Source organism: Corynebacterium sp. UD i78 (genome assembly GCF_056280545.1).
Map to the genome: position 1 here is coordinate 1,887,658 of NZ_JBWCED010000001.1, position 55,410 is coordinate 1,943,067.

Consider the following 55,410-nt stretch of genomic DNA (forward strand, 5'->3'; position numbering starts at 1 on the left):
GACCTGCTCCAGGACGGGCAGGAAGTCGGGCAGGGAGCTGATCTTCTCGCGGACGAGGAGCACCAGAGCGTTCTCCAGGACGGCGTGTCCGGTCTCCTCTTCGGTGGCGAAGTAGGGGGACAGGTAGCCCTTGTCGAAGGAGACACCTTCGGTGACGACGAGTTCGTCGGAGATGGACTGCGACTCCTCGACGGTGAGGACGCCGTCCTTGCCGACCTTCTCCATGGCCTCGGAGACCTTGGCGCCGATCTCGGCGTCACGGGAGGAGACGGTGGCGACGTTGGCGATCGCGGTGCTGTCGGCGACCGGCCGGGCACGCTCGCGCAGGGACGCCAGGGCCTTCTCGGCGGCGGCGTCGATGCCACGGTTGAGCTCCAGCGGGTTGGCGCCGGCGGCGACGGTCCGTATGCCCTCGTTGATGAGGGCCTGTGCCAGCAGGGTGGCGGTGGTGGTGCCGTCACCGGCGATGTCGTTGGTCTTGATGGCGACCGACTTCACCAGCTGGGCACCGAGGTTCTCGAAGGGGTCCTCGAGGTCGATGTCGCGGGCGATGGTGACACCGTCATTGGTGACGGTCGGGCCACCGAAGGCCTTGTCGAGCACGACGTTGCGGCCCTTGGGGCCGAGGGTGACGCGCACGGAGTCCGCCAGCGTGTCGACACCGCGCTGGAGGCCTTCGCGGGCCTCCTGGTCAAATGCGATGAGCTTCGACATGGGGCTCCTAGTTCTCGATGACGGCGAGGATGTCGCGCTGGCTCAGGAGCAGGTACTCCTGGCCGTCGTACTTGAGCTCGGTGCCGCCGTAGCGGGAGAAGACGACGGTGTCGCCGACGGCGACGTCCATCGGGATGCGGTCGTCGTCATCGTGCCAGCGGCCCGGTCCGACGGCCACGACGGTGGCCTCCTGCGGCTTCTCCTTGGCGGAGTCCGGGATGACCAGACCCGACGCGGTGGTGGTCTCAGCCTCGACGATCTGGACGAGGACGCGGTCCTCGAGGGGCTTGATGTTGACGTTGGCCACGATGAATACCTCCGTGTATTCAGTCCGAATGAGTTTGCTTGTGCCGGTTGGTGAGCCTGCACAGCCGTCGTCGCGGGTGAACAACTGTGTGTCTTGCAACCTCTTGGCACTCTACCCCGGTTGAGTGCTAACGCTCAACCTCTCCGAGTGCCAGCACCGGAACCTCGACGTCCATCGACGGGTCGGTCGCCACCCGCAGCCCGCTCGGCGCGGTCCCCGCCCCGATGAGGTGGGCGGCCAGCGTCGCGATCATCACGCCGTTGTCGGTGCACAGCGGCAGCGGAGGGACGTGCAGCGTCACCCCGGCGGACGCACAGCGTGCGGCGGCCAGGGCACGCAGCCGACGGTTCGCCGACACTCCCCCGCCGAGCAGCAGGACGGATGCCCCGGTGTCGCGGCAGGCCTTCACGGCCTTGGCCGTCAGCACGTCGACCACCGCCTCCTGGAAGGACGCACAGAGGTCCTCGACGGCGACGGTCTCACCGTGGCGTCCCGCCTGTTCGACGAAGCGGGCGACCGCGGTCTTCAGCCCGGAGAAGGAGAAGTCGTAGACCGGGTCGGACTTCTTCGACAGGCCGCGAGGGAAGGGAACGGCGGCCGGATCACCGTTCGCGGCGAGCCGGTCGATGACCGGGCCGCCCGGGTAGCCGAGACCGAGCAGTCGGGCGACCTTGTCGTAGGCCTCGCCGGCGGCGTCGTCGAGGGTGGAGCCGAGTTCAACCATCGGTTTACCCACCCCGTGCACCTCGAGAATCTGGGTGTGACCGCCACTGACCAGCAGGGCGACGGCATGGGGCAGGTCATCGGGGATGTCCTTGTCCCGGTCGGTGCCGTAGGTGTCGCCGGTGTGGAGGGTGTCCACGGCGACGTGACCGCCGAGGTGGTTGACCCCGTAGAAGGGCACCTCCCAGGCCGCGGCACAGGCCTTCGCCGCGGCGGCACCGACGAGCAGTGCACCGGCCAGACCCGGTCCGACGGTCGCGGAGACGGCGTCCGGGCGGGTGCGTCCGGTGGCCTTCTCCAGGTCGGCGCGGGCTGCCTGCAAGGTGGGGACGAGTGCCTCCAGGTGTGCACGCGAGGCGATCTCGGGGACCACACCGCCGAACCGGGCGTGCTGCTCCATGGAGGACGCCACGCGGTTGCTGATCTGTGTGACGCGGGTCTGCCCCTCGCGCTCCCCAAGCTCGACGATGCCGACGCCGGTCTCGTCGCAGGAGCTCTCGATCCCCAAGATGATGCGCGGGGTGGACGCAGGGGTTCCGGCATTGTCGGTCGCCACGGAGGGCTGCGCGGCCGCCGGGCGGTGCATGGTGAAGGCGTCCGCCCCGGAGGGCTGGTAGTAGCCCTTCCTCGTGCCGGTGACGTCGAACCCGTAGGCACGGTAGAGACCGACGGCGGGCTCATTGTCGGTACGGACCTCGAGGAACACCGGGCCACCGTGACGGTCGGCGAGTTCGATCAGCGGGTCCATGAGCAGCTTCGACCAGCCGTGGCCCCGGGCGTCCTGGGACAGGGCGATGGTGTGGACCTCGAACTCGGGGTCGTCCGGCGGACCGGCCATGGCCAGGCCGGCGAAGCCGAGCAGGGTGCCCTCCCGGAACAGGCCGATATAGCGGGTGTGCGGGGCGGCGATCTCGGAACGGAAGACCGCGGCCGACCACGGGGAGTCGCCGGCGAAGACGGATTCCTCGATGGCGGCGCAGGCCTCGGCGTCCTCAACGGTCAGTGCGGCGACTACCGGGGTACCGACGGCCTCGGCGAGATCGACGCCGCTGAAGTCGAGCGCCTCGGAGACCGGCCTGCGGGTCGGCTCGACGGCGTCCGGGCGGCGCAGGTAGAGCGCACGCAGCGGATCGCCGGGGCGTCGGAGTCCGGCGAGGGTGTGGCGGCGCAGGGCCGCGATGACCAGCCCTTCCGGGGTGGGGTGGGCGTCCTCGTCGGTGACGGTCCAGGAGGCCGGCACCAGATCGGGCTTCGCCGCGATCTCGCGGGTGGCGAGCACGGTCGCGCCCGGGCGCCGCTCGGTGAGGACGCCGGGGGCGGTCACCGTAGGACCGTCGGTGATGTGGGCGGTGGTGGCGTCCACCACGGACCAGTACCACTCCCGGCGTCGGGCGTCGGAGACGACGAGGACCGGCCCCTGCTCTTCTGCCGCGCAGGCTGTGGCGACGTGACTCTCGACGCCGTGGACCGGGATGTTCAGCGCCTCGCCGAAGGCCACGCCGGTGGCCATGCCGACCCGCAGACCGGTGAACGGACCGGGTCCGGTGCCGACGACGACAGCGTCCAGGTCGGCCGGGGACAGGCCCGCCTCGGCGAGGCAGTCGACGATGTTCGGGGTCAGCACCTCCATGTGCCCACGCGGATTCAGCTCGGTGCGGTGGGCGAGAACGGCGGGAGTGGCAGGGATGCCTGTGGCGCCGGAGAAGTTGTCGGGGATGTCGACCACCCCGGCGACGACGTAGGAGGTGGACGTGTCGACCGCGAGAACATGCATGACCACGGATTCTACTTCCCCCGCCCCCGGTGAAGATAAGGCGGAACCCCGCTGCACTCTCCATTTGCAGCGGGGTTCCTGTTGGATACACCCCTCACAGTGATCCGAGACCCATTATGCACGTGATGCGTCATCTACACAATCCCTTGCACCCGATTTCTTCCGGAAACCCCCGTCGGGGGTTAAACACAGGGGGAGTAATTAATGAGTCTTGCCTCTGTCGATCCAGGTCCACAGCAGGTCACGTGGCTCATCGTCATCAGCGAGAGCATCAGTCTCCTCTGCGCCTTCATCACGCACGATCTCCACGTCGATGACCCGGGTCGACAGGGTCTCCACCACTCCTCTGCCCCACTCCGCGACGAGCACCCGGTCCCCCAGGTCATCGTCGACGTCGAGGGACTCCAGGATGTCGAGCACCGCCTCGCGGGGGATGTCCGCGCCCTCCTCGCTGACGGCGGTGTGCACCGCGTCTCCGAGCAGCCGGTAGGCGTCCATGTGGAGCAGGCCGACACCGGGCGTCCCGTCGGGGCGGCTACCGGCCTTGTGCTCCCGGATGATGGTGAAGGTCGGCGACTGCACGCGACCCTTCGCCCCCAGGCCACGGACAAGCCCCTGGGTGAAGGTGGTCTTCCCGGCCCCCAGGGGCCCGGTGAGCACGACCACGTCGCCGGCCTGCAGAACCGCACCGAGCTGCTCGCCGAACTGACGCATGGCCTCCGCAGAGGATGCCGGCACCGTCCCGGACGGGGCGGTGAAGTCGGCGGTGACATCCACGCCCATGGTTCACTCCCCCACGGGAATGGTCCGGCGGGCCACACGGCCGCCACGCGGCATGGTGAGGATCTCGTAGTCGATGGTGCCCGCCGCGTCCGCGATCTCGCGGACGCTGCGTCCTCCCTCGCCGAAGATGACCGCCCAGTCACCGGGGCGCACCGACGCGCCCGGCCCTTCCGCGGCCACCGGTCCGAGGTCCACGACGATCTGGTCCATGCACACCCGGCCGATCTGCGGGTACCACATACCGTCGATCGTCACGCCGAAGTTGCCGGACATCGCCCGGGGCAGGCCGTCGGCGTAGCCCACGGCGACCACGGCGGTGCGGTGGTCCTCCGGGGCGATCCAGTGGTGCCCGTAACTGACACCCTCGCCCTTCTCCACGACACGGGTGGTGACGACCTTCGCACGCAACGTCATCGCGGGACGCAGTTCCACACCGCTGGGGATCGCACACGGGTCCACCCCGTAGATCCCGACGCCGGGACGCACCATCTCGTGGCGCAGATCCACCCGCGACAGAGCCGCCGGGGTGTTCGCGATGTGGTTGACCGGGACGTCGATGCCGCGGGCACGGCACTCGCCGATGCGGGCGGAGAAGCGTTTCTCCTGCAGATCCGTCGTCGGGGACAGCGGGTCGTCCGCACTGGCGAAGTGAGAGAACAGACCGGTGACATCGAGCAGACCGGCGTCGACGGCGGCCTCGGCGGCATCCAGGGCGGCGGGCCACTCCGTCGGGCTGATGCCGGAGCGGGACAGCCCGGTGTCCACCATCAGGCCGACCTTCAGCGGGCGTCCTGCTGCGGCGGACTCGGCGGCAGTGGAGACAGCGGCCTCCAGGTGTGCCAGCGAGGGGATCCCGAGGGTGATGTCCTGTTCGGCGGCACCGCGCAGGTCCTCCCCGACGATCCATATCCACGCGGTGACCGGGGCACCGACCCCGGCGTCCCGCAGTGCAAGGGCCTCACCGAGCGTGGCGACGCCGAGCTCTGCAGCGCCGGCGTCCACTGCAGTGCGGGCCACATCGGCCATGCCGTGGTTGTAGCCGTCGGCCTTCACCACGGCCATGACGCCCGCCGGGGCGACGAGCCCCGCCAGCGTGCGCACATTGTGCGCCACCGCATTGAGGTCGATGACTGTTTCAGCGAGGACGTGCGTGGTGTCCGTGGTTCCGTTCCTTCGTCTTGTGTGGTGGTTACTCGACGGTGACCGACTTGGCCAGGTTACGGGGCTTGTCGATGTCGGTGTTGCCGCACTGGCGGGCGATCTCGGCCGACAGGAACTGCAGCGGCACCGTGGACAGCAGCGGCTGCAGCAGCGTGCCGGACGCCGGGATCTCGAGCAGGAAGTTCGCGTAGGGCTTCACCGACTCGTCGCCCTCCTCGGCGATGACGATGGTCTTCGCGCCGCGGGCCCGGATCTCCTGGATGTTCGTGACGATCTTGGAGTGCAGGATCTCGCGTCCCTGCGCGGAGGGAACCACGACGACGACCGGGAGGTCCTCCTCGATCAGCGCGATCGGGCCGTGCTTGAGCTCACCGGCGGGGAAGCCCTCGGCGTGGATGTACGCCAGCTCCTTGAGTTTGAGCGCGCCCTCCAGCGCCACCGGGTAGCCGACGTGGCGACCGAGGAAGAGCATCGTCCGGATCGGGCCGAGTTGCTCGGCGAGGCCGTGGATCCGGTCCTTGAGCTCGAGGGTCTTCTCGATCTTCGCCGGGATGGCCTCCAGCTGGTCGAAGATGTCTTCGATCTCGTCGGGGTACTTTGTGCCACGGGCCTGCGCCAGCGCCAGGCCGACGATGTAGTTCGCCGCGATCTGGGCGAGGAAGGCCTTGGTGGACGCCACACCGATCTCCGGGCCGGCGTGCGTGTAGAGCACGGCATCCGACTCACGCGGGATCTGCGAACCGTTGGTGTTGCACACCGCCAGGACGCGCGCACCCTGGGACTTGGCGTGGCGGACGGCCTCAAGGGTGTCGGCGGTCTCACCGGACTGGGAGACGGCGACGACGAGGGTCTGCTTGTCGAGCACCGGGTCACGGTAGCGGAACTCGCTGGCGACCTCGATCTCGACAGGCAGCCGCACCCAGTGCTCGATGGCGTACTTGGCGAGCAGGCCGGAGTGGTACGCCGAGCCGCATGCGACGACGAAGACCTTCTCCACCTGGCGCAGGTCCTCGTCGGAGATGCGCTGCTCGTCGAGGACGACACGTCCGTCGACGAAGTGGCCTGCGAGGGTGTCGCGGATGGCGGCGGGCTGCTCGAAGATCTCCTTCATCATGAAGGAGTCGAAACCGCCCTTCTCGGCGGCCTCCAGGTCCCAGTCGATGTCGAACGGGCGGCCCTCGGCGGGCGTCCCGTCGAAGTCCATGACCCGGTAGTCGTCCTTGGTGATGACGACGACATTGTCCTGGCCGAGCTCGACGGCCTTCCGGGTATGCGCGATGAAGGCGGCGACATCGGAACCGAGGAACATCTCGTCCTCGCCGACACCGACGATCAGCGGGGTGGAGCGGCGTCCGGCGACGATCTTGCCCGGGGCGTCCACGTGGGTGAACAGGAGGGTGAAGGCACCCTCGAGACGACGCAGCACCGCCAGGGCGGACGCCTCGAAGTCACCGGCGGTCGGGCCGCCGTTGTAGGCCAGGGCGACGAGGTGGGCGGCGACCTCGGAATCGGTCTCGCTGGTCAGTTCGATGCCGGCGGCCTCGATCTCCGCGCGGAGCTCGGCGAAGTTCTCGATGATGCCGTTGTGGACGATCGCGGCCTTGCCGTCGAAGGAGACGTGCGGGTGGGCGTTCGTGTCGTTCGGCCGGCCGTGGGTGGCCCAGCGGGTGTGGCCGATGCAGGTCGCACCGGCGAAGCGCTCACTGTCCCGGCCGCCGGCGGCATCGATCTGGTCCAGCAGGTTCGCCAGCTTGCCGGCCTTCTTCTCCACCTCGAGATCACCGGGGCGCACCACCGCGATTCCGGCGGAGTCATACCCCCGGTACTCCATCCGCGCCAGAGCGTCCAGACCGATGTCGAGGGCACTGACGTTACGGGCCGCATCTCCGACGTAACCAACGATTCCACACATGCGCACCACCCTACCGAGACAGTCGTTCCGGGGGTTACTCCGGTGTGCCTGAGGGTGTCCGGTCGACTGGTAGGGAACCCGTATGTTCCGTCCATGGACTTCGGACGTGACGGTCCTGATGTTCTTCCCCGGAAGCATCCTGCTTCCGACCCCTACCAGGATCCCCTGTCCATCTGACTCACAAAGAACTGTCCGGAATGAAGAATGAAGACTCTCGCCGTCGGTGGCTACCAGCTGACCCCGGCCGACTTCGGCAATCCCCGTGTCGCTGGTCAGGGCGGCCAGTTCGTCCAGGTTCCCGGCGGTTGGGCACTGCTGCCGTTCTGATCCCCTATCATTGTGACCGTGGCTGAGAATGTGAAGAACCTGATCGCCCGCCTCGGCAGGCCCGGTCCCTATGACGTCCATGTCGGCGACCTCGGTGTCGCCGGACTGCCGGGGCGGGTCTACGTACCCGTCAACGGGTCCGGTGGCGCCGGTCGTTCCGGACGCAGGAAGCGCACCTCGGTGCCCGGTCTGGTGTTCGCGCACGACTGGCGGATCTCGGCAGACGCCTACCACGTCACGCTGCGGAACCTGGCGAGCTGGGGCATCGCCGTCGCAGCTCCGGACACCGAAACCGGCTTCCGGCCTGACCACCGCGGCTTCGCCGCCGACCTGGAATCTTCACTGAAGATCCTCGCCGGCGTGAAGCTCGGTGACGGCGCCACGGTCGTCGACGTCAACCGTCTGTACCTCGCCGGTCACGGCATGGGTGCCGGTACTGCGGTGCTCGCGGCGGCGGGCCGTCCGGTCACCACGCCGAGCTCCGGTGACACCCCGTCCCTGGCCGGCGTCATCGCCGTGTACCCGTCGGACACCACCCCCAGCTGCTACGAGGCCGCCCGTGTCGTGGAGGCGCCCGGCCTGGTGCTGGAGGCGGGGCGCCCCGGTTCAGTACCCACAGGCAATGCGGGACGTCTCGCCGCGAACTGGCGTGGCCCGGTGGGCTACCGCAAGATCCTCAAGGGCAGCCCGGCGGGGTTCAGCGAGCCGGTGCTGCGCAAGGTCGGCATCGGTGGCGCGGGTCTCGAGTTCGCAGTCCAGGAGCTGGTGCGTGCACTCATCATCGGCTTCATCGCCGGTGACGGCGCGGTGGAAAACGGGGAGGCGAAAGCCTTCACTCCGCTGCACCGGTTCGGTGCGGATCTCCCCGACATCAAGGGAACCTCGACGGCGACGCGTCGGGAACTGTTCGAGTCCTTCCCCGAGTTCTTCGACCCGGGTGAGAAGCTGCAGGACGCTATCCTTCACCGCTGACCTGTGGTCGGTGGCCCGTTACGGGCCGCCCGGTTCAGGGGACCCGGGCATTGAAGAGGTCGTCGGGGGACCTGCCCTGCCGGACCGGTGGGATCCGGTGGGGTGCCTCGGCATTCCCGTCCCGGTCCGCCTGTCCGGCGACCTTCTCCAGGCTGCGACGGAGGGTGTCCGGCAGATCCTTGTCCGCCATCACCGCCTCCACCTCTGCGGTGAACTTCCGCAGCACCTCGGTCTGGGCACGGTAGGCCTCGACGAAGTCCTCGCTGGCCCGACGCATGCTGCCGAGGTATTCGTCCATCACCGCCCGGTGGGCGTCACTCATCTGTGTGGGGCGTGCAGTCTCTGACACAGCACCTGTCGCGGTGCCTGTCGCGGTGCCTGTCACGGAATCTGTCATGGTCTCTCTCCTGTTTCAGATGGGCCCGGTGTCGGTCACCAGGCGTCGGCGGACTCGGGCGTGGTGCCGGTGGATACGCCGGCGTCGGTCGTCCAGATGTCCGGGTTCCACCCGTCGGTCGCGACGTCCCCTGCATCCCCGGCATCCCCGGCTGATGCAGTCTCCGGGGTCTCCCCGACAGCTGCCGGTGACACCGGCGGGGTGTCCTCCGCGGCCGGGGCGGTGCCCACCTCGGCGACGACAGTCGGGGCGCCCGTGGCGTCCGGCAGCCGCTCGGTCTTGTCGAAGCCGTGGACCGGGTCCACGCTGGGCTCCGGTTCAGGACAGGTCGGCTCGGGTGCCGGTTCAGGGCAGTCGGACGGCCCGGCGGCGGGCTCCCCGGCGGACTCCACGGTGAACTCCGCGGCCATCTCCAACGCGCCACCGACGGCGACTGCGGCACCGCCCCCGACGGCCAGACCTGCCGCCCCGACGGCACCGGCGATGAGCATGTCGTCGGCGGCCGGGAAACAGTCACCGACGGTGATGTCGACCAGTGCCTCCAGGCCGTTGTTGCGTTGACCGAGCATGTCGGACACCACCGTCACCGCCCCCTGCACCATGCCGGCGGCGGCATCACCGGCACCGCACGCCAGTGCGGTGGACGCCAACCCGCACACGTCCTCGACGAAAGCACTGATCTCCCCCGCGCACCCTGCGGTCAGCTGGTCCATCGCCCCGGCGCAGCTGCCCACCGAGCTCACCGCGTCCTGCCAGAGTCCACTGTGGGAGACGAGAGCGTCCCCGGCGTCACAGAGTCCCTGGCTCGGCACCCCGCCGCCGATACCTTCGATCACCCCGGCGGCCTCGGTGACCAGTGGAGCGATCTGAGCCGCCGAGTCCACGACCGTGCCACCGGCACCGGCGACCGCGGTGATGGTGGCGGTGTCCAGACCCCGGGTGAATTCCCCCAGCTCGCACATCCGACGCACCGGTTCCGGCGGACAGCCGGTCTGCTCCGCGGTGGCGGCAAGTGTACCGAGGGCGGCGTCCGTCTCGGCCCTGGCAACGGTGGTCACCGGAGACCACCCCCGCCGGTCGTCCGTCCGGTGTCTGCGACCGTCCCGGCCGACCGGTGGTCCGCACCGACGATACGCTGCACCGACCGTTGTGCGTCCTCCAGTCCTGCCCGGATCCGGCGCAGGTGCTCCGCGCGGGTGTCCTGCGCACCGGCCAACAGCGCGACGACCGCCGCACCCCTGATCCCCAGCCCCTGACCGAAGGACGCCGCGGACGGCGTCGCTGGTGATGTCTCCGGTCGCGTCCCCGGTCCGGCGGCGTCGACCGCGGCCAGAGCGGCGGTGACGGCGTCCCTCCCCCGGTCCGGATCGACGGACATCCGGTCCGTATGTGCCCTCACAGTGGTCCTCCTCCCCTGCCACGCCCCGGTGGCGGACAGTCATACCCCTGTTTGACTCCACCGGGGCCCGGAAGGTTCCCGCACCACCACGAATACTGCCGGGAAATATCAGCCCTCGGAGATGACCACCGCGGCCAACTGCCCGGCGATCTTCTTGGCGTCGGCGGCGGTGGGGGCCTCAACCATCACGCGGTAAACCTGTTCGGTGCCGCTGGGGCGCAGCAGCACCCGGCCGGTCTCGCCCAGCTCCTTCTCCGCCGCTGCGACGGCCTCGGCGACGACCGGGGAGGTGTGGATCCGCTCCTTGTCCTCGACCGGCACATTGACCAGGGTCTGCGGCAGCACAGTCATCACCGACGCGAGTTCGCGCAGGGTACGACCGGTCTCCGCCATCCGGGCCATGATCGACAGGCCGGTGAGCGTGCCGTCACCGGTGGTGCCGTGCGCGGGGATGACGACATGGCCGGACTGCTCGCCACCCAGGGACAGGTCCTGGGCGTTGAGGTCGGCGAGCACGTAGCGGTCACCGACCTTCGTGCGGCGCAGCTCGATACCCTGCTCCTTCATCGCCAGGGTCAGGCCCAGGTTGGACATGACCGTGGCGACGAGGGTGTTCTTGCGCAGCTCGCCGGATTCCTTCATCGCCACCGCGAGGATCGCCATGATCTGGTCACCGTCGATGATGTTGCCCTCGGAGTCCACCGCAAGACAGCGGTCGGCGTCCCCGTCATGGGCGAGACCGAGATCGGCGTGGTGCTCCAGGACGGCATCTCGGACGACGTTGATGTGGGTGGAACCGCAGTCGTCGTTGATGTTGTAGGAGTTCGGGTGGTTGTGGATCGCCACCACATCCGCCCCGGCCTGGGCGTAGGCCTGCGGGGCGGCCTCGCTGGCGGCACCGTTGGCGCAGTCGACGACGACTCGGATTCCGTCGAGCGGTGCGGGCACGGAGGAGGCCAGGTGGAACAAATAGCGCTCCAGGCCGTCACCGGACTCCTCGATGATCCTGCCGATGCCGGCGCCGGTCGGGCCGGACTCCTTCAGCTCCAGCATGGCAGCCTCGATCTCGTCCTCGACGGTGTCGTCGAGCTTGTGGCCGCCGGCGGCGAAGAACTTGATGCCGTTGTCCGGCATCGGGTTGTGGGACGCCGAGATCATCACACCCATGTCCGCGCCGTAGTCGTCGGTGAGGAAGGCCACCGCCGGGGTAGGCAGCACGCCCACGTTCAGCACATCGACGCCCTGGGACGCCATGCCGGCCGAGAGTGCCGCGACCAGCATCTCGCCGGAGACGCGGGGGTCGCGTCCGATGACGGCGACCGGTCGACGCTGGGAGCCCGTCGTGGTCTCGGTGAGGACGCGTGCCGCAGCGGCCCCCAGCCGCAGGGCGAGGGGGGCGGTCAGGGAACGGTTGGCCAGACCGCGCACCCCGTCAGTTCCGAAAAGTCTGCTCATGGGGAGCCAGTCTAGTGGGCGGGGGTGCGAGTTCCGGTGTCGGTGCCGGGACTGTGTCGGCATCACGCAGCCAGAGGCTGTTCGAGCGGGTGACGGAACAGCCTCAGGCTGCGCGATGCGGGCACACCCGCGACCCGGACACAGCGAGACGCCGCCCACGGCGCACACGGGGTGCGCCATGGACGGCGTCTCTGCCCGGAAGAACCGGGACACAGCCCACCAGGGCTGACAGGCGGGGCGCAGGGCCCCGGACAATCAGCGCTTGGAGTACTGCGGGGCGCGACGGGCCTTGTGCAGACCTGCCTTCTTGCGCTCGACCGCACGGGCGTCACGGGTGAGGAAGCCGGCCTTCTTCAGGGCGGCCCGCTCCTCCGGGTTGTACTTGTTCAGGGCACGGGAGATAGCCAGACGCATCGCGCCGGCCTGGCCGGAGGGGCCACCGCCCTTGAGGTTGACCTGGAAGTCGAACTGGTTCTCGCGGTCCAGCAGGACCAGCGGAGCCTTGATCAGCTGCTGGTGCAGCTTGTTCGGGAAGTAGTCCTCCAGGGTGCGACCGTTGCAGGTGAACTGGCCGGAGCCGGCAACCATACGGATGCGGACGACGGCCTCCTTGCGGCGACCGACGGTCTGGATCGGGCCCTCGTAGAGATCGGCGACGGCCGGGGTGGCCTCGTCGGTCTCCTCGACCTCAGCGACGGTGTCACCGATGGTGGCGACGAACTCCTCGCTCACGGCCTCAGTGGCCTCGTAGTTCTCGTTGTCGCTCACTGGGCCACCTTCTTGATCTCGTAGGTCTCGGGCTGCTGGGCGGCGAACGGGTGCTCGGCACCGGCGTAGACGCGCAGCTTCTTCACGGACTGGCGGGAGAGACGGTTGTGCGGCATCATGCCGGTGATCGCCTCAGCCACGACGCGCTCCGGGTGCAGCTCCAGGGAGCGGCCCAGGGACATGGTCTTCAGACCGCCCGGGTAACCGGAGTGGCGGTAACGGAACTCGCGGTCACGCTTGTTGGACGAGATCGCGACCTTGTCGGCGTTGATGATGATGACGTTGTCACCGCAGTCGGTGTTCGGGGCGTAGATGGCCTTGCCCTTGCCGCGCAGCAGACCTGCAACATGGGTGGCGAGACGGCCCAGAACCACGTCAGTGGCGTCGATGACGTACCACTTACGGGTGATGTCACCGCTCTTCGGGTGGAAAGTAGTCACTTAAGGACTCCTTGTCTTCATGGAGCTGCCGGCCCGTCTGCCCTGAATCAGGCTTTCACCGTGTTTCCGGGGTGCCCGCGGCGGCCGGTTGAGACCCGCGGACCGGTCACCGGGGCATACACCGGGGTGACCGCAACCTGAAAGACAGTACTCCCCCCCGGTCACGTGTGCCAAACCCGTGGGGACGCCCGTGACCGTCACGCCCAGCTGTTCGCTGCGCTGGTGTTGATCTGGCTCATCCGCGCATTGGCGTCGTCGACGGTACGGGCGACGGAGTCGAGCACCATGTTGAGCTCCTCAAGGGAGTTGTCCCACCGGCGCTGGGCGTCCTGGTAGGCCACGGCGGACGTCCCCTCCCACTCGGCGACCATCGGGGCGACGTCACCCTTGAGCTGCGAGAGCATTCCGTTGATGTTGCGGCTGGTCGCGCGGATGTCGGCGGCCGCCTGGGCGATCATGGCGAAGTCGTACTGGATCATTGCTGTCTCCTCGGATTGTGGCTGATCTGTGGTGGAGTTCTGGTGGGTGCCGGTCAGCGGAACGCCGCGACGTTGTCATCCTCGACCTGCTGGAAGGACCGGGCGTTGCCGCGGATGTTCTCCGCGATGCCGGTCAGTGCCGCGCGCAGCTCGCGGGCGGCGTCGTTCCAGCGGACCATCAGATTCCCGAAGGACGCCTGCGCCTCGCCCCGCCACACCCCCTGCACGGAATCTACGGTGCCCTGCAGCCGGTTCAGTTCGGCCTGTACCTGGTCGTTGACCGTGTCCACTTTCCCCGCGGTGGCATGCATGACGTCGGTGGTTGTCCTGAAGCTCATGGCTTCCCCCTCATATTTCTGTGTAGGTTCCGGGCCCCTGTCGAGGCCGTCCCCTAGTTAGACTCCACAGACCCCCGTCCGGTTCACTCCCCGCCGAAATTACTCCCCGCCGAAATTACTCCCTGCCGAAATTACTCCCTGCCGACATCACTTCCCGGACAGCACCTGGTACGACGTCCGGACGTGTTCGGCGGCGAGTTCCGCGGCCAGGTCGGCGTCCCCCCGGGTCACCGCATCGAGCAGCGCGCGGTGCTGGTACTGCAGTGTGGCCTGCATGGCGGTCCAGTCTTCCCGCGCCCGGTAGCCCTCCAGCAGCGGGGCGCGCAGTGACTCGCGGATCGCCTGCGTCATGTCGGCGAAGAGACGGTTGCCGCCAGCGTGGGCCAGGGCGACGTGGAAGCGGGTGTCGGCGTCCCCGAAGTCCTCCCGGCTCAGCTCGGCACTGTCGGCACTGTCGGCACTGTCGGCACCGTCGGCCTCCTCGTCCCCGTCCATGGCGGCGAGCTCCTGCTCCATGAGTTCGAGCATCTCGGGGTCGCGGTGTTCGGCGGCCATGCGCGCGCTCTCGACATCGAGGATCATGCGGGTCTGGACGACCTCGTCGAGGGCGAAGTTGTTGAGCGCTACATGCAGTTTCAGGAATCGGCTCAGTGCCGTGGTCGGCATCGAGGTGATGAATGTCCCGGCACGGGCACCGGAGCCGACATGGGACTCGAGTACGCCGTGGCTCTCCAGCACCCGGATCGCCTCGCGGGCTGCCGCTCGGCTCACGCCGAGCTGTTCGGCGAGCTGACGCTCCGGCGGAAGCATGTCGCCGACGCCGAGTGCCCCGGACAGGATCCGGTTCTCGATCGCCTCGACGACCAGCGAGTGGGTGCTGGTCCGAGGTGCAGGACGCCCGGAGTCTGAGATTTCTGACATGCCGTCGGTTCTACCACGGTGAGCGCCGGTTCACCCCACCCGGGCGGTGGCGGTGAACCTGTCACAGGCGGCGAGGCGTCCTGCGGTCTCCTCTGCGGTGCCCGCCCGGTACTGGCAGCCGACGGAGACCTGGTGGCCGTCGATGAGGCGCACCTGCCAGCGGGTGGTCGACCGTCCGCTGTCCTCCGCGTAGTCCACAGGGTGCTGCGAGGTGACCTTCGCCGCCGGCATGTCGGCGAGGCCGGTGAGCAGTCGGGCGTCGAGTTCTTCCTGGGTGCCCAGCGGGGTCGGGGTGGCGGCGACGAGGATGCGGGCGTCCGGGTCGTCCGACATCCAGATCTCACGGCGGTCGGTGGCCTCGCGCAGGGTCCAGCCGTCGAGGTCGGCGTTGACGGGGATGTCCGCACGCTCGGTGATGTGCTCCGGGGTGGCGTCGCCGCGGCGCACCGGGTCGGCGAACAGTGCGTCGTCTGTGGGCGCGGCGGCCACAGACTCCTGCTCCGGCGTCGGCACCACGTTGGAGGTCGCCCCGGTCGGCAGTGCGGCGGCGACAGACTCGTCCCCGCCCCGTCGGAGGATGCCTGCCACGGCCAGGACACCGACCAGTACCACGACAACAGCGGTGACGGCGAGCAGTGCCTGGCGCACCGGTGGGCGTTCCGCGTCAGTCTCCGCGTCCACCAACTCCTGCTCAGGTTCCTCCTCCAGCTCCCCGCCCTCCAGTTCAGCGAGCTCGGCACGCGCCATCTCCAGGTCTGCGGCAAGGCGCAGCGCGGTGTCCGGATCCACGCACCGTGCCCGCACCCCGACGGTGCGCAGGTAGGCGGCGACTGTCGCAGCGTTCTCCCCGGTGACCAGCACATCGGTGGTGGATTCGCCCACGCCCCAGGGGAATCGGACCCGTGGCGTCCGCGGATTAGGATCGGTGAGGTCCGGGTCCGCCGCGCGTTCCTCAAGTGCCTCGGCGACGAGTTCACGGACCGCCTCCAACCTGCTCAGCGGCACGGTGGAGCCCCGCCAGAGCAGACCTGTGCTGTCGCCCGGCGCGTCGCACCGGACGCTGAACCCGCTGAGCAGGTCGGTCACCGTCCATCCGTTGACGAGGATGCCGGACTCCACCAGCGACACCGCCTGCACCGTCATTCCTGTCGCGTTCACTCTTTCTCCCCTGTCTGATCCCCTGTCTGATCCCCTGTCTGATCCCCTGTCTGATCCTCTGTCTCATCCACTGTCGGTTCCTCCGCCACAGCGACCTGCAGTTCCACGGCGTCCCCGACAACGAGGACGCCACGCCCCGGTGTGCTGGGCCGTAGCACCTGACCTGCGACCGGACCGTCCTCCCGAGGCGCCGAGAGCAGCACCCAGGCGGTGCTGTCGCGCACCCCCTGGAGCAGCGGAGTGTAGGTGCTGCGCCCCATCACCGCACTGCGCCGCGCGGTGACCAGGTGCAGGCCGATGTCCGCGGCATGGGGCAGCAGCGGCACCAGGATGTCGAGTGCCGAAGCGAGGTCGGCCGAATGGTCGAGGTCGTCGACGACGACCACGAGTTCCGGGCCGGTCCACCAGCTGCGGTCGCGCAGCATCTGCGGGCTCAGCGTGGTGACGTCGGCCGGGATCCTCTCGCGCAGCACCCCGGCCCAGCGGGTGAGTTCGTCGGTGAAGGACACCGGGGAGCGGTAGCCCGGCACACCGAGCAGTCCGCGGCGTCCGTCGGCGACGAGCAGTTCCGCACTCCCCTCCTCCCACGCGTCCGGATCTGCGAGTCCGGCGATGACGGTGCGGAGCGTGGTCGTCACCCCGGACCGGGCCTGACCGACCACGGTCAGATGTGGGGAGGACGCCGGGTCCCAGGTCACGGTACCGAGGGTGGGACCGCCGACGCCGAGGACGACCTTCCCGGGCTCTGCGGGACCGGCTGCGGTGGCGGACACCCTTTCCGGGAGCAGCTTCATCTGCAGGTCAGGTTCGCTACGGGCCGTACTGACCCGACGGGCGTGTTCGACGGCCTCCTCGTCGGAATGGGCGACCTGGATATGGCGTCCTGCCGGGGAGACGCCGCGACCCGGCACATCGGGCAGGCTGCGCTGGGTGTCACGGAACGTGGAGTCCGTCGGCGTCATCTTCAGCTCGACGGTCCCGGTGAGCAGGTCACGCAGGCTGGGCCGGAAGGTCCAGCGCAGCGCGGTGACGACCACGTGGACGCCACGTTCCAGGCCACCGGCCACCAGCGTGGCGAGCCGACGGTCGCTCTCGCCCAGGGTGTCCACCCCGTCGATGAGCAGGACGCGGTGGGTGACACCGGGAGAAGCGTCCTGCTCCAACTCATCGAGCAGCCGGTCGACCCGGTCGGCGCCTACGACCGCGGCGACCTGCGGAAGCCGGGTCAGGGAGGCCAGGGAACCGCCGGGGTCGAGGATGTAGACCGCCACAGAAGGGCTGGTCAGGGCGAGCCCGACGGTGAGGGTGCGCAGCAGGGTGGTCTTGCCGGTGCCCGGTGAGCCGACGACGGCCCAGTGGCGACGACGCAGGTCGATGTCGAGGCGTCGTTGTTCACCGTCGAAGGGCAGGTCCTCCAGGGCGACCGGGACGCACAACGGGACGCTGTCGTGTTCCGCTGCTCCCAGAAGACGGCTGGCCGGCAGGTCGGTAGGCAGCGGATCCAGCCAGATCGGACGCAGGTTCGGCCCGGCCAGCCGGTCGACGACGAGGTCCATCGTCGTGCCGGTGGCCTCCGGTTCCACCCCGAGTTCGCGGATGATGCGTCGATCGGCCGGCACCTCGGGACCGGAGACATAGGCCGACTGGAACCGCACCTGGCCTGCCCCGCCGGCCTCGGCGAGGATCGCGGCACCGGGGTTGGCCGGCAGGTCGTGGGCGGCGGTGGAGCCGATGAGGGCGCGGGACTCGGCCGCGGAGAAGGTCCGCAGTGCGATGCGGTAGCTGAGGTGGGATTCCAGGCCACGCAGGCGCCCCTCCTCCAACCGCTGGCTGGCGAGCAGCAGGTGCAGGCCGAGGGACCGGCCGAGGCGTCCGACCGCGGCGAAGACCTCGGCGAACTCCGGACGGGCGTGGAGCAGCTCGGAGAACTCGTCGACGACGATGAACAGTGAAGGCATCTCGCCGGGATGTCGCCGGTTGTACTCGGTGGCGGTCGACAGGCCGGCGGCGCGCAGGGTCTCCTGGCGACGGTGCATCTCGCCGAGCAGAGCGTCCTGCATCCGGTCGACGAGCACCGCCTCCTCGGAGAGGTTCGTGATCACCGCGGCGGTGTGCGGCAGGCGTTCCAGGCCGGCGAAGGCGGCACCACCCTTGAAGTCGACGAGGACGAAGTTCAGTTCCTCTGCGCTGTGGTGGTGGGCGAAGCTGGTGACCACGGCTTTCAGCAGCTCGGACTTGCCCGACCCTGTCGCGCCGATGCACAGCCCGTGCGGGCCGATGCCGCCCTTGGCGGACTCCCGGATGTCGAGGTACACCGGTGACTGACCGGCCCGGCCGATCGGCGCGCGCAGGTCACCACCGGGCAGGTCGAGCAGGGAGGTCTCGCTGCGCCGGGTACAGCGGGCGCGGCACAGGGCGGCGAGTTCGACGTCGCTGAGCCGGTCGGCGGTGGCGAAGGGACGCCAGCCGTCGACGGTCCACGCGGAGAGCACCTCCCCGTCGGAGTGGAGCAGCAGGCCGCGGGTCCGGGCGGTCTCCTCGGCGGCCTCGTCCGGGTCGGCGACGACCGTGCAGCGCGCAGGTGCCGATGCCTGGTGCGCAGGTGAATCGACCTCGGCACTGTAGCGGAAGTTGATCCGCAGCGCGCCGTCGTGCGGCAGCCACCGGTCATGTGGGCCGTCGATGCCCACGACGCCCGGATCCTGCAGTACCAGCGCACCCTGCATGGCTCTGACCTGGTCGGATGCCCCGGGTCCGGTCACCGCGACGACCGGGAACTCCCGCAGGTCCACCGCCACCGGGGCGTCGAGGGTGGCATGCCGGGTCGCCAGGTCGCGCAGGCTCATCGCGCACACCGGCTCCAGATCTTCCGGGGGCACGTCGACCGGGATGTCGATCGGGTCATCGGGGGCCTGGACGGCGGTACCGAGACGCACGACGCCGGGTTCGACATCCTGCCCGTCGATCCCCTCGGCCGCCCGGGTCCACAGTGCCTGCGGGTGAGGGTGACGGCGCTCGGCATCCTCCCGCTGTGTGTGCCGGGCGCGCCGGACGCCGTCGGTCAGCGCGTCGAGATGGCGGTGGTAGCTGCGTCGGATCTCGTCGACGTCCTGGCCGCCGGGCTGGAACATCATGACCATCGACCCGATCATCATCAGAGGGAAAATGAAGGTCATCGGGCTGCGGGCCATCCCCGAGAGCATCATCGCGGCGACCATGCCGAGCACGGCGACGAGCATGACAGCGGGCATGAGCAGCCGCAGGAACGGCTGCTTGTTCTTCGGCAGTGATGGTGGTGGTTGCGTCTGCACCGGCTGTCCCCTCGGATGAAAAAGTCCCCGTCATCGACCCTGCCCGCGCCCCCTGTGGCCCCGGACCCCCGACAACATGATCTCTGGCTTACGCCTGTGTTCGGCGACAATACCGCAATCCCGGTGCACGCGGAATGTTTATCGCCTAAAGTTGCCCTCACATACCGCGCCACCGGGGGCCGCGGTACCTGTCACAGCATCATCCACCAGGGGGAATCCACCAGTGATCGCCGTCAGTATCACCGTCGTCGACGACCGTGGGCGCGAACGCGTCCTCGACGCCACCGTGTCCGGGACCGTCCCGGTCACCGAACTCCTGCCCCATCTGGTGGACGCCACACCCGGCGAACACTGGCAGCTCAGTGGGCCGTCCGGAGTGCTGCGACCCGAGCACGGGCTCGATGCGGCCGGGGTGCGCCCCGGGGAACGTCTCACCCTGGCACGCGCCACAGTGCCCGCTCCACCGACAGACACGGTCGGCCGGCTCAGCGGTGATCTGCCGGCCAATCCCTCGGAGTGGGTCGCGGCCTTCCTGGCGGCGGCATCCACCCTGGTCCTGCCGCCGTTCAGCCCCGGGGTACCGGTGTGGCATCCCCTCGAGATCAGCGACCGGGCGCGCAGTGTGCTCGACGGTGCCGGGGATCCGGCCGGTCCGACGGTACTGCTGTGCACCGTACTCACCCTGGTTCTCGCAGTGGCGGCTGCTGCAGCGAGCCTGCACGAGAAGCGATTCACGGCCCTGGCCGCCCTGCTCGCCTTCAGCGCCGGGGTGCAGGTCAATGTACTCACCGGTTGCGTCCTCGCAGCCTGCGCGGTGTGGCGGCCGGGACCCGAACGGGTGGTCACCGTGGTCCTCGCCGTCGCCGCGGCGGTGAACTTCTGGCCGGGGCTGACGGTGTTGGCGGGGATGACCGGCCTGGTCGTCTCCGGGCAGACCGCCCTGGGACTGGCCGGGGTGCCGCTGCCGAGGATCCCGGCGACGGGACTGTTCGCCGCGGCGGACCGGCTGCGCCGACAGGACGCCAGGTCGGCCGAAGAGAGGGCCACCTCCGGAGACTCCGAGGACGCCGCCGTTGACCGGGCCCGACAGGTTCACGCAGTACTGGTCATCGCCTGCTGTGTGGTCATCGTCGCGGGCGTGGTCCAGCTCATCCCGCCGGGATCCGCGCCCGGGTGGATCGCCGTGGCGGCCTGTCTGACGGTCGCGGTGACCGGCCTGTCTGCCCGCGGTTGCCGACCGGCCCACGCGGTGACGGTCACGGTCACCGCGGTCACCGTCGCGGTGTGGACCCTGGTGCACTGCACCTCCCCGTGGCCGGCCGTGGCCCTGCTGCCGGTGATCCTGCCCGCGGTGAAGATCACCTCCCCGCTGGCCGGCCGGGTCATCGACATCCTGGAGACCGTCGCCTTCGCGGTCGCGGTGCCGCTGCTCATCGCGACCACCGGTGTCTTCGACCTGGTCAGGGGGATCGGGTGAAGTACCGGGTGAGGTACCGGATAAGACACGGGTCGACGGTGATGTGCGCTGCCCTCCTGTTCGTGGCGGCCATGCCGGTCGCTGTGGCGCCGGTGGCCACCGCACAGGAGAGTCTCGAACAGTGCGGGGTTCCTGAGCCCGGTGACGCGCTGCCGGTGGATGTGCCGCTGCCCCACGATGTCGCCACCGGTGCCGGTGTCTCGATCGCCCTGGTGGACACCGGTGCCTCCTCCCCCGGCGTCCTCCCCGGTCGGGACGGGGATCTGGACCACTGCGTCCTGCACGGGACGGCGGTCGCCGGAGTCCTGCGCAGCGTGGCCCCCGGCGCGAGGGTGGTCTCCCACCGCCAGATCACCGACCGTGGCTCCGGCACGGTCGCCGGACTGGTCGACGCCCTGGAACGTGCCGTCGCCCACGCCCGCGAGCACCCCGAGGTGAAGATCGTGAACATGTCGCTGGTGGCCTGCCAGGACACCGTCGAACTGCGCCGGGCGGTCGCCGATGCAGAAGACGCCGGGCTGCTCATCGTCGCCGCGGCCGGCAATTCCGGACAGTGTGCCGAGGGGCAGATGCCGTTCCCCGCGTCACTGCCCGGCGTCCTCACGGTCGGCGGGGTGGACGCCCGGGTCGCCGACGCGTCCCGGCTGGACGATCTGGGGCTCGGCCGTGTGGTCGCCGACTATTCGGTGCCCGGGGTGTGGGTGGACCTGGTCGCGCCGGGTGGTCCGGTGTCCACGGTGCTGCGCACTGCTGCCGGTGAGGTGACCATCGTGGGTGATCCCGACCCGTTCGCGGGCACGAGTTTCGCGGCTCCGGTGGTATCTGCCACTGCGGCGCTGGTGTGGCAGGTGCGTCCGGAGCACTCGGCGGCGCAGGTGCGGTCGGTGCTCGTCGACACGGCCCGGTCCGGTGGTGTGCCGGTGATCGATCCGGCGGCGGCGGTCGCATCGGTGATGGACGATGAGCCCGTGGCGGGCGACCGGGACGCTCCCTGGGATGACGCGGTGGACCTGGTCGCTGCCTCGGACGAGAACGTTGAGCTGCGTGTTCCACTGGCTCTGCTGTCACTGGTGCTGGTCGGGGCACTCGGCGTGGCGGTGGCGCGGCGTCCTCGCGGGTGATTTTCCAGGGACTGTCACGCACCTGCCACGGTCCCCGCAGGCGGACTCCAGTGAACAGACCGGAAGGGTCCGTAGCCTCATTTCCAGTGCAGCGGATCCGCTGCCGTTCATTCACACGACGCCTTACAGGAGGCATTCCATGCTCGACGCCATCTCCACCATCGTCAACACCGTCGGTTCCATCCTCACCACCGGTATCTCCGGCGTGGCCCACGCCCTCAACCAGGTCGTCGGCTCCGTCACCGGCAGCATCTAGGACGAGTTCTGCTGAACTGCTCCTACGACCCTGCCCCGTCACCGGTTGTCCCGGTGGTGGGGCAGGGTCGTTTCTGCCCCAGCGGGCTGCGGGCTATCCTCGGGCCTCACCCACCACCCCACCTCAACAGTCAGCCGGGCCCGCTCGACGGACAGTTCACCACCGTCCGGCAGCGGCTCGATCACCCGCCACGGCACCTGCACCGGCAGCTCGCCGTCATCCAGCAGCCCCAGCGCGGCGAGCTCCTCCGGCGACGGCACCGCGTACCGCACCCCGGACTCACTGACCAGGGCCAGTCCCCGCTCGGTCACCACGGCAACGGTTCCCCGTGGACCCGCATAGTGTCCGTCCCGCTCCTCTCCCGACGTCTTTTCCGGCTCCTCCACCAGTGACGACCCCGCGCATACTCCACCGACTTCACGGAACGACGCCGCCACCGGCAACTGTTCCAGCGCCGTCGTCCCGGGAGCTTCCAGCACGGTCCCCAGGTCAGAGACCACCGGTGCACCGGCGAGAGCCTCCGCGACCGCCCGGCGCGTCCCCGTGACCTCGGCCAACCCACCGTCGGCGACGAGGAAGGCCCGCTCCCCCGCGGTCACCAGCGTCCCCTGCGCATCGAAGGGTGCGTCCAACCCGGACCGACCGGCCGGCAGCGCCGCATCCGGGCCACGCCGCAGCACCGTCACCACCTCATCATCGGCCGGCACCGGCACTGCCCCGAGTGCCCGGGCGACGGTGGGACCGGCGTCCGGAATGAGCATCCGCACCCCCTCGACGACCAGCCAGTGACCCGATGGAGCGGCAAGGACCTGCGGTCCGGCGTCCTCCAACGAGGACGCAGCCACGACCGTCGACCCGCACAGCGCCCACCCGTCAGCCTCACCGTCGGTGACCGGGACCAGCCCCGGGGAGTTCGGAATGCCGACCGGCGGACCGGTCTCGAACCCGGCCAGGTTCGATGCGGTGGTCTTCGACGGCGACTCCGCCGACCCCAGCAGCAGCCGTGCCGAGGCCACATTAGTCACCGGGTGGAAGGCGTCCCCGAGGCGTACGTGCAGCGCCCCGGATTCATCGGTGACCAGGGCGGCGTCCCCCACCGACGGTGCCGGACGCAGCATCGCGACCAGCAGCATTCCGCCGGCGACGAGCAGGGCGAGCAACACGCCGACGGCGACCGCGCGTCGTTGGGTGCGTAGTGGATCATGTGCCATGCGTGGGTCGCCGGTGACCAGCGCGAGCTCCATCCGCCGCAGCAGAAAGGAATAGCCGGAGACCTGCAGGCCTGTCGTTCTCATGTGGTTCTCCCCTGACATTCCCCCGGGGCGCCCCGGAAATCCCCCGATGCGCCGACCCCGCGGCGCACCGTGATGTACATTCTGCTGAGAAAGATACATGACAGGGGAGCTCTTGTGTGGGGAACAGTGACGGCCGCCGTGGCCGTGATCGGGACAGGGACAGCGGCCTGGTGGGGACGCCACCGGCTGGGTCGACTCGTCGCAGAACACACACCGGAGCGGGCGTGGTTCCACGTGCACCCGCCGCACCACGATCTGTGGGGTGCGCGGGATCAGGTGGTGTGTGACGGGGAGCTGCTGGACCGCTTCGCCGCAGGTCTGCGGGCTGACCTGCCCATGGTGGTGCAGGTACCTCCGCCGAAGCCTGACGGCCCGACACAGCGTTCCTACGCCGGACTTGCCGCGCTGACCCGCCCATCGGGTCGGGTCCTGGTCGGAGTTCTTCCGGAGGACGCCGCGCGGGTGCCGTTCGCTGCCGCCGGCTGTGGCCTGCTGGCCCGCGCGGTGCCGGGACTGCCCGCCGGTGCGCGTGAGGTGACCGGTGATGTGGCGGTGGACGCAGTGCCCGGCTGGATGGTCGGGACGGATGCATCGGGTGAACCGGTGACGGTGAACCTGCCGCCGGGCGCCACGGTGCTGGTCAGCGGGGCCAGGGCGGCGGAGGTCGTGTCGACGGTGGCGGTGACCGGGCGGACGGTGGGACCGGTGGCGGGCGCAGATGTGGCGGTGGTGTCCACGGTGGCGGCGTGGCGGGAAGCGTGGCATCCGCAGACCTGCCGGGTAGTGGTCTGCGAGGATGCTGCTGCGCTGGCCGACAGCATCGCGGTCGACCTCACCGTGGACCTGGACGCCGGACAGCTGCGCTGCGGGGAGACGACACTCCCCTTCCGTCGGCTGCCGCTACGCTGATCCCCATGCGCAGCCACCTCGCCACCTGGATGAACGACCACCAGGTCGCGCTGTATCTGTGCGCGCTGCTTGTGGGTGCAGTGGTCGGGCTGTCGGTCCCGTCTGTGGCGTCCCCCGCGGAGCAGGCGATCAACCCGGCCCTGGGGCTGCTGCTCTACACCACCTTCCTCGCCGTACCCTTCGGCCGGATCGGACACGCCCTGCGGGACTGGCGGTTCCTGGTGACCGTCTTCGTGGTGAACTTCCTCTGCGTCCCCCTGGTGGTGTGGGTGTTGACCAGGTTCATCGCGTCCGACAGGGCGTTGCTGGTCGGGGTACTGTTCGTGCTGCTGGCACCGTGCGTGGACTACGTGATCGTGTTCACCGGGCTGGCCGGTGGTGCAGCAGACCGCCTACTGGCCGCGACTCCCCTGCTCATGCTGGCGCAGATGGTGCTGCTGCCGGTGTGGCTACGTCTGTTCGCCGGGGCCGAGGTGGTCGAATCGATCGAGACGGGACCGTTCGTCTCGGCGTTCGTCTGGCTGATCGTGGTGCCGTTGGTCGCGGCAGGGGCCACCCAGTGGGCACGCTGGTGGTTCCTCTCCGACCTTTTCGCCGACCTGATGGTGCCGCTGATGATGGTGGTCCTGGCGGTGGTCGTAGCGTCCCAGATCGACGGCGTCTCCGACCGGTGGCGTGACCTGGTGGTCGTGGTGCCGGTGTATGTGGTGTTCCCACTTGCCATGGCACTGATCGGTGGTGCGGCTTCCCGGATCGCACGACTGGAGATGGCGTCCCGCCGGGCGGTGGTCTTCACCGCGGTCACCAGGAACTCTCTGGTGGTGCTGCCGTTGGTCCTCGCCCTGCCGGCTGCCTATGACCTGTCACCGCTGGTGGTGGTGACGCAGACGCTGGTCGAGCTGCTCGTCATGGTGACGATGGTGCGGGTGGTGCCGAAGCTGGTGCGGTGACGAGGTTCCCTCCCCCGGGGTCCTCTACTGATCCGGTCGCTTCTCCGCCGCACCGCCGAAGTGCTACCAGGACAAGAGTCCTGCTGTCAGCAAAACCCAAGGTCGTCAGATCTGCTGCACGCGGGAGACCGGTAACACTTTCCCGCGTTACCTGCCCTCAGCTCAGATCAGCCCGTCGGGCAGTTTCTCGATGGCGACCACCCGCTGCGGGTGCCGTGCACTCCACACGACCACAGCTGAGCTTCGGCCCACGGTCGCGATCTTCCTCGAGTACCGGATCCCGTCGGGACCGTCGAAGACCTGGAAATGCGCGTCATCGTCCGCGATCTGGTCCTCGATCTCGTCAAGTAGGTCATCGACCCGGTTCGCGAGAGCAGGATCATTTCCGTACAGCTCGTCCAGACTCCCGGCTGCCGAAATGGACAGCACAGGACCCTCCCCCTGGATGTCCCCCATCAGTCACGCTCTCCGTTCCTTGGCCGACGTCGCCGAGGCACGGTGTTGTCGGAAGTAGGCTCCTCCGCCAGGGCAGCAAGGATCTTCGGGTCGTGGACGATGTAGTCATCGACCGCCGAGACAATCTTCGCCGGGGTCGGCAGGACGCTGCCGCCGACGGTCTCCTCGACGATGAAGGTCTCGTCTCCGTGGCGTGTTCCGAGAGATACCCGGCCACGCTTGTCCGTGGTGACAAATGGTGCACCCATAACCCCAATCCAGCCCCATCGTCCTATGTGGGCAATGGGGAAATAGGGTCAACTACCCCAGCCGGTAGAGGGTGGAGCCCCAGCCCACGGTCGACTGCTCCACGTCCGCCACACCCCGCCCGGGCGAACAGGTCACGGTGCTCGGCATCGGTGCGCGAACCGCCGCCGTAGAGCGTGAAGTCCCGCAGGTCGTCCTCGTGGTCCTGGTCGTGGGCGAGCTCCTCGTTGAGGATGCCCCGAAGGTCAACGACAATCTCCCCACCCCCACCAGTGATCCGGCCGACGCATCGCCGAGGCCGTCCGCTTCGACCCCGGCGACAACCGCAGCGCCGCCGATCTGGCGGCCTCCGTCCACACCTCACTGCGCAGTGTCCAACGGACCTTCGACGACATCCTCAACCCGCACGCGTATGCAGAGAATCTGCGCACCGCTGTCGCTTCGCCCGGTCGACTGTTCTGCTAAGGACCGGCCACTCGTCGGCGACATGCCGAAGTGTTACCAGGACAGACGTCCTGTTTCCGGGAGAACACCAGGTCGTCAAAGGTGCTGCAACCGAAGATTGACAACACTTTCCCTGCGACACCTCGAGCACTACCCTGACAACCCCGACCACGCCCGGGCCGCACTCGGCTGCGCCAGGCAGTCCCCAGGCACCGGCCCTCTACACCGGCTCCCGCTTCGTGCGTGTCTCCTCGGCGCGCGTCGCCAGTTCCGCGTCCGCCGGATAGTCGACGGCCACGAGGTTCAGACCGCACGCCTGCGCCACCGGCACCTTGGACGACCGGGAACGTTCCTGAAGCAGGGAGGACGCGAACCCCTCGTAGCGGCGTCCCTCCCCCACCGTCAGGACCGCGCCGACCAGCGAGCGGACCATGGACCAGCAGAAGGCGTCCGCCACGACCGAGGCCTCATAGGTCTCCGGCTCCGTGGGCGTCGACACGTCCCGCCATTCAAAGGACTGCAGGTCGCGCACTGTCGTCGAACCTTCGCGGTACCTGCAGAAGGCCGCGAAGTCATGCAGTCCGACCAGCACGTCGGACGCCGACTGCACCGCCGACAGGTCCACCGGATGGCGCCACTGCGCGGTGTCCCGGACCCGCAACGGAGACGGCCCTGCCATCGACGTCGTCACCCGGTAGACATAGTGGCGGCGCAGCGCAGAGAACCGCGCATCGAACCCCGGGGCGGCAGCAGACGCCCCGTGCAGGCGCACATCGGCCGGGAGCATCCGGGACAGCCGTCGCACCAGATCTGACGGCTGCTCCAGCGACCGCTGGCCGAACGCCGACGCGGGCACGTCGACATGGGCGACCTGTCCGGTCGCATGAACGCCGGCGTCGGTGCGTCCTGCCACCGTCAGCTCGACCGGGGTGCGGAAGACCAGCGAGAGCTTCTCCTCCAACACACCTTGCACAGTCCTCAACTGCGACTGCGGGCCCTTCTGCTTCGCCCAGCCGTGGAAGTCCGTGCCATCGTAGGCGACGTCCAGACGCACCCGCACGAGTTCCGTACCCTCCACCAGATCACTCACCCGTCGTCTCCCGTCCGAACCCGGCCATCGCCGCCGGGCTCAGCGACGGACCCGGTGCCTCCACGCGTCCGGACCGCTGCTGCTTCTCCATCTCCACGACGCGCATCCTCTCGCGGTCCGCTGCGCCACCCAGACTGAACAGTCCCAGGCCGAAGACCACGACCCAGACCGTCAGGGTGTCCAGCGCCACCCGCTCGAACGCGCCGGGCATCACGTCGCGTCCGGAGAAGATCAGGGTCAGTGCACCCACGATCGAGAAGAACTCCATGACACGCGTGATCGGCACATAGGCACCGTAGATCAGTGGGTGCGCGTCGCCGGTGGTCTCGGCATGCCGCGTCGCCGAATCGACGAGGACCTCCATCGTCGCCCACATCGCCAACAGGTACAGCAGCAGAGACGCGTCGTGGATCCGCGGATGGCCATCCACGGTGAACATGGTGGTCACCAATGTCAGGAGGCCGGCCAGGCCCAGCAGCAACGACGTCCCGTAGACACCACGGTCACCCTCCCGCCGCGCTGCGAGCACCATGAGCAGACTCGCGAGGATCACCGCGATTCCGGAACAGATCACCATCGTGGTCGTGAACGTACTCACCGGGTTGCACACGAACCGCACTCCGGAATCATCCCGCAGGACGCCGCACTCGGACGCCATAAGGTCGGAGGACCTGTTCTCGGTCAGCGAGTACATGCCCTTCCACCGGATAATACCCACGACCTGCCCGACAATCAGCAGCACACCGGTGACGACCAGAAGGACGCCGGCGGTGCGGTACGAGACGGGGTTGTGCAGGGTGGACCGCGGAGACATTGCACTGATTCTAGCAGCGGGCGCGCGACCCTCCCCTGTGAGGCACCTGCCTGTTCACCACCAGCAACCCCACTACACGACGACGCCCGCCCCTGCGTCATGCAGGGACGGGCGTCGTCAATGGGATGGCCGGGAAGGACAGCCGCAGGAGAACTACTTCTCCTCGGCGGTCTCCTCGGCTGCGTCCTCAGCCTCGACCTCGGCGGCCTCGGCCGCGGCGTCGGCGTCAGTGGACTCCTCAGCCTCGACCTCGGGGGCCTCCTCGACCGGAGCCTTGGCGGCGGCCTTGGTGGCGCGCTCGGCCTCGGAGGAGGCGAGCTCCTCGAGAACCAGCGAGATCTGGGAGACGGGGGCGTTGTCGCCCTTACGGTTCTCCAGCTTGATGATGCGGGTGTAACCGCCGTTGCGACCTTCGAACTTCGGCGCGAGCTCGTTGAACAGGTAAGCGACAACTTCCTTGTCCGTGATGAGCTTCAGGACGTTGCGGCGGTCCGCCACGGTGCCCTTCTTGGCCTTGGTGATGATCTTCTCGACGTACGGGCGCAGCAGCTTGGCCTTGGCGTCCGTGGTCTTGATGGCGCCGTGCTCAATGAGCTGAGCAGCCAGGTTGGCGAGGATCTTCTTCTGGTGGGAAGCGGATCCGCCGAGGCGGGCACCCTTCTTCGGGGTAGGCATAACTTCTCCTCGTGAATGTTTTCTGGTGAGCGCTTGCTCCAGGCAGGTGACCGGTACCGGTCATGCCTCTATTCGGCGATGTCCTCGCCCTCGGTGTCCAGGAACTCGCCGGTCTCGGCGTCGTAGCCTTCGATGCTGTTGATGTCGAAGCCCTCCGGCGCGTCCTTGAGACCCAGGCCCAGCTCAGCGAGCTTGACCTTGACCTCGTTGATGGACTTCTGACCGAAGTTCCGGATGTCCAGCAGATCGGACTCCGTGCGGGCGGCGAGCTCGCCGACCGTGTGGATGTCCTCACGCTTGAGGCAGTTGTAGGAGCGGACGGAGAAGTCGAGATCCTCGATGGGCAGGCTGTAGGCCGCGATGTGCTCCGTCTCCTGCGGGGACGGGCCGATCTCGATACCTTCAGCCTCGGTGTTCAGCTCGCGGGCCAGGCCGAAGAGTTCCACCAGGGTTCCACCGGCGGACGCGATCGCGTCGCGGGCGGTGATGGAGTTCTTGGTCTCCACGTCGAGGACCAGCTTGTCGAAGTCGGTGCGCTGTTCAACACGCGTCGCCTCGACCTTGTAGCTGACCTTCAGCACCGGGGAATAGATCTGGTCGACCGGGATACGGCCGATCTCACCGGTGGTGGCGGCGGCCGGGACGTAGCCGCGACCACGCTCGACCACGAGCTCGATGTCCAGCTTGCCCTGCTCGTTCAGCGTCGCGATGTGCAGGTCGGGGTTGTGGACCTCCACGCCGGCGGGAACGACGACATCGGCACCGGTGACGGCACCGAGCCCCTCCTTGCGGATGTACATGGTGACCGGCTCATCGGAGTCCGAGGAAAGGACCAGGGACTTGATGTTCAGGATGATGTCGGAGACATCCTCCTTGACACCCGGGATGGTGGTGAACTCGTGGAGCACACCCTCGATCCGGATGGAGGTCACCGCAGCGCCGGGGATGGACGACAGCAGGGTACGACGCAGGGAGTTACCGAGGGTGTAACCGAAGCCGGGCTCGAGCGGTTCGATGACGAACCGGGACCGTGCCGGGCTGATGTACTCCTCGGTCAGCTGGGGGCGCTGGGAAATCAGCATCGGGGTATTTCTCCTTCTCGGCGTCCGCTATTTGACGCCACATGAGGTGAACAGAGGGAACCGGACGGTTCCTTACTTGGAGTAGAACTCGACGATGAGCTGCTCCTGCAGCGGAACGTCGATCTGAGCGCGCTCGGGCAGCTGGTGCACGAGGATGCGCAGGGTGGACGGCACGACCTGCAGCCAGGCCGGGACGACGGAGTCGAGCAGGTTCTCCTGGGCCTCTTCGAACCACAGCATCGAGCGGGAACGGTCCCGGACGTCGATGATGTCGTACTGGGAGACCTGGAAGGACGGCACGTTGATCTTCTTGCCGTTCACGGTGAAGTGACCGTGGGAGACGAGCTGACGTGCCTGACGACGCGTGCGGGCGAGGCCGGCACGGTAGACGACGTTGTCGAGACGGGTCTCCAGCAGGATGACCAGGTTCGAGCCGGTCTTACCGGGGCGACGGTTCGCCTCGGCGTAGTAGCGGCGGAACTGCTTCTCCATGACGCCGTAGGTGAAGCGGGCCTTCTGCTTCTCCTGCAGCTGGGTGAGGTACTCGGACTCCTTGATGCGTCCTCGACCGGCCTGTCCGGGCGGGTACGGGCGACGCTCGAAGGAGCGGTCTCCGCCGACGAGGTCGACGCGGAGACGACGGGACTTACGGGTGGCTGAACCGGTGTAACGGGCCATTATCTGTTTCCTGTCCTTTCCTGATTAAACGCGGCGACGCTTCGGCGGACGGCAGCCGTTGTGCGGCTGGGGGGTCACGTCGGAGATCGTACCGACCTCGAGGCCGGCGGTGGACAGGGAACGGATGGCGGTCTCGCGACCGGAGCCCGGGCCCTTGACGAACACGTCAACCTTCTTCATGCCGTGCTCCATCGCCTTACGGGCGGCAGACTCGGCAGCCATCTGAGCGGCGAAAGGGGTGGACTTGCGGGAGCCCTTGAAGCCGACGTGGCCGGAGGACGCCCAGGAAATCACAGCACCCTTCTCGTCCGTGATGGAGACGATGGTGTTGTTGAACGTGGACTTGATGTACGCGGCACCGTGGGCGACGTTCTTCTTGACTACCCGACGGCCGGTACGGCGCGCGCCAGCGCGTGCTTTCGGAGGCATCTGTTACTTCTTCTTTCCTGCGATCGTCTTCTTCGGGCCCTTACGGGTACGAGCGTTGGTCTTGGTCCGCTGACCGCGCACCGGGAGGCCACGACGGTGGCGCAGACCCTGGTAGCAGCCGATCTCGATCTTGCGACGGATGTCCGCGGCGACCTCGCGGCGGAGGTCACCCTCGACCTTCCAGGTCCCTTCGATGACGTCCTTGAGAGCGGAGACCTGCTCGTCAGTGAGGTCCTTGGACCGCAGGTCGGGGGAGATGCCGGTCTTCTCCAGCAGCTCGGCGGCACGGGCGGGGCCGATGCCGTAGATGTAGGTGAGTGCAACCTCCATGCGCTTGTCGCGCGGGAGGTCAACACCAGCAAGGCGTGCCATGTGGCAGTTCCTTCCGGTTTTTAAGCGGCGGTTTGCTCCCCACACATCCCGGCGTCCTCCCTGAGGGAAGGACGCCGGGCTCCGGCCGCCGCGGCCGGAGGTGAGCCCGTGGAATCCGCACGTCGGCGGCGTCCACGGATGGTGTACGGAGGCGAATGTCTTTGTGCCGGACAGATGTGCCGGAACGACAGGTAGGGCAGGTCTACTTGTAGCGGTAGACGATGCGCCCGCGGGTCAGGTCGTAGGGCGAGAGCTCCACGACCACGCGGTCCTCAGGAAGGATACGGATGTAGTGCTGACGCATCTTGCCGGAGATGTGGGCGAGCACCTTGTGCCCGTTGTCCAGCTCCACACGGAACATCGCGTTCGGCAGGGGCTCGACAATCTTGCCCTCGACCTCGATGGCGCCTTCCTTCTTAGCCATATCCTCCACTTTTCCAGGTCAGGGCAGCCTCCCGGCAGGTGCCGGGCCGTAGCCTGACCACACAGTCTTGTTCGGACGATGTACCCGCAGATCATCGTGACGACCCGCGTGTACACCAGAGGAAGAGTCTACGGCATGACGCGCCCCCGCGCCAATACCGGATCACACCCCGTTGACCCCCGGTCTCTACCCCGGAAAAGATTCAGTAGCGCGGAGTGAGGATGCGCGGGCCTTCAGCGGTGGCCGCGACAGTGTGCTCCCAGTGGGAGGCGAAGGACCCGTCCAGAGTCTTCACACCCCAGTCGTCGTCGAGGACGTAGGAGTCGATGGTCCCGAGTGCCAGCATCGGTTCGATGGCTAGGGTGGAACCGACCTCGATGGACGGCCCCTTGCCAGGGCGTCCTTCATTGGCCAGGTACGGGTCCTCGTGCATCTCGTGCCCGATGCCGTGACCGCCGTAGCCGTCCACGATGTACAGCGGGACGCCGAACTTCGTGGACGCCGCGGCAGTCGCCTCCTCGAGCGCCCAGGAGACATCGGTCAGCCGGTTACCCGGGACCATCGCCTTGAGCCCCTCGTAGAGGACGAACTCGGTGGCCTCGTTGAGCTGGCGGACGTTCTCGGCGATCTCACCGATGCCGAAGGTCCAGGCCGAGTCGCCGACCCAGCCGTCGAGGGTCGCACCGCAGTCGATGGAGACAAGGTCGCCGTCCTTGAGGACCGTCTTCTCGTCCGGGATACCGTGGACGATCATGTCGTTGACCGAGGAGCAGATGCTCCCCGGAAATCCGCCGTAACCCTTGAACGTCGGGTAGGCCCCGGCGTCCCGGATCGTCGCCTCGGCGACAGCGTCCAGGTCAAGTGTGCTCACACCGGGCTTCGCGGCGGCCTTCACGGCCTGCAGCGCCTTGCCCACGATCTCGCCCGCTGCCTGCATGGCGTCGAGCTCGGCCGGGGACTTGCCCCGGATGACCTTGTGTGAACGGCGGAATCCCACGGTATCTGCTGCTTTCTAGCGGTCCAGCGCATCGAGGGTGGTCGAGGAAATGTCCTCGACGGTGCCCTCGGCGTCGATGTCGACGATGATGTCGCTGTAGAAGTCGATCAGCGGCGCGGTCTCGTCGCGGTAGACCTGGAGCCGGGTACGGATGGTTTCCTCGTTGTCGTCCTTGCGGCCGCGGGAGAGCATGCGCTCGACCACGACGTCCTCGGAGACCTGGTAGTTGATGACCGCGTTGAGCTTCTCACCGGACTCGCCGAGCATCTCGCCGAGGATCTCGGCCTGCTCGACGGTGCGCGGGAAACCGTCCAGGAGGAAGCCGTCAGCGGCGTCGTCCTGGGCGAGGCGGGACCGGACCATGTCGGCGGTGACGGAGGTCGGGACGAGCTTGCCGGCGTCGATGTAGGACTGGGCCAGCTTGCCGAGCTCGGTCTCCTTGCCGATGTTCTCGCGGAACAGGTCGCCGGTGGAGATGTGCGGAACCTGCAGCGCGTCCGCGAGGATGGCCGCCTGGGTACCCTTGCCCGCACCGGGCGGGCCGAGGAGAACGAGTCTCATTTGAGGAATCCTTCGTAGTTGGCTTGCATGAGCTGGGACTCGATCTGCTTGACGGTGGTCAGAGCGACCGAGACCATGATCAGGATAGCGGTACCGCCGAACGCTCCGAGGCCGTTACCCCCTCCGTCGGAGGTGATTCCGGCGGACAGGGCGAGGTTCGGGATGATCGCGATCACAGCGAGGTACACGGAACCGACCGCGAGCAGACGGTTCATGACCCGGCCGAGGTACTCGGCGGTGGGCCGGCCCGGACGGATGCCAGGGATGAATCCACCGTACTTCTTCATGTTGTCGGCCTGATCGTTGGGGTCGTACTGGATCGACACGTAGAAGAACGCGAAGAAGATGATCATGACGGCCATGAACACGATGTAGCGCCAGTCCGACGGGTCGGTCAGGATGTTCATGACATCGCGGTTCCACCAGTTGTCCGCCTGCTCGCCGCCACCGGACTGGATGATCTGGGTGATGAGGATCGGGACAGTCAACAGGGAGGACGCGAAGATCACCGGGATAACACCGGCCTGGTTTACCTTCAGCGGCAGGTAGGTGGAGGTCTCGCCGTACTGGCGGCGACCGACCATGCGCTTGGCGTACTGGACCGGGATCCGTCGCTGGCCCTGCTCGACGAAGACGACGAGGACGACCAGGACGAGCATCGCGACGACGACACCGGCGAAAACGAATCCGCCGGAGTCCTGCAGGATGTTCATGCCCTGGGCCGGCAGGTGGGTGGCCATACCGGCGACAATCAGCAGCGACATGCCGTTGCCGATGCCGCGGTCGGTGATCAGCTCACCGATCCACATCACGAGCACGGCACCGGCGGTCATGATGACGACCATCGTGACGATGCCGAAGATGCCGATATCATCCTGCAGTACCTGCTGGCCGGAACCGAGCAGCTGCTTGTTGTTCGCCAGGGCCACGATGCCCGAGGACTGCAGCAGGGCGAGAGCGACGGTGAGGTAGCGGGTGTACTCGGTCATCTTCGCCTGACCGGACTGCCCCTCCTTCTTCAGCTGCTCGAACCGCGGGATGACCACGGTCAACAGCTGCACGATGATGGACGCCGTGATGTAGGGCATGATACCGATCGCGAAGATCGACAACTGCAGCAGCGCGCCACCCGAGAACAGGTTGATCAGGCTGTACATGCTGGTCTGGCCGTCTTCGGTCAGGTTACGGACCTGCTCTGTGACTGTCGCGTAGTCAACACCGGGCGTCGGGATCTGAGAGCCGATCCGGTACAGGATGACCATCCCCAGGGTGAAGAGGATCTTCCTGCGCAGATCGGCATCCCGGAACGCCGAGAGTATGGCGGTCACATTTGCCTCCTGGCTCGATCACTGTCGGTGGCGTCCTGCGCGTGAGAGAGGCGGGGCGTCGACGGTGTCGATGGGTCTACATGGTGTTTCCGTCCCCGGGCATGACTGACCGGCGGCGGATATTGGACAACTGCAACAGGATAGCAGGGGTGACCTCTTCTGTGCCCCGTCGGCGGGTAAGTTTGTCCCCCTGCGCGACTGTCCGTGCAGTTCAGAACGTTACAGGACGCCGCCCTCAGGTCTGCTCCACAAGTGCTGCCCCGGCGGATGCGTGACGGAGGATGTTACGGGGTTCCGCGGGGCACTGTGGCGTCCCGTCGCCTCTCGCCCGCCGGTCTAACCGGTTCGGCTCCCGGTACGCCCCGTATCTCCCTGTTCCTCTCTGTCCCCCCCTGTTCCTCTCTGTCCCTCCCTGTTCGCCGGTGCTTCATGTCTGCGGCAGGCACAGATCGGGCTTTCTGTGGCAGTGAATCCCGATTCTGTGCCTGCCGCAGACCTGAAGCCCCCCGGACATGACAGAACCCCGCTCCCCCACGAGTGGGGGAACGGGGCTCAGTGCCTGTCAGTGCCTGTCAGCAACTGTCAGCAACTGGCAGCAACTGGCAGTGACAACAGTCGGGACAGTGAAGACTAGGCCTCGGTGGTGGAACCGCCGGCGGCCTGGATCTTCTCGACAGCGGACTTGGAGAACTTGTCGGCGGTGACGTTGACCGCGACGGAGATCTCACCGTTGCCGAGGACCTTCACCGGCTGCTTCGGCCGGACGAGACCGGCGGAAACGATGTCGGCGACGGTGACGTCGCCGCCCTTCGGGAAGGCGGCCTCCAGATCGGAGACGTTGACGACCTGGAACACGACCTTGGCCGGGTTCTTGAAGCCCTTGAGCTTCGGCAGGCGCATGTGCAGCGGCATCTGGCCACCCTCGAAGGCGGCAGAGACCTGCTTGCGGGCCTTGGTGCCCTTGGTACCGCGACCGGCGGTCTTACCCTTGGATGCCTCACCACGACCGACACGGGTCTTGGCGGTGTTGGCACCCTTGGTCGGACGCAGGTCGTGGAGCTTGATGGGTTCGCTCATGTTCTTACTCCCCTGCAACTTCCTCGACCTCGACCATGTGGCGCACGGTGTTGATCTGACCGCGGACCACCGGAGTGTCCTCGCGGACGACCGAGTGTCCGATACGCTTCAGGCCGAGCGAGCGCAGCGACTCACGCTGCTTCGGCTTGGTGGCGACTTTACCCTTACGCTGGGTGATCTTCAGTGCCATGGTTACGCTCCCTGTCCTGCGGCGCGGGCACGGAGCATCGCGGCCGGGGCGACCTCTTCGAGGGTCTTGCCACGGCGGGCGGCGACCTCTTCGGGCCGGACCAGCTGCTTGAGGGCGTCCACGGTGGCGTGGACGACGTTGATGGCGTTGTCGGAGCCGAGGGACTTCGACAGGACGTCCTGGACGCCGGCGCACTCGAGCACCGGACGGGCGGCACCACCGGCGATGACACCGGTACCGGGGGCGGCCGGAGCCATCCACACGACACCGGCGGCAGCCTCACCCTGGACCGGGTGGGTGATGGTGCCGGCGATCATCGGGACGCGGAAGAAGTTCTTGCGAGCTTCTTCGGCACCCTTCTGGATCGCGGCAGGAACTTCCTTGGCCTTGCCGTAGCCGACGCCGACCATGCCCTGGCCGTCGCCGACGATCACGAGAGCGGTGAAGCTGAAGCGACGACCACCCTTGACGACCTTGGAGACACGGTTGATGGTGACGACGCGCTCGAGGTACTGCGAGCGCTCATCATCCTGACCACGACGGTTACCGCCACGGCGGTCGTCACGGCCACGACCACGGTTGTCACCGCGGTTGTTGTTGCTGTCGGCGGTGCGTCCGCCGTTACGATCACGTTCCGACATCACGCAGTCCTTCCGTCGGTGAAAATCTTGTCGTTGCGCATTAGAACTTCAGACCACCTTCGCGGGCTGCGTCGGCCAGAGCGGCGACGCGACCGTGGTACTGGTAGCCGCCACGGTCGAAGACGACCGTTTCGACACCGGCTGCCTTGGCGCGCTCGGCGATGAGCTCGCCGACGCGGGCACCGCGGGCCTTCTTGTCACCCTCCATGGCACGGATATCGGCCTCGGTGGTGGATGCAGCGGCCAGGGTGTGACCGGCGACATCGTCGATCAGCTGGGCGTGCATGTGACGGGAGGTGCGGTGGACGACGAGACGCGGGGTCTCGGCGGTACCGGAGATGTTCTTGCGCAGACGGTAGTGACGGCGCTGACGTGCGATGCGACGGCGGGTGGAGATGTCCTTGCCCACCGGGAGACGCTTCTTGTCGTTGCTCTGAGACATTACTTACCCGTCTTTCCGACCTTGCGACGGATCTGCTCACCCTCGTAGCGGATGCCCTTACCCTTGTAGGGATCGTCCTTCCGCAGACGACGGATGTTGGCGGAGATCTGTCCGACCTGCTGCTTATCGATACCTGTGACGGAGAACTTGGTGTTTCCGTCAACCGCGAAAGTGATTCCCTCCGGAGCCTCGATGAGGACCGGGTGGGAGTAACCGAGGGCGAACTCGAGGTTCTTGCCCTTGGCCTGGACGCGGTAACCGACACCGAAGATCTCCATCTTCTGGGTGTAACCCTCGGTGACGCCGACAACCATGTTGTTGACGAGCGAGCGGGAGAGACCGTGCAGGGAGCGGTTCTTGCGGTGGTCGTCCGGGCGCTGAACGAGAATCTCGTTGCCCTCCTGGACGGCGGTGATCGGGGCCGGGAGTTCCTGGGACAGAGTGCCCTTCGGACCCTTGACCTCGACGTTCTGACCGTCGATGGTGACGGTGACGTTGGCGGGGACGGCCACGGGGGCCTTACCGATACGTGACATTGTGCTGCGTCCTCCTTCTACCAGACGTAGGCGAGGACTTCCCCACCCACGCCCTTCTCGGTCGCCTCACGGTCGGTCAGCAGACCCTGGGAAGTGGAGATGATCGCCACACCCAGGCCACCGAGGACCTTCGGGAGGTTGGTGGACTTGGCGTACACGCGCAGACCCGGCTTGGAGACGCGGCGGACACCGGCGATGGAACGCTCACGGCTGTTGGAGTACTTGAGCTCCAGGGTGAGCTGCTTGCCGACCTTGGCGGCCTCTTCGACGGTGAAGTCGGCGATGTAGCCTTCCTTCTTCAGGATCTCGGCGATGTTGGCCTTGATCTTGGAGGACGGCATGGACACGCTGTCGTGGTACGCGTTGGACGCGTTCCGCACGCGGGACAGCATGTCCGCGATGGGATCAGTCATCGTCATGACGAAATGACCTTGTGCCTTTCTCGCCACGGTTCCCGTGTCCACCCGGGCGTAAACCGCGTCCTTGTCGGCAACTGACGCTTCCCTGGTTCAGTAACCGGGGTTGCTCGCTACCTTGGTGACGACGCGGCCGCATGAGGGCGGAGGGCCTGTGACAAAGTGGTTGAATGCTTGGTCCTGACACGCAGGACCCGTCTACGCTAGCAACCAGGCAGGACAAGGTCAAACAGCGTCCGGAAGGACGCCTGCACCCCGTCCCGAATCGGTGTCCGGGCACCTCACAGCGTATTCTCCTCAGGGTCACCACCGGCCCGACCAGTACCCCGTCAGTGAGGAATACCCCAGAACCATGTGCGGCATCGTCGGAATGATCGGCAACAGCCCGGTCAACCAGGACATCTACGACGCTCTACTTCTCCTGCAGCACCGTGGACAGGATTCCACCGGAATGGCCACGGCCGAAGCCGGCGGCCACCTGCACACCTTCCGGGCCCGTGGCCAGGTCCGTGAGGTCGTGCGCACCCGGGACATGCGTTCCCTGCTCGGCAACGTCGGCCTCGGCCATGTCCGCTACGCCACCCGTGGCGCGGCGTCCTCCGAGGAGGAACAGCAGCCCTTCTACGTCAACTCGCCCTACGGCATCACCCTGGTGCACAACGGCAACCTGACGAACACCCGTGAGCTCACCGAGGAACTGCGCGACCGCGACCGCCGGCACGTCAACTCCTCCAGCGACACCGAACTGCTGCTCAACGTCCTGGCCTCCGAGCTGCAGGCCACGACGGGCCCGACCGACCTCACCCCGGAGAGCATCTTCAGCGCCGTCTCCGCGACCAACCGCCGCATCGAGGGCGCCTACGCTGTCGTCGCATTGATCGCCCACCACGGACTGCTCGCCTTCCGCGACCCCTTCGGCATCCGCCCGATGGTGCTGGGACGCCGCCACCCCACCCCCGAGCAGCTGTCCGTCCACCCGGACGCCCACGACGAATGGGTCGTCGCCTCCGAGTCCCTGGTCCTGGAGAACGGCAACTACGAGCTCGTCCGTGAACTCGCTCCCGGCGAGGCCGTGTTCATCACCCCGGAAGGCAAGCTCCACTCCAGCGGGTGCGCCGAGACTCCGCAGCTCAAGCCGTGCTCCTTCGAGTACGTCTACCTCGCCCGACCGGACTCCGTGATGAACGGCATCTCCGTCTACGACTCCCGCCTGCGCATGGGCGCCCGGCTGGCGCAGACCATCGCCGAGCACATGCCGGTCGAGGATGTCGACGTCGTCATGCCGATCCCGGACTCGGCGCGTCCTTCCGCGATGGAGGTCGCGAAAGTCCTGAACATCGACTACCGCGAGGGGTTCTTCAAGAACCGCTACGTCGGACGTACCTTCATCATGCCGGGCCAGGCGGTCCGCAAGAAGAGCGTCCGCCAGAAGCTCAACGCGATGTCCACCGAATTCAAGGGGAAGCATGTGCTGCTCGTCGACGACTCGATCGTCCGCGGCACCACCAGTTCCCAGATCATCGAGATGGCCCGCGCCGCCGGCGCCCGCAAGGTCACCTTCGCCTCCGCCGCCCCGCCCATCCGCCACCCGCACGTCTACGGGATCAACATCCCGACCGAGTCCGAGCTCATCGCCCACGGCCGGACCATCCCGGAGATCTGTGAGCTGCTCGGCGCCGACCACCTCATCTACCAGGAGGTGGACGACCTGGAGGCGGCGATCATGGACGGTCAGACCGACCAGCACCTCGACGGCCTGGACCTGAGCTGCTTCACCGGCGACTACATCACGGGCAACGTGACCCAGGAGTACCTCGACTGGGTGGCGGACGCCCAGGAAAGCTAGAGAGAGTCATAGAGAGCCGGAGAGGACCAGCCATGACCGGGAAAGAGACCGTCCTGCACCACGGGGAGATCACCCCGGGCCGTCCCCTGCTCGTCGTCGCGATGGCCGGCGAGGCCACCCACCTCACCGAAGGGCTCGACGACCTGCCGGTGCTGCTCACCGGCATCGGCCGGATCCACACCACCCTGTCCCTGACGGACTGTCTGCACCGCTACCTGCGCGCCGGTGGTCTGCCCGGCAGCATCATCAACATCGGCACCGCCGGGGCGCTGCGTCCGGGACTGACGGGTGTGCACCGGGTCGACCGGGTGCTGCTGCACGATTTCTCCCACTCCTCCGTCGCCGCCTTCACCGGGGCCGACGAGTATCCGCCGCTCGACCTCGCTGCGGAGGCGGCGGTCCCCGGCGCCACGCCGGACACCCTCGACGGGCTCGAGCGGGACGCGGCGTCCACGATCACGCTGGCGACCGGCGATGTCTTCGTGGAGTCCGACGCCACCCGTGACCGCCTCGCCGAGGACGCCGACATCGTCGACATGGAGGGGTACGCCGTCGCCTCGGTCGCCCGGTGGTTCGGTGTGCCCGTGCAGTTGATCAAGGTGATCAGCGACGACGCCGGGGACTCCGCCGGCAACTCCTGGCGTGAGGAACTGCCCCGCATGGCCCGCGAGATCGCCGCCCACACCCGCGGCCAGCTCACTACGCCCCACCGACCGGAGCTCACCGCCGATTAAGGCCTGCCTCACCATCATTGCTACATTCATTCCCATGAGTGTCTTCCTGCCCGGACGCCGACGGCGTCCTCTTGCCGCTGTCACCGCACTACTCCTCACCGTCGGGCTCACCGCCTGCGGTGCCGGCTCGGAGAACGGCGGCGGTGTCGGCGACGCCGAGGAGACCAGCTTCGACGCCGCTGTCGAGGACTTCCCCACCGCCGACGACGTCCCCGCCGCGTCCGAGGCCCGTGATGTCTCCTACGCCTCCTACGTCGGCGACGTCACCCCGGTGACCGAGGACGCCGAGCCCGCCCTGCCGGTCAGTCTCACCGACTCCGACGGCAACGACGTCACCGTCGACGATGTCTCCCGTATCGTCCCGCTCGACATCTCGGGCACGATCTCCCGCGCCCTCGCCGGCCTGGGCCTGCGCGACAACATCGTCGGACGCTCCGTGTCCTCGATGGAACCCAGCCTCGCCGACCTGCCCGTGGTCACCCACGGCGGCCACTCCATCAGCGCCGAGGCGGTCCTGAACCTCGACCCGACGCTGATCATCCTCAACCCGTCCATCGGCCCGGAGGACGCTGTCCAGCAGATCCGCGACGCGGGCATCCCCGTCGTCATGATGGAGGACCCGGAGTACGGCGCGGAGGCCGTCTCCGAGTCCATCACCACGGTCGCCGATATCGTCGGACTGCCGGAGGAAGGTAAGCAGCTCGCCGAGCGTGCCGCCGACGAGGCCGACGAGGCCCGATCCACCATCAAGGACCTGGCGGACGCCGCCACCGACGGCACCCCGCTGCGCGCCGCCTTCCTCTACGCCCGCGGTGACGGCGGTGTCTTCTACATCCTCGGCCCCGACTCCGGCACCAGTGAGCTCATCGAGGGCATCGGTGCAGTGGACGTCGCGGCGGAGAAAGGCATCTCCGACATGGCGCCGGCCAATGCCGAAGCACTGGCGAAGCTCGACCCGGACGTGCTGGTCATGATGTCCGCCGGTCTGCAGTCCACCGGCAACATCGACGGCCTGCTCACCAAGCCCGGCGTGGCGCAGACCAAGGCCGGACAGAACCGTCGCATCCTTGCGATCCCGGACTCCCAGGCCCTGAGCTTCGGACCGCAGACCGGTGAGATGCTGCTCTCCGCGGCGTCCGCCCTCTACGACCCGGATACCCACCGCGAGGCCACCGAGTCCTAGCGACGGCCTATGGTAGGCGCCATGAACTCCACCCCCGCCAAAGGTTCCCCCGAGGAGAAGGCGGCCATGCTCGCCTGGCTCGATGACGTCGCCGACCAGCTCGGCATCGACCGCGACGAGGAACGCGCCCTCGTCGCCGATATCCTCCAGCTGACCAGCACCGTCGCCCACGACCGGTCGCGTCCTGCCGCACCGGTGACCGCCTTCCTGATCGGTCTGGCCGCCGGGCGTGCCGGTTCCGACCCCGCGGAGCTCATCGCTGCAGTGCGCGAGCGCGCGGCGTCCGGCGACGATCCCGGGGACTGAGACCCCCGTTCGGCGGAACCTGATACGCCGGATATGACTCAGGTCACGTTCCTGGTTAGCATGGGGAACATGACTAATGTCCAGGGACTTCCGCCGGTCGCCGACCAGGTCAACCCGGTGGCCAACCGCTACGATCACCCGCGGATCAGCGAGAACGAGAAGGTCGCCACCGGCGTCCCCGCCGTGCTTCACGCGATGCAGCATGCGGTGCCGAACAACGGCGTGCCCTCCCTGCTGACCATCAACAAGCACAAGGGCTTCGACTGCCCCGGCTGCGCCTGGCCCGAGCCTGACCAGCATGACCTCAACATCGTCGAGTTCTGCGAGAACGGTGCGAAGGCCGTCGCCGAGGAAACCACCCCCTCCAAGGCCGGCCCCGACTTCTGGGCGAGGTACACCGTCGAGGAGCTGCGCGAGAAGACCGACCACTGGCTCGGCAAGGTCGGACGCATCACCCACCCGCTCGTCTACGACCGGGACTCCGGCGACGGCCACTACCGGCCGATCAGCTGGGATGACGCGATCGCCATGATCGCCGAGGAGTTGCAGTCCATCGAGCCGGACGAAGCCGTGTTCTACACCTCCGGCAAGGCCGTCAACGAGGCCGCCTACGCCATCCAGCTGCTCGCCCGGCGGATGGGCACCAACAATCTGCCGGACTGCTCGAACATGTGCCACGAGTCCACAGGCTCGGCCCTGTCGGCGACCCTCGGCCTCGGCAAGGGCTCGGTGACGATCAACGACTTCCACACCACCGACCTGCTGATCTCCGTCGGCCAGAATCCGGGCACCAACCACCCGCGCGCCCTGACCGCGTACTCCCGGTGCAAGGAGAACGGCGGGCGGATCATCGCGATCAACCCGATGCCCGAGGCCGGACTCATGGCCTTCCGCGAGCCGCAGGCCGTGAAGACCTACCTGGGCGCCAAGGAGAAGATCGCCGACGACTACCTCCAGGTCCGCCTCGACGGCGACCGCGCCCTGTTCCTCGCGGTGAACAAGGAGCTCGTGGCCCGCGACAGGGCCCGTCGACCACTGGTTCATCGAGACCTACACCACCGGCTACGAGGATCTGACAGCCCACCTGGCGTCCCTCGACGATGAAGAGCTGGCCCGCGCCCACGGCATCCCGCGCGACCAGGTCCTGGCGATGGTGGACGCCATCGAGAAGGCCGATTCCACGATCATCACCTGGACCCTCGGTGCCACCCAGCACAAGAACGCCGTCGCCACGATCCGTGAGATGACGAACACCCTGCTGCTCACCGGCCGCATCGGCAAGCCGGGCTGCGGCACCGCCCCGCTGCGTGGCCACTCGAACGTCCAGGGTGACCGCACCATGGGCGTGTGGGAACGCTCCCCGGAGAGCTTCCTCGCCGCGGTCGAGAAGGAGTTCGGCTTCCCGGTCCCCCGCGAGCACGGCTACGACACCGTCGCCTCGCTGCAGGCCATGCGCGACGGCAAGGTGAAGTTCTTCCTGTCGCTCGGCGGCAACCTGGTCCGCGTCGCGTCCGACACCTCCGTGCTCGAGCGTGGCATGGCGGCCAACGACCTCACCGTGCACCTGTCGACCAAGCCGAACGGCTCCCACGCCTGGCCGGGGCGTCGTTCCCTGATTCTGCCGGTGCGCTCGCGCACCGACCTGGACATGCAGAAGTCCGGACGCCAGTCCGTGACGGTCGAGGATTCCGCCGGCAAGGTCCACGCGTCCACCGGTAAGCGCCGTGCGCACCGGAAGTCGGACCTGAAGAGCGAGGTGGACATCCTCTGCTCGATCGGCCGCGAGACCTTCGGCGACGACTTCTGGCAGCCGATGATCGACAACTACGACGTGCTGCGCGACCACATCGCGAACACCATCCCCGGCTTCGAGAACTTCAACGAGAAGCTCAAGCACCCGGGCGGGTTCTACCTGCCCAACGGCCCCCGCGAGCGGAAGTTCACCACCTCCGACGGCAAGGCCCACATCACGGTCAACGAGATCTCCCCGGTTGAGCTGCTGCCCGGACAGCTGATGATGAACACCGTGCGTACGCACGACCAGTTCAACTCCACCGTCTACGGCATGGATGACCGCTACCGCGGCATCCGGGGAGGACGCCGCGTCGTCCTCATCAACCCGGCGGACTGCCGCGAGCTCGGCGTGCGCGACGGCGACATCGTCGACCTCGTGTCGGTGTGGGAGGACGGCGAGCGCCGTGCCCCCGACTTCCGCGTCGTGGAGTACGACCACTCCCGCGGTGGCTGCACCACCTACTTCCCGGAGACGAATGTGCTCATCCCGCTGGACCACGCGGCCAACGAGTCCAACACCCCGGTCTCGAAGTCGATGCCCATCCACCTGGAGCCGACCGGGAAGCGCGCGGAGGACATGCCGCCGATGCCTGCGAATGAGAAGTAGATGAGCCGTAGGGGTAATTTGGCGATCCATGGGTAGGTTGACGGAAAAGGCACGGGTCACCAAGGTTCGGCTGGAGGACGGCTCCGACGGGAGTGTTTCCGTAGACACGAGGGCCGACACCCTCGCCGTCGAGGAGCCGCTGCAGATCCGGGTGGACGGGACGGACCTCACCACCACCATGAGGACGCCGGGCCACGACCTCGAACTGGTCCACGGGCTGCTCCACGCCGAGGGGGTCATCACTTCCCGGGCGGATATTTCGGAGGCGCGCTACTGTGCCGGGGCGGTGGGGCCGATGGGCGAGAACACGTACAACACGCTGGATGTGTCGTTGCGGGATCAGGCGGGGTTCAGCGTCGCTGATATCGGTGTACACCCTTCGACCGCCACCTGCGGCGTCCCCGCGTCGCCGGACTCACCGCAGCCGGTCCAGCCGGTCCAGCCGCCGGTCGGGGACTCCTGCCCCTCTCTGCCGGTGGGCGCCGGGTCGCTCCCCGGTGTGGAGCTCCCGATCCGCAACCTGGTGACCAACTCCGCGTGCGGCGTCTGTGGGACGACCTCCATCGATGACCTCATGAAGGAGAAGCGGTACACGCTGACGCCGGTGCATCCGACGTCTGAACTGGTCGTTTCCCTTCCCCGGCAGCTCTCCAGCGGACAGAAGGCCTTCAGGAAGACTGGTGGCGTCCACGCCGCCGGCGCGTTCACCGCCGATGGGCGTCCCCTGGTCATCCGCGAGGATGTGGGGCGCCACAACGCCGCTGACAAGGTCATCGGTGCGCTCCTCCTGGAGAATCGTCTCCCCGGTGATGTCCCCGAGGACGACCCGGACAAGGCCACCTACCTGGTCATGAGTTCCCGGGCGTCCTTTGAACTGGTGCAGAAGGCCGTGCTGGCGGGCTTTTCCGGACTGGTCGCGGTCTCCGCGGCGACCTCGCTGGCCGTCGCTATGGCGAAGGAGTCCGGTCTGCTGCTCACCGGCTTCACCCGGGACGACAGGTTCAACCTCTACTCCGGTGAGCTGGCGTCCTGACGCGGTGGCGTTCCGCGGTTCTGACCTTCCGGGGTCCGGCTACTGGTGAAACGTCGGTGGCATCCCCTCCTGCAATGTGGCATCTCCTTATGTCGCCTGGACCGGCCGAGGTTACAGAAAGAGATGCCACCGAGCACGTGGAGATGCCACCTCACTGCGACAGATGGCCGACCAGCGCCAGCACTCTCTGTGCAGCCACCAGTACGGAGATGCTGAAATCAGGTACCTGACTTCCGCATCGCGGTACTGATGGCGACAGTGAAGTCGGGGCACCAGGCGTCAACACCAGCCCGTTGACACTCAGGTCTCTACTGCCGATCCAGCCACGCGGTGATACCGCCGGGATAGTTGACCGCGGCGATACCCGCGCCCGCCAACAGGTCGACCGCCTTCAGCGAACGCACACCCGAGGCGCAGTAGACCACCAGAGGACGCCCCTCTTCAGCCGCACGGTCGGCCACGTACTCGACCTCCTCAGGGAACTCACCGTCGACGCCACCCTTGAGCACGGACAAGGGGATGTTCACCGCACCCGGGATATGCACGGTCTCGAACTCATCGGGCTCGCGGACGTCCATGAGCACTGCGTCGGTGAGATCCGGGATGTCAGAGTCATCAGAGAGCTCGACCGCCAGTTCCTCGTCCACCTCAGTCGGCTCACTCTTCACCCGCTGCGCGACCGCGGGATCACCATGCACCGGGATATACTCCCACCGGCCGGACAAACCGTCGAAGTAGCCGATCGTGCCGGTCAAGGGTGTACCGATATCAGTGAGCACCTTGACCGCCTCCAGCGCCATCGCGGTCCCCACAACTCCCACGACCGGGCCGAGCACACCTGCCGCAGAGCAGGAGGGCACGGTTCCGGGGGCCGGAGGGGTCGGGAAAACATCCTCGTAGAGCGGACCAGGTGCACCGAAGACGGACAGTTGCGCGTCGAACCCGAGGATGGACGCCCACACGTGCGGGATCCCCAGCACCGCACACCCGTGGGAGCAGGCGTAGCGGGCGGCGAAATTGTCGGTGCCGTCGAGGACGACATCGGCGTCCCCCAGCAGCTCTACAGCGTTCGACGAGGTCAGTCGGGCATCCACGACGTTGACCACCAGATCACGATTCCGCGCCAGCATCTCCCGGCGCGCAGACTCCGCCTTCGACTCCCCCACCGCGTCCTCGACATGGATGATCTGGCGGTGCAGGTTTGAGGTGGCGACCTCGTCATCATCGATGACGGTCACCTCCCCCACCCCGGCCGCGGCGAGGTAGAGCAGTGCGGGTGAGCCGAGCCCACCGGCGCCGAGCACGGCGACATGGGAGGACGCCAGTTTCTCCTGCGCCGCAAGACCGAATCCGGCGAGCGTGATCTGGCGTCGGTACCGGGCGTGGTCGACAGGGTGGCCAGTCTCGTCAGTCATCACAGACCCACCCAGTCAGTCGATCCGTCAACATGTTCCTGTTCCTTCCAGATCGGTACCTCCGACTTCACGCGCGAGGCGAACTCGGCGACCGCCTCGAAGGCGGGACCCCGGTGGGAGGACGCCACGACCACGAGAAAAGCGAGGTCACCGATCCCGAGCTCACCGCTGCGGTGCTCGGCCCAGAGCCGGATCTCGGGGTACTCGGCGACGGTCTCCTCGGCGATCCGCGCCAGCACCGCATCCGCGGTCGGGTGGTGGGTGTAGGTCAGCTGCGTCACCCCTTCGCCGTTGTCGTGGTCGCGCACGGTGCCTTCGAAGGTGACGACGGCGCCCATCGCGTCGGTCGCCGTGGCGTCCTTCGCGGCTACCAGTTGTGTCTCGAGAGGCTCAGTGGAGATCGCGGTGTGGATGACGGTGCCGGTCTGCGCGGCGACGTAGGCGGGGTCCTTCACGGGTTCGCTCACGGGTTCGCTCACGGGGTCACTCATGGTCTCCGGCTCCTTCCAGCTGGTCGATGAGGTGGTCGAGCACGGGGTCGAGCACGGCGATGCCGTCCTTCACTCCCCCGGTCGACCCGGGCAGCGTCATGACGAAAGTGCGTCCGACGGTACCCGCCACGCCGCCGGACAGCAGCGCAGTGGGGACGCCGTTCTCCAGACCCTTGAGGTGGACGGCCGTCATCAGGCCGGGCAGTTCGTGGGTGAGCAGTGGCTTCACGGCGACGACGGTGCCGTCGGTCGGACTGATGCCCGTGCCGCCGGTGGTGAGCACGATGGTCGGGACAGGAACGGTCGCGTCCCCATCGAAAACCTCGTCGAGGTAGGCGGGGATGTCGGCGTCGGCGACAACCGCGGCATCCGGAACCTCCAGGCCACGCTCGCGCAGCCAACTGACCAGGACCGGGCCGGTGCGGTCGGCGTACTCACCGGCGGCGGCGCGGGTGGACGCGACGACGACGAGTGCAGTGGTCATGACCGCACATCCCCCGGTACGTCGGGACGCACATCCCAGTCGCCGGACTTACCGCCGGATTTCGCGAGGACGCGGACGTCGTCGATGACGGCGTGCTTGTCGACCGCCTTGATCATGTCGTAGACGGTCAGGGCGGCACTGGTCACCGCGGTCAGTGCCTCCATCTCCACCCCGGTGACGCCGCGGGTCTTCACGGAGGCCTCGATGCGCACGGCGTCCGCCTCCCGGGTGAAGTCGACGGTGATCCTGCCGAGCGGCAGCGGGTGGCACAGCGGGATGATCTCGGGGGTCTTCTTCGCACCCATGATACCGGCGACGCGGGCGACGGGCAGGGCGTCCCCTTTGGGCAGGCCCCCGTTGGCAGGGTCGAAGATCATGTCGAGCACGTCTTCCCTGGTGCGGACACGGCCGGTGGCCACGGCGGTGCGGCTGGTCTCGTTCTTCGCGGTGACGTCGACCATGTGCGCCGAGCCGTCCTCACGGACGTGGGTGAGGTGGGTGTTCTCGGTGTTCTCGGTGTTCCCGGTGTTCCCGGTGTTCCCGGTGTTCCCGGTGTTCCCGGTGTTCCCGGTGTTCCCGGTGTTCCCGGTGTTTTCCGTGCTGCTCATAGGTGCCCAGATTACGCGGTAGAGCTGGTCAGGGTTCGCCCGAGCCAGGGCCAGGATGACGCGCGATGTCGATGGATTCATGGACAATGCCGACGACGAACCGTGTGTCTTCATCAGACCGGTAGGATGATGTGCCTGAGCGACAACACCCTGGGCGACAACACCCTGGGCGACAACACCCTGGGCGACAACACACGGTCATCGCGCACCCGGTCACGGCTCAGTCTGAGATGCCAGGACCGCTTCCCCTGGCCCAGCTCCGGGCGAAGCCGACGTCCCGGCTCATCAGGGTCAACTACGAGGTCACGGAGCGCCGTGCGAAGAGATTCCGGTACCGCCTCATTGCCTCCTCCCTGAAGCGCTCCACCGACCAGTCCAGGATGCCCCGGAGATCCTGCCTGGCCAGCGAACTCATGCGGATCCTTCGCATCAGCGTTGCTGCCTGGCATCTATGACCTCCTGGGCGAGGTCATCCATGAATCCGTCGAGTTCTTCCAGTTCGACATCGACGTAGCGCCCCGCCGCGATGTCAATCTCCCCCGCCGCGACGTGCCGCCTACACTGGACGACCATGGTTGAGATCCACTATTTCGCCGCCGCCCGGGCCGCACGCGGCGTCCCGCAGGAGAATGCAGACGCCTCCGGAACACTGTCCGACCTGCTCGGCACCCTCGGCACCACCCACACCGAAACCACCGCCGGCGGCATGACGCTCGCCCAGATCTTCGACCGCTGCAGCTTCCTCGTCGACGGCCGCACGGTCACCCGTCCGGACGCCACCACCGTCGACCTCAGCGCCGTCCGGCGCGTCGACGTCCTCCCACCGTTCGCCGGAGGATAGATGTACGCGCTGATCATCGCAGGTGGACGCGGTGAACGCCTCGCCGCATCCGCCCCCACCGAGGTCCCGGTCAAACCCCTTCTTCAGGATGCCACGGGCCGCCGTCTCATCGACCGTGTCCTCGACGCCTGCGCCGTACTCCCCGAATGCCGGCGGATCGTCGTCGCCGGCGAGATGCCTCTCCCTGACGACGTCACCCGCGTCCGCGAAGATCCGCCGCTCGCAGGTCCCGCCGCCGGCATCGCCGCCGGTGTGACCGCGATCCCCGCCGACTACACCGGCGATGTCCTGGTCCTGCCCGCCGACCTCGCGGACCCGGCGTCCGTCGTCGCCGCCCTGGACCGACCGGGCGTCATCACCGCGGACGGGCGCCTCCAACCACTGCTCTTCCGTGCGTCCTGCCCCGCCCTGAAGGACGCCTGCGTCGGCGACTTCACCGACGCCCCCGTCATGCGCATCGTGAAGGAACTGCACCTGTCCGAGATCGAACTGCCCGCCCCCACCGTCGCCGACATCGACACCTGGGCCGATGCCGCAGCGCACGGGTACAGCAACGGGTACGGTCAGGACTGATGAACACTCTCAGCTGGTCCGAAGCCCGCGCCGCCGTCGAATCCGCGGTCCACGACCATGCCCGCCGAGGCACCGAGCAGGTTCCGGTGGCGGAGGCGGCGGGTCGGATCCTGGCGTCCGCCGTGGTCTCCCCCATGGATGTGCCGCACTACACGTCCTCGGCGATGGACGGGTTCGCTGTGCGCGGCACCGGACCGTGGCGACTGCTCGCCACCCCCGTCGAAGGCGCGGCAGGACGCAACATCCACCGCACTGGCGGCGCACTCTCCGACGGAGAGGCGCTGCCGGTCCTGACAGGATCTCTTCTTCCGGAGGGGGCGGACGCCGTCGTCCGATCCGAAGACGCCGAGATCACCTGTGACGGTTCCCGGCTGCACGCCGGGCAGCCCGAGGTGGGCAAAGACATCCGCCCTGCAGGTCAGGAACGCTCCGCCGGGGCCGACCTACTGGCCGCCGGAATTCGGCTGACACCGCGTCATGTCGCGATGCTGTCGGCCGGGGGTGTCGATGAGGTGACCGTGACCAGGCGTCCGAGGGTGGTGTGCGCCTTCACGGGCAATGAGATCGTGCGCAGTGGTGTGCCCGGTCCGGGCGAGGTACGCGACGCCTTCTCCGTGTCCTTCCCGGCACTGGTCGAATCCTGGGGTGGGGTCGTGACCTCTGCCGAGGCTGTCGCCGACGACCCGGTGGCGGTGGAGTACTGGCTGCGCCGCCCCTCCACCATTGAAGCCGACATTGTGCTGGTCACCGGTGGTTCAGGGCATTCCGGGCAGGACTTCGCCCGTCGGTTCATCACCCGGGCAGCATCTGGTGATGACGGCGAGGTGCTGGCGTCCGGTGTGGCGTGCCGGCCGGGTCACCCGACACTGATCGTCCGACGTGGTGCGCAGCTCATCATCGGGGCGCCCGGCAACCCGTTCGCCGCGCATGTCGCCCTGCACTCGTTCGTGGTCCCGGCGGTCGCCGCGTTCGCGGGCCTGTCCTCGGAGCTGCACTCGGGGGTCTGCGCCGTGTCGGTTGAGCCGCTCAACAGGGACCGGGTGCGGCTGATCCCCGCTGCTCTCGGCGCCGACCGGGTGTGCACCCCGGTCGAGGGTGCACATTCGCACATGCTCACCGGGTACGCGACCGGGGATGTGCTGCTGGTCGTGCCGTCGGAGGGGCTTGTCGCAGGTGATCCGGTGGACTTCCTGACGCTGTAGGTGGCTGCCCCGGGTGGACCTAGTCCCGGTAGAGCCGCGCACCCTTGGAGGTCCCCTGATTCAGCCAGGCGTAGACGCCGCCGACGAGCAGTCCGCCGCCGACGACATTGCCGACCAGGGCCATCCCCCAGTTGTCCAGCACATTCGCCCAGGTCAGCGAGTCCAGCACGGAGGCGCCGTCCATGAAACCGTCGCCGAGGCAGAACAGGGACAGCATGAACAGGGAGAAGTTCGCGATAAGGTGCTCCAGCCCCAGCACCACGAAGGCACCGATGACGAACTGGGTGAACAGGAACTTGCCCGCGTAGTCCTTCATGATCAGACCACCGACGATGGCCACGTTGACCAGGAAGTTCGCGAGGATCGCCTCGAGGAAGATCCCCCACGGCCCCTTGGTCAGCTTGCTGTCGGCCAGGGTCGCGAGCAGGTGGTCGGCCCCGAGTCCGCCGAGCTTGCCGGACTGTCCGAGGATCACCCCGACAATGACCGCGCCGACGAGGTTGAGCACCACGGTCCACAGGATGATCCCCGCAGCCCGTAGCCAGGAGACATGACCGCGGACCACACCGAAGACCATGAACATCATGGTGCCGGTCGCCAGTTCCGCCCCGACCTGCAGGATCATGGCCAGTCCGACGAAGAAGCACATCCCGAAGACGACAGCGCCGAGGCCGGCGGCCACCCCCTCGACCGCATTGCCGGCGACGACGGCGAATGCAGTGCCGAGGGTCAGGTACACACCCGCGAGGATCGCGCGCACCGAGTAGCGCAGCGGATCGTCGGCGAACAGTCCCGCCTTCTTGAGGATGGCCTTGTCGGCGGCGGCGTTCACCGCGCCGTCCAACGGAGCCGGGGTGGCCGGGCTTTCCTGGGCGTCTGTTTCCACGGTTGATGCATTCTCGCTCACCGGGGCGACACTACTCCCGGCGTCATGTTGTGCCGAGCGGCCGTCAACCACCACTGCACCAACCGTTCACCCACCACGAAGGAAGGACGCCACCCCGGAAAGCAGCAGGTGACCTGCACCACACCATGCCCCCTCGCCAGGCACCGCAGTCGTCCAGCGGTCGGCCCCACCGAAACCGGTTGCGATACAACCAGACAGGAGCCCCCCCCTAGTTCACCCCCGAAAGTGCCGCACTGAGGAGGAGTATTCACACGGGAAGCTCACGAGGGGAACTCACGAGGGACCACTCAGGAAGACGCACCACCGGCAGCCTCCACTTCCGCAGCCACCTCGGCAGCCACCTCGGCAGCCGCAGCGTCCACCGCCCGGGCCACCGAGGTCACCGGCCGGATGTCCAGCCTGGACACCGCGATCGAGAGCCGCACCTCCGGATCCACCAGCGGCACCGCGCACAACCGGTCCGACAGCGGCGCCCATTCCGGGACGACCGCGAACCAGCGTCCCGCCTCAGCACTGGACAACAACGCGGCGACGGAGTCGGAGTCCAGCACGGGCGTGACCTGCACGTCGAGCTCGGACATCGCCCGGTCGAACTCCTCGCGCGCCAGCATCCCCGGCGACAGAACCGCCACCGGCGAGATAGCCAGGTCCGCCCCCGACAGGGACGAGGGCACCGACCCGAACCGCTCACGGAACAGCGCAGGCACCCCCACCACCGCGAATCGCACCGACCCGACAGTTGTCACCCGCTGGCCCCTGACCACCTCCGGCGCGGTGTGGATGATCCCAGCATCCAGCTCGTGGGCGCGCAGTCCCTCGACGATTTCCTCACTGCGCAGCCCCGCACGAAGGTCGAAGCGCACCCGCGGGTTCGCCTCGGCGATCCGGTCGAGCAGCCGCGCCGCCCAACCCGTCCCCGCCGGGATCACGCCCACCCGCACCGTCGCGGACAGTTCACCGCGCGCGGCGGCGAGGTCCTCCTCCAGATGACGCTGGTCCGCGGTGATCCGCCGGGCGTAGGTCAGCACCAGCTCACCCTCGTGGGTCAGCCCCTGGAACGCCGAATGGCTCCGGTTGACCAGTGGTGATCCGACCTCTTTCTCCAGTTTCCGGATCGCCTCGGACAGAGTCGAGGTTGTCACGAAGCAGGACGCCGCCGCCCGCCCGAAGTGTCGTTCCCGGGCGAGAGCCTCGAAGTAGGTCAGTTGGCTGAGGAGCATGTGACCGAGATTACCGGGTCACTGCCCGGATTCTTTCCCGGCACCGCCGCAGCACCGCCCCAGCACCGTCGCAGCACCTCAGAACGAGTTGTGTACCATTAAGTTGCACACAATCTAATTCGGTGCCATACTCGTAGTCATGGGAATCACCGACAGGATGGGCTGCTTCGCCCTCTACTCCGCCGCCAAAGCCGTGTCGCGGGCGTACCGCACCCTGCTGGCCCCCTGGGACCTGACCTACCCGCAGTACCTGGTCCTCGTCATCCTCTGGACCGACGGCCCCCAGACCGTGAAATCACTGGGTGCTTCGATGAAGCTCGATTCCGGCACGCTCTCTCCTCTCCTGCGGCGGCTGGAGAATTCCGGGTACATCACCCGGACCCGGAGCACCGGCGATGAACGCGTCACCACCGTCGCCCCCACCGAAGCGGGCCTCGCCCTGCGCGACGACCTGGACCACATCCCCGGTCAGATCCGCGACATCCTGACCACCACCGACGATTCCGAGGCCGGCGCACTCATCAGCCGACTCCACGGAGTCTGCGACACAGCCATGGATGTCTCACGGGACGCCCACACGGACACCCCCACCGGAAACCACCGAAAGGACACACCATGAAGACCCTCTACACCGCTGAAGCGCTCGCCACCGGCGACGGACGCAACGGCCACGTCACCACTTCCGACAACCGCCTCGACCTCGACCTCGCCATCCCCACCGCGATGGGCGGCTCCGGCAACGGCGCCAACCCCGAGCAGCTCTTCGCCGCCGGCTACTCCGCCTGCTTCCACTCCGCCCTCCAGGGCGTCGCCCGGGCGAAGAAGGTCGCCGTCACCGGTTCCTCCGTCGGCGCGCGCGTGAGTATCGGCCCGAACGACGCCAACGGCTTCCAGCTCGCCGTCCACCTCGAGGTCATCATCCCCGAACTTCCTCACGAACAGGCCCGGGAGCTCGCCGACGCCGCTCACCAGGTCTGCCCCTATTCCAACGCCACCCGCGGCAATATCGAGGTCACCGTCACCGTCGCCGACGACTGAGCCCCACTACAGCGGGTACACCACCACCACATCACCCGGCACGGGCCGCACCCCCGCCGGCACGCGCAGCAGGCAGTCCGCCTCCACCGACTGGGCGAGCAGGTGTGATCCCGCCCCACCGACGGCCCGCACCAGCACCCGACCGTCGACCACTGAACGCACCGCCCGGTGGAAGCAGTCCTTGTGCTTCTGGCCGGTCACCGGCGCGTCCAGCACCGCCGTGACCGGAGAGGACGCCATACCCAACACCGGTGCGACGAACAGCCGGAAGCTCACCGCCGTGGAGACCGGATTACCGGGCAGACACACCACCGGCGTCCCCTCGAAGACGGCCGTGCCCTGCGGTCCGCCCGGCTGCTGCGCGACATGCCCGAACCACGCCCCTCGCAGCGGCGAAAGCAGCTGCCGCACCACCTCGAACTTGCCGTGACTGATCCCGCCACTGGTCACGACCACGGTCGGGTTGCTCCGTCGGACCGCGGCCCTCAGCAGCGCACCGAATGCCACCGGATCATCGGTGGTGCGGACGTGCCCGACGACCCGCATCCCGTGGTGTTCGCACAGCGCGGTGAGCATCGGCCCGTTGGCGTCCCGGATCATCGCGGCACCGGTCCCGGCACCGTCGCCGTCACCGATCTCGTCGCCACCGGTGCAGATCAGCACCCTCGCCGGCTCGCGCACCGGCAGTGTCCTGAGACCCTGCGCGGAGGCCACACCGACGGTGCGTTCATTGACGACATGGGAGGACGCGAGCAGCTCGTCACCGGCGGCGATGTCCGACCCCCGGGGCCGGACGAACTGCCCGGCGGGGGTCTCCGGCACCGTCACACAGGCACCGGTCGACGGGAACTCCGGCGGCTCGCACCGCTCGACCGGCACCACA

General features: G+C 67.8%; 61 protein-coding genes and 1 pseudogene (2 of these 62 cut by a window edge). 17 read left to right on the plus strand and 45 right to left on the minus strand.

Features of this window, described 5'->3' with window-relative positions; translation table 11 throughout:
* From groL to glmS, 6 genes are all read right to left on the minus strand, one after another.
* Positions 1-714, minus strand: partial view of a chaperonin GroEL gene (gene groL / locus ACZ9GM_RS08880; protein WP_291474052.1) — the 5' portion only. Its footprint begins 903 nt before the window's first position; 714 of the gene's 1,617 nt are visible here — the first part of the coding sequence; it begins with the start codon at positions 712-714; the stop codon falls past the left edge of the window.
* A gap of 7 nt (positions 715-721) precedes the next feature.
* Complete coding sequence (groES, locus tag ACZ9GM_RS08885) at positions 722-1,021, minus strand: co-chaperone GroES (RefSeq protein ID WP_291474053.1); 300 nt, start codon at positions 1,019-1,021, stop codon at positions 722-724.
* Between the two features lie 127 nt (positions 1,022-1,148).
* Positions 1,149-3,518 (minus strand): tRNA (adenosine(37)-N6)-threonylcarbamoyltransferase complex transferase subunit TsaD, encoded by a 2,370-nt coding sequence (gene tsaD / locus ACZ9GM_RS08890; RefSeq protein WP_291474054.1) that lies wholly within the window; start codon positions 3,516-3,518, stop codon positions 1,149-1,151.
* A gap of 201 nt (positions 3,519-3,719) precedes the next feature.
* On the minus strand, positions 3,720-4,301 hold the full coding sequence (gene tsaE / locus ACZ9GM_RS08895; protein WP_291474055.1) for a tRNA (adenosine(37)-N6)-threonylcarbamoyltransferase complex ATPase subunit type 1 TsaE: 582 nt from the start codon (positions 4,299-4,301) through the stop codon (positions 3,720-3,722).
* 3 nt (positions 4,302-4,304) lie between these two features.
* Positions 4,305-5,429 (minus strand): alanine racemase, encoded by a 1,125-nt coding sequence (gene alr, locus ACZ9GM_RS08900; protein ID WP_476038335.1) that lies wholly within the window; start codon positions 5,427-5,429, stop codon positions 4,305-4,307.
* A gap of 61 nt (positions 5,430-5,490) precedes the next feature.
* Complete coding sequence (gene glmS / locus ACZ9GM_RS08905; RefSeq protein ID WP_291474056.1) at positions 5,491-7,374, minus strand: glutamine--fructose-6-phosphate transaminase (isomerizing); 1,884 nt, start codon at positions 7,372-7,374, stop codon at positions 5,491-5,493.
* A gap of 204 nt (positions 7,375-7,578) precedes the next feature.
* Between glmS and ACZ9GM_RS08910 the strand changes: the two genes are divergently transcribed.
* Entirely contained in the window at positions 7,579-7,701 is a 123-nt protein-coding gene (locus ACZ9GM_RS08910; protein ID WP_291474057.1) for a hypothetical protein, read from the plus strand.
* A gap of 18 nt (positions 7,702-7,719) precedes the next feature.
* On the plus strand, positions 7,720-8,673 hold the full coding sequence (locus ACZ9GM_RS08915; protein WP_291474058.1) for a dienelactone hydrolase family protein: 954 nt from the start codon (positions 7,720-7,722) through the stop codon (positions 8,671-8,673).
* Positions 8,674-8,707: 34 nt separating this feature from the next.
* Here the strand turns inward: ACZ9GM_RS08915 and ACZ9GM_RS08920 are convergent, their stop codons facing one another.
* The 11 genes from ACZ9GM_RS08920 to ACZ9GM_RS08970 form a co-directional block, all read right to left on the minus strand.
* Positions 8,708-9,070 (minus strand): hypothetical protein, encoded by a 363-nt coding sequence (locus tag ACZ9GM_RS08920; protein WP_476037672.1) that lies wholly within the window; start codon positions 9,068-9,070, stop codon positions 8,708-8,710.
* 35 nt (positions 9,071-9,105) lie between these two features.
* A complete protein-coding gene (locus ACZ9GM_RS08925) occupies positions 9,106-10,128 on the minus strand; it encodes a hypothetical protein (protein WP_476037673.1) in 1,023 nt (340 codons plus the stop codon).
* Positions 10,125-10,469, minus strand: a complete 345-nt coding sequence (locus ACZ9GM_RS08930) for a hypothetical protein (protein WP_476037674.1) — start codon at positions 10,467-10,469, stop codon at positions 10,125-10,127. The genes ACZ9GM_RS08925 and ACZ9GM_RS08930 overlap by 4 nt, the downstream gene beginning before the upstream one ends.
* A gap of 108 nt (positions 10,470-10,577) precedes the next feature.
* Positions 10,578-11,924, minus strand: coding sequence for a phosphoglucosamine mutase (gene glmM / locus ACZ9GM_RS08935; RefSeq protein WP_291474062.1), 1,347 nt, complete (start codon positions 11,922-11,924; stop codon positions 10,578-10,580).
* A gap of 255 nt (positions 11,925-12,179) precedes the next feature.
* Positions 12,180-12,692: a 30S ribosomal protein S9 gene (rpsI, locus tag ACZ9GM_RS08940; protein ID WP_291474063.1), complete on the minus strand. Its 513-nt coding sequence runs from the start codon at positions 12,690-12,692 to the stop codon at positions 12,180-12,182.
* Complete coding sequence (rplM, locus tag ACZ9GM_RS08945) at positions 12,689-13,132, minus strand: 50S ribosomal protein L13 (RefSeq protein WP_291474064.1); 444 nt, start codon at positions 13,130-13,132, stop codon at positions 12,689-12,691. The genes rpsI and rplM overlap by 4 nt, the downstream gene beginning before the upstream one ends.
* Positions 13,133-13,329: 197 nt before the next feature.
* Positions 13,330-13,611 (minus strand): WXG100 family type VII secretion target, encoded by a 282-nt coding sequence (locus ACZ9GM_RS08950; protein ID WP_291474065.1) that lies wholly within the window; start codon positions 13,609-13,611, stop codon positions 13,330-13,332.
* Positions 13,612-13,664: 53 nt separating this feature from the next.
* Complete coding sequence (locus ACZ9GM_RS08955) at positions 13,665-13,949, minus strand: WXG100 family type VII secretion target (RefSeq protein WP_291474066.1); 285 nt, start codon at positions 13,947-13,949, stop codon at positions 13,665-13,667.
* A 147-nt stretch (positions 13,950-14,096) separates the two neighbouring features.
* Positions 14,097-14,870 carry a FadR/GntR family transcriptional regulator gene (locus ACZ9GM_RS08960; protein ID WP_291474067.1) on the minus strand — a complete coding sequence of 258 codons (774 nt, stop codon included), beginning with the start codon at positions 14,868-14,870 and terminating at the stop codon, positions 14,097-14,099.
* Between the two features lie 30 nt (positions 14,871-14,900).
* The gene (locus ACZ9GM_RS08965; protein ID WP_476037675.1) at positions 14,901-16,028 is read right to left on the minus strand and encodes a type VII secretion-associated protein; all 1,128 of its coding nucleotides are present in this window, start codon (positions 16,026-16,028) and stop codon (positions 14,901-14,903) included.
* Complete coding sequence (locus ACZ9GM_RS08970; protein WP_476037676.1) at positions 16,025-19,339, minus strand: FtsK/SpoIIIE domain-containing protein; 3,315 nt, start codon at positions 19,337-19,339, stop codon at positions 16,025-16,027. Before ACZ9GM_RS08970 ends, ACZ9GM_RS08965 begins: the two co-directional genes overlap by 4 nt.
* A 223-nt stretch (positions 19,340-19,562) precedes the next feature.
* Between ACZ9GM_RS08970 and ACZ9GM_RS08975 the strand changes: the two genes are divergently transcribed.
* Positions 19,563-20,816, plus strand: coding sequence for a ubiquitin family protein (locus ACZ9GM_RS08975; RefSeq protein ID WP_476037677.1), 1,254 nt, complete (start codon positions 19,563-19,565; stop codon positions 20,814-20,816).
* A gap of 71 nt (positions 20,817-20,887) precedes the next feature.
* Entirely contained in the window at positions 20,888-21,937 is a 1,050-nt protein-coding gene (locus tag ACZ9GM_RS08980; RefSeq protein ID WP_476038336.1) for a S8 family serine peptidase, read from the plus strand.
* A 294-nt stretch (positions 21,938-22,231) separates the two neighbouring features.
* On the opposite strand, the gene eccB is transcribed toward ACZ9GM_RS08980, so the two are convergent.
* The gene (eccB, locus tag ACZ9GM_RS08985; RefSeq protein ID WP_476037678.1) at positions 22,232-23,488 is read right to left on the minus strand and encodes a type VII secretion protein EccB; all 1,257 of its coding nucleotides are present in this window, start codon (positions 23,486-23,488) and stop codon (positions 22,232-22,234) included.
* 126 nt (positions 23,489-23,614) lie between these two features.
* Between eccB and ACZ9GM_RS08990 the strand changes: the two genes are divergently transcribed.
* The gene (locus ACZ9GM_RS08990) at positions 23,615-24,397 is read left to right on the plus strand and encodes a hypothetical protein (protein WP_291474072.1); all 783 of its coding nucleotides are present in this window, start codon (positions 23,615-23,617) and stop codon (positions 24,395-24,397) included.
* A gap of 5 nt (positions 24,398-24,402) precedes the next feature.
* On the plus strand, positions 24,403-25,347 hold the full coding sequence (locus ACZ9GM_RS08995; protein ID WP_476037679.1) for an arsenic resistance protein: 945 nt from the start codon (positions 24,403-24,405) through the stop codon (positions 25,345-25,347).
* Positions 25,348-25,509: 162 nt separating this feature from the next.
* Here ACZ9GM_RS08995 and ACZ9GM_RS09000 read toward each other — a convergent pair whose 3' ends face one another.
* From ACZ9GM_RS09000 to rpsH, 19 genes are all read right to left on the minus strand, one after another.
* The gene (locus ACZ9GM_RS09000) at positions 25,510-25,776 is read right to left on the minus strand and encodes a hypothetical protein (protein WP_476037680.1); all 267 of its coding nucleotides are present in this window, start codon (positions 25,774-25,776) and stop codon (positions 25,510-25,512) included.
* Positions 25,777-25,802: 26 nt separating this feature from the next.
* Positions 25,803-26,051: a hypothetical protein gene (locus ACZ9GM_RS09005; RefSeq protein ID WP_476037681.1), complete on the minus strand. Its 249-nt coding sequence runs from the start codon at positions 26,049-26,051 to the stop codon at positions 25,803-25,805.
* A 662-nt stretch (positions 26,052-26,713) separates the two neighbouring features.
* The gene (truA, locus tag ACZ9GM_RS09010) at positions 26,714-27,583 is read right to left on the minus strand and encodes a tRNA pseudouridine(38-40) synthase TruA (RefSeq protein WP_476037682.1); all 870 of its coding nucleotides are present in this window, start codon (positions 27,581-27,583) and stop codon (positions 26,714-26,716) included.
* On the minus strand, positions 27,576-28,397 hold the full coding sequence (locus ACZ9GM_RS09015) for a hypothetical protein (RefSeq protein ID WP_476037683.1): 822 nt from the start codon (positions 28,395-28,397) through the stop codon (positions 27,576-27,578). The genes truA and ACZ9GM_RS09015 overlap by 8 nt, the downstream gene beginning before the upstream one ends.
* 153 nt (positions 28,398-28,550) lie before the next feature.
* On the minus strand, positions 28,551-29,072 hold the full coding sequence (gene rplQ, locus ACZ9GM_RS09020) for a 50S ribosomal protein L17 (RefSeq protein WP_291474078.1): 522 nt from the start codon (positions 29,070-29,072) through the stop codon (positions 28,551-28,553).
* Between the two features lie 68 nt (positions 29,073-29,140).
* Positions 29,141-30,154 carry a DNA-directed RNA polymerase subunit alpha gene (locus ACZ9GM_RS09025; protein ID WP_291474079.1) on the minus strand — a complete coding sequence of 338 codons (1,014 nt, stop codon included), beginning with the start codon at positions 30,152-30,154 and terminating at the stop codon, positions 29,141-29,143.
* A gap of 72 nt (positions 30,155-30,226) precedes the next feature.
* The gene (rpsD, locus tag ACZ9GM_RS09030; RefSeq protein ID WP_291474080.1) at positions 30,227-30,832 is read right to left on the minus strand and encodes a 30S ribosomal protein S4; all 606 of its coding nucleotides are present in this window, start codon (positions 30,830-30,832) and stop codon (positions 30,227-30,229) included.
* Between the two features lie 24 nt (positions 30,833-30,856).
* On the minus strand, positions 30,857-31,261 hold the full coding sequence (gene rpsK, locus ACZ9GM_RS09035; RefSeq protein WP_014010829.1) for a 30S ribosomal protein S11: 405 nt from the start codon (positions 31,259-31,261) through the stop codon (positions 30,857-30,859).
* A 3-nt stretch (positions 31,262-31,264) separates the two neighbouring features.
* Positions 31,265-31,633, minus strand: coding sequence for a 30S ribosomal protein S13 (gene rpsM, locus ACZ9GM_RS09040; RefSeq protein WP_014010830.1), 369 nt, complete (start codon positions 31,631-31,633; stop codon positions 31,265-31,267).
* Between the two features lie 202 nt (positions 31,634-31,835).
* A complete protein-coding gene (gene infA / locus ACZ9GM_RS09045; RefSeq protein WP_014010831.1) occupies positions 31,836-32,057 on the minus strand; it encodes a translation initiation factor IF-1 in 222 nt (73 codons plus the stop codon).
* Between the two features lie 202 nt (positions 32,058-32,259).
* A complete protein-coding gene (gene map / locus ACZ9GM_RS09050) occupies positions 32,260-33,054 on the minus strand; it encodes a type I methionyl aminopeptidase (protein WP_291474081.1) in 795 nt (264 codons plus the stop codon).
* A gap of 15 nt (positions 33,055-33,069) precedes the next feature.
* On the minus strand, positions 33,070-33,615 hold the full coding sequence (locus tag ACZ9GM_RS09055; RefSeq protein ID WP_291474082.1) for an adenylate kinase: 546 nt from the start codon (positions 33,613-33,615) through the stop codon (positions 33,070-33,072).
* Positions 33,612-34,943, minus strand: a complete 1,332-nt coding sequence (gene secY, locus ACZ9GM_RS09060; RefSeq protein WP_291474083.1) for a preprotein translocase subunit SecY — start codon at positions 34,941-34,943, stop codon at positions 33,612-33,614. The genes ACZ9GM_RS09055 and secY overlap by 4 nt, the downstream gene beginning before the upstream one ends.
* Positions 34,944-35,573: 630 nt before the next feature.
* Complete coding sequence (gene rplO, locus ACZ9GM_RS09065; RefSeq protein ID WP_291474084.1) at positions 35,574-36,020, minus strand: 50S ribosomal protein L15; 447 nt, start codon at positions 36,018-36,020, stop codon at positions 35,574-35,576.
* A 4-nt stretch (positions 36,021-36,024) separates the two neighbouring features.
* On the minus strand, positions 36,025-36,210 hold the full coding sequence (gene rpmD / locus ACZ9GM_RS09070; protein WP_020441902.1) for a 50S ribosomal protein L30: 186 nt from the start codon (positions 36,208-36,210) through the stop codon (positions 36,025-36,027).
* Between the two features lie 2 nt (positions 36,211-36,212).
* Positions 36,213-36,851 carry a 30S ribosomal protein S5 gene (gene rpsE, locus ACZ9GM_RS09075; protein ID WP_291474085.1) on the minus strand — a complete coding sequence of 213 codons (639 nt, stop codon included), beginning with the start codon at positions 36,849-36,851 and terminating at the stop codon, positions 36,213-36,215.
* A gap of 40 nt (positions 36,852-36,891) precedes the next feature.
* Positions 36,892-37,293 (minus strand): 50S ribosomal protein L18, encoded by a 402-nt coding sequence (gene rplR / locus ACZ9GM_RS09080; RefSeq protein ID WP_291474086.1) that lies wholly within the window; start codon positions 37,291-37,293, stop codon positions 36,892-36,894.
* Positions 37,293-37,829: a 50S ribosomal protein L6 gene (rplF, locus tag ACZ9GM_RS09085; RefSeq protein WP_291474087.1), complete on the minus strand. Its 537-nt coding sequence runs from the start codon at positions 37,827-37,829 to the stop codon at positions 37,293-37,295. Before rplF ends, rplR begins: the two co-directional genes overlap by 1 nt.
* Before the next feature lie 17 nt (positions 37,830-37,846).
* Complete coding sequence (gene rpsH / locus ACZ9GM_RS09090) at positions 37,847-38,248, minus strand: 30S ribosomal protein S8 (RefSeq protein ID WP_291474088.1); 402 nt, start codon at positions 38,246-38,248, stop codon at positions 37,847-37,849.
* A 349-nt stretch (positions 38,249-38,597) separates the two neighbouring features.
* Between rpsH and purF the strand changes: the two genes are divergently transcribed.
* The 6 genes and pseudogenes from purF (at position 38,598) to fdhD (ending at position 45,748) form a co-directional block, all read left to right on the plus strand.
* A complete protein-coding gene (gene purF / locus ACZ9GM_RS09095; protein WP_291474089.1) occupies positions 38,598-40,091 on the plus strand; it encodes an amidophosphoribosyltransferase in 1,494 nt (497 codons plus the stop codon).
* Between the two features lie 32 nt (positions 40,092-40,123).
* A complete protein-coding gene (locus ACZ9GM_RS09100) occupies positions 40,124-40,825 on the plus strand; it encodes a nucleosidase (protein WP_476037684.1) in 702 nt (233 codons plus the stop codon).
* A 34-nt stretch (positions 40,826-40,859) separates the two neighbouring features.
* Positions 40,860-42,008: a heme/hemin ABC transporter substrate-binding protein gene (locus ACZ9GM_RS09105; RefSeq protein WP_476037685.1), complete on the plus strand. Its 1,149-nt coding sequence runs from the start codon at positions 40,860-40,862 to the stop codon at positions 42,006-42,008.
* A gap of 21 nt (positions 42,009-42,029) precedes the next feature.
* Positions 42,030-42,314, plus strand: a complete 285-nt coding sequence (locus ACZ9GM_RS09110) for a DUF6457 domain-containing protein (RefSeq protein WP_291474092.1) — start codon at positions 42,030-42,032, stop codon at positions 42,312-42,314.
* A 69-nt stretch (positions 42,315-42,383) separates the two neighbouring features.
* Positions 42,384-44,715, plus strand: a pseudogene (locus tag ACZ9GM_RS09115) (FdhF/YdeP family oxidoreductase).
* Positions 44,716-44,743: 28 nt separating this feature from the next.
* Positions 44,744-45,748, plus strand: a complete 1,005-nt coding sequence (gene fdhD / locus ACZ9GM_RS09120) for a formate dehydrogenase accessory sulfurtransferase FdhD (RefSeq protein WP_476037686.1) — start codon at positions 44,744-44,746, stop codon at positions 45,746-45,748.
* A gap of 308 nt (positions 45,749-46,056) precedes the next feature.
* Here fdhD and ACZ9GM_RS09125 read toward each other — a convergent pair whose 3' ends face one another.
* The 5 genes from ACZ9GM_RS09125 to ACZ9GM_RS09145 form a co-directional block, all read right to left on the minus strand.
* Positions 46,057-47,163 carry a ThiF family adenylyltransferase gene (locus ACZ9GM_RS09125; RefSeq protein WP_476037687.1) on the minus strand — a complete coding sequence of 369 codons (1,107 nt, stop codon included), beginning with the start codon at positions 47,161-47,163 and terminating at the stop codon, positions 46,057-46,059.
* Entirely contained in the window at positions 47,163-47,654 is a 492-nt protein-coding gene (locus ACZ9GM_RS09130) for a molybdenum cofactor biosynthesis protein MoaE (RefSeq protein WP_476037688.1), read from the minus strand. Before ACZ9GM_RS09130 ends, ACZ9GM_RS09125 begins: the two co-directional genes overlap by 1 nt.
* Positions 47,647-48,138: a MogA/MoaB family molybdenum cofactor biosynthesis protein gene (locus ACZ9GM_RS09135; protein ID WP_476037689.1), complete on the minus strand. Its 492-nt coding sequence runs from the start codon at positions 48,136-48,138 to the stop codon at positions 47,647-47,649. Before ACZ9GM_RS09135 ends, ACZ9GM_RS09130 begins: the two co-directional genes overlap by 8 nt.
* On the minus strand, positions 48,135-48,746 hold the full coding sequence (gene moaC, locus ACZ9GM_RS09140; protein WP_476037690.1) for a cyclic pyranopterin monophosphate synthase MoaC: 612 nt from the start codon (positions 48,744-48,746) through the stop codon (positions 48,135-48,137). Before moaC ends, ACZ9GM_RS09135 begins: the two co-directional genes overlap by 4 nt.
* Before the next feature lie 429 nt (positions 48,747-49,175).
* A complete protein-coding gene (locus tag ACZ9GM_RS09145) occupies positions 49,176-49,319 on the minus strand; it encodes a hypothetical protein (RefSeq protein WP_291474099.1) in 144 nt (47 codons plus the stop codon).
* On the opposite strand from ACZ9GM_RS09145, the gene ACZ9GM_RS09150 reads away from it, so the two are divergent.
* From ACZ9GM_RS09150 to ACZ9GM_RS09160, 3 genes are read left to right on the plus strand one after another with little or no spacing between them, the layout of a single operon-like run.
* Complete coding sequence (locus ACZ9GM_RS09150) at positions 49,318-49,587, plus strand: MoaD/ThiS family protein (protein ID WP_291474100.1); 270 nt, start codon at positions 49,318-49,320, stop codon at positions 49,585-49,587. The two genes, ACZ9GM_RS09145 and ACZ9GM_RS09150, sit on opposite strands and share 2 nt — an antisense overlap.
* Positions 49,588-50,160: an NTP transferase domain-containing protein gene (locus ACZ9GM_RS09155; protein ID WP_476037692.1), complete on the plus strand. Its 573-nt coding sequence runs from the start codon at positions 49,588-49,590 to the stop codon at positions 50,158-50,160.
* Entirely contained in the window at positions 50,160-51,362 is a 1,203-nt protein-coding gene (locus tag ACZ9GM_RS09160) for a molybdopterin molybdotransferase MoeA (protein WP_476037693.1), read from the plus strand. The genes ACZ9GM_RS09155 and ACZ9GM_RS09160 overlap by 1 nt, the downstream gene beginning before the upstream one ends.
* A 19-nt stretch (positions 51,363-51,381) precedes the next feature.
* Here the strand turns inward: ACZ9GM_RS09160 and ACZ9GM_RS09165 are convergent, their stop codons facing one another.
* Entirely contained in the window at positions 51,382-52,206 is an 825-nt protein-coding gene (locus tag ACZ9GM_RS09165) for a formate/nitrite transporter family protein (protein WP_476038337.1), read from the minus strand.
* A gap of 350 nt (positions 52,207-52,556) precedes the next feature.
* The gene (locus tag ACZ9GM_RS09170) at positions 52,557-53,489 is read right to left on the minus strand and encodes a LysR family transcriptional regulator (protein WP_476037694.1); all 933 of its coding nucleotides are present in this window, start codon (positions 53,487-53,489) and stop codon (positions 52,557-52,559) included.
* 139 nt (positions 53,490-53,628) lie between these two features.
* On the opposite strand from ACZ9GM_RS09170, the gene ACZ9GM_RS09175 reads away from it, so the two are divergent.
* Entirely contained in the window at positions 53,629-54,108 is a 480-nt protein-coding gene (locus ACZ9GM_RS09175; protein ID WP_291474105.1) for a MarR family winged helix-turn-helix transcriptional regulator, read from the plus strand.
* Positions 54,105-54,527: an organic hydroperoxide resistance protein gene (locus ACZ9GM_RS09180; protein WP_476037695.1), complete on the plus strand. Its 423-nt coding sequence runs from the start codon at positions 54,105-54,107 to the stop codon at positions 54,525-54,527. Before ACZ9GM_RS09175 ends, ACZ9GM_RS09180 begins: the two co-directional genes overlap by 4 nt.
* 6 nt (positions 54,528-54,533) lie before the next feature.
* Here the strand turns inward: ACZ9GM_RS09180 and ACZ9GM_RS09185 are convergent, their stop codons facing one another.
* On the minus strand, positions 54,534-55,410 hold the 3' portion of the coding sequence (locus ACZ9GM_RS09185; RefSeq protein WP_476037696.1) for a molybdopterin molybdotransferase MoeA. It continues 338 nt past the right edge of the window; 877 of the gene's 1,215 nt are visible here — the last part of the coding sequence; its start codon lies beyond the right edge, outside the window; its stop codon occupies positions 54,534-54,536.

Bases quoted from the DNA above. Each gene is read 5' to 3' on its own strand.
- tsaD (WP_291474054.1), bottom strand. From the start codon at position 3,518: ATGCATGTTCTCGCGGTCGACACGTCCACCTCCTACGTCGTCGCCGGG.
- tsaE (WP_291474055.1), bottom strand. From the start codon at position 4,301: ATGGGCGTGGATGTCACCGCCGACTTCACCGCCCCGTCCGGGACGGTG.
- glmS (WP_291474056.1), bottom strand. From the start codon at position 7,374: ATGTGTGGAATCGTTGGTTACGTCGGAGATGCGGCCCGTAACGTCAGT.
- ACZ9GM_RS08910 (WP_291474057.1), top strand. From the start codon at position 7,579: ATGAAGACTCTCGCCGTCGGTGGCTACCAGCTGACCCCGGCCGACTTC.
- ACZ9GM_RS08920 (WP_476037672.1), bottom strand. From the start codon at position 9,070: ATGACAGATTCCGTGACAGGCACCGCGACAGGCACCGCGACAGGTGCT.
- glmM (WP_291474062.1), bottom strand. From the start codon at position 11,924: ATGAGCAGACTTTTCGGAACTGACGGGGTGCGCGGTCTGGCCAACCGT.
- ACZ9GM_RS08950 (WP_291474065.1), bottom strand. From the start codon at position 13,611: ATGATCCAGTACGACTTCGCCATGATCGCCCAGGCGGCCGCCGACATC.
- ACZ9GM_RS08955 (WP_291474066.1), bottom strand. From the start codon at position 13,949: ATGAGCTTCAGGACAACCACCGACGTCATGCATGCCACCGCGGGGAAA.
- ACZ9GM_RS08960 (WP_291474067.1), bottom strand. From the start codon at position 14,870: ATGTCAGAAATCTCAGACTCCGGGCGTCCTGCACCTCGGACCAGCACC.
- ACZ9GM_RS08980 (WP_476038336.1), top strand. From the start codon at position 20,888: ATGCCGGTCGCTGTGGCGCCGGTGGCCACCGCACAGGAGAGTCTCGAA.
- eccB (WP_476037678.1), bottom strand. From the start codon at position 23,488: ATGAGAACGACAGGCCTGCAGGTCTCCGGCTATTCCTTTCTGCTGCGG.
- ACZ9GM_RS08995 (WP_476037679.1), top strand. From the start codon at position 24,403: ATGCGCAGCCACCTCGCCACCTGGATGAACGACCACCAGGTCGCGCTG.
- ACZ9GM_RS09005 (WP_476037681.1), bottom strand. From the start codon at position 26,051: ATGGGTGCACCATTTGTCACCACGGACAAGCGTGGCCGGGTATCTCTC.
- ACZ9GM_RS09015 (WP_476037683.1), bottom strand. From the start codon at position 28,397: ATGTCTCCGCGGTCCACCCTGCACAACCCCGTCTCGTACCGCACCGCC.
- rplQ (WP_291474078.1), bottom strand. From the start codon at position 29,072: ATGCCTACCCCGAAGAAGGGTGCCCGCCTCGGCGGATCCGCTTCCCAC.
- ACZ9GM_RS09025 (WP_291474079.1), bottom strand. From the start codon at position 30,154: ATGCTGATTTCCCAGCGCCCCCAGCTGACCGAGGAGTACATCAGCCCG.
- rpsD (WP_291474080.1), bottom strand. From the start codon at position 30,832: ATGGCCCGTTACACCGGTTCAGCCACCCGTAAGTCCCGTCGTCTCCGC.
- rpsK (WP_014010829.1), bottom strand. From the start codon at position 31,261: ATGCCTCCGAAAGCACGCGCTGGCGCGCGCCGTACCGGCCGTCGGGTA.
- rpsM (WP_014010830.1), bottom strand. From the start codon at position 31,633: ATGGCACGCCTTGCTGGTGTTGACCTCCCGCGCGACAAGCGCATGGAG.
- infA (WP_014010831.1), bottom strand. From the start codon at position 32,057: ATGGCTAAGAAGGAAGGCGCCATCGAGGTCGAGGGCAAGATTGTCGAG.
- ACZ9GM_RS09055 (WP_291474082.1), bottom strand. From the start codon at position 33,615: ATGAGACTCGTTCTCCTCGGCCCGCCCGGTGCGGGCAAGGGTACCCAG.
- rplO (WP_291474084.1), bottom strand. From the start codon at position 36,020: ATGAGCGAACCCATCAAGCTCCACGACCTGCGTCCGACCAAGGGTGCC.
- rpmD (WP_020441902.1), bottom strand. From the start codon at position 36,210: ATGGCACTGAAGATCACCCAGCGTAAGGGTAAAGTCGCCACCAAGCCG.
- rpsE (WP_291474085.1), bottom strand. From the start codon at position 36,851: ATGTCGGAACGTGATCGTAACGGCGGACGCACCGCCGACAGCAACAAC.
- rplR (WP_291474086.1), bottom strand. From the start codon at position 37,293: ATGTCTCAGAGCAACGACAAGAAGCGTCTCCCGGTGGGCAAGGACATC.
- rplF (WP_291474087.1), bottom strand. From the start codon at position 37,829: ATGTCACGTATCGGTAAGGCCCCCGTGGCCGTCCCCGCCAACGTCACC.
- rpsH (WP_291474088.1), bottom strand. From the start codon at position 38,248: ATGACGATGACTGATCCCATCGCGGACATGCTGTCCCGCGTGCGGAAC.
- purF (WP_291474089.1), top strand. From the start codon at position 38,598: ATGTGCGGCATCGTCGGAATGATCGGCAACAGCCCGGTCAACCAGGAC.
- ACZ9GM_RS09100 (WP_476037684.1), top strand. From the start codon at position 40,124: ATGACCGGGAAAGAGACCGTCCTGCACCACGGGGAGATCACCCCGGGC.
- ACZ9GM_RS09105 (WP_476037685.1), top strand. From the start codon at position 40,860: ATGAGTGTCTTCCTGCCCGGACGCCGACGGCGTCCTCTTGCCGCTGTC.
- ACZ9GM_RS09110 (WP_291474092.1), top strand. From the start codon at position 42,030: ATGAACTCCACCCCCGCCAAAGGTTCCCCCGAGGAGAAGGCGGCCATG.
- fdhD (WP_476037686.1), top strand. From the start codon at position 44,744: ATGGGTAGGTTGACGGAAAAGGCACGGGTCACCAAGGTTCGGCTGGAG.
- ACZ9GM_RS09125 (WP_476037687.1), bottom strand. From the start codon at position 47,163: ATGACTGACGAGACTGGCCACCCTGTCGACCACGCCCGGTACCGACGC.
- ACZ9GM_RS09130 (WP_476037688.1), bottom strand. From the start codon at position 47,654: ATGAGTGACCCCGTGAGCGAACCCGTGAGCGAACCCGTGAAGGACCCC.
- ACZ9GM_RS09135 (WP_476037689.1), bottom strand. From the start codon at position 48,138: ATGACCACTGCACTCGTCGTCGTCGCGTCCACCCGCGCCGCCGCCGGT.
- moaC (WP_476037690.1), bottom strand. From the start codon at position 48,746: ATGAGCAGCACGGAAAACACCGGGAACACCGGGAACACCGGGAACACC.
- ACZ9GM_RS09150 (WP_291474100.1), top strand. From the start codon at position 49,318: ATGGTTGAGATCCACTATTTCGCCGCCGCCCGGGCCGCACGCGGCGTC.
- ACZ9GM_RS09145 (WP_291474099.1), bottom strand. From the start codon at position 49,319: ATGGTCGTCCAGTGTAGGCGGCACGTCGCGGCGGGGGAGATTGACATC.
- ACZ9GM_RS09155 (WP_476037692.1), top strand. From the start codon at position 49,588: ATGTACGCGCTGATCATCGCAGGTGGACGCGGTGAACGCCTCGCCGCA.
- ACZ9GM_RS09160 (WP_476037693.1), top strand. From the start codon at position 50,160: ATGAACACTCTCAGCTGGTCCGAAGCCCGCGCCGCCGTCGAATCCGCG.
- ACZ9GM_RS09170 (WP_476037694.1), bottom strand. From the start codon at position 53,489: ATGCTCCTCAGCCAACTGACCTACTTCGAGGCTCTCGCCCGGGAACGA.
- ACZ9GM_RS09175 (WP_291474105.1), top strand. From the start codon at position 53,629: ATGGGAATCACCGACAGGATGGGCTGCTTCGCCCTCTACTCCGCCGCC.
- ACZ9GM_RS09180 (WP_476037695.1), top strand. From the start codon at position 54,105: ATGAAGACCCTCTACACCGCTGAAGCGCTCGCCACCGGCGACGGACGC.